The sequence below is a fragment of the Thiohalocapsa sp. genome (assembly GCF_022340605.1).
Taxonomy (GTDB): domain Bacteria; phylum Pseudomonadota; class Gammaproteobacteria; order Chromatiales; family Chromatiaceae; genus Thiohalocapsa.
Genome location: NZ_JAJDNQ010000117.1, coordinates 1 through 45,367, shown reverse-complemented (window position 1 = coordinate 45,367; position 45,367 = coordinate 1). Strand labels below are relative to the sequence as shown.

The 45,367-nt window shown below is 67.8% G+C and carries 40 protein-coding genes; 28 read left to right on the top strand and 12 right to left on the bottom strand.

The genetic code is table 11. The annotated features are described in order from the left end of the window. Together LJE69_RS15205 and LJE69_RS15200 are read right to left on the bottom strand one after the other, a co-directional pair. Positions 1-2,441: toll/interleukin-1 receptor domain-containing protein (locus LJE69_RS15205; protein WP_296926600.1), on the bottom strand; the 2,441-nt coding region annotated here is incomplete at its 3' end. Positions 2,442-2,622: 181 nt separating this feature from the next. Next, a complete protein-coding gene (locus LJE69_RS15200; RefSeq protein WP_296926597.1) occupies positions 2,623-3,039 on the bottom strand; it encodes a PIN domain-containing protein in 417 nt (138 codons plus the stop codon). A gap of 455 nt (positions 3,040-3,494) precedes the next feature. On the opposite strand from LJE69_RS15200, the gene sdhC reads away from it, so the two are divergent. The 9 genes from sdhC (at position 3,495) to icd (ending at position 12,135) form a co-directional block, all read left to right on the top strand. Further along, positions 3,495-3,872 (top strand): succinate dehydrogenase, cytochrome b556 subunit, encoded by a 378-nt coding sequence (gene sdhC, locus LJE69_RS15195; protein ID WP_296926595.1) that lies wholly within the window; start codon positions 3,495-3,497, stop codon positions 3,870-3,872. Further along, a complete protein-coding gene (gene sdhD / locus LJE69_RS15190; RefSeq protein ID WP_296926592.1) occupies positions 3,869-4,213 on the top strand; it encodes a succinate dehydrogenase, hydrophobic membrane anchor protein in 345 nt (114 codons plus the stop codon). The genes sdhC and sdhD overlap by 4 nt, the downstream gene beginning before the upstream one ends. A gap of 21 nt (positions 4,214-4,234) precedes the next feature. Next, positions 4,235-5,998, top strand: coding sequence for a succinate dehydrogenase flavoprotein subunit (sdhA, locus tag LJE69_RS15185; protein ID WP_296926590.1), 1,764 nt, complete (start codon positions 4,235-4,237; stop codon positions 5,996-5,998). A 68-nt stretch (positions 5,999-6,066) separates the two neighbouring features. Then, positions 6,067-6,759, top strand: coding sequence for a succinate dehydrogenase iron-sulfur subunit (locus LJE69_RS15180; protein ID WP_296926588.1), 693 nt, complete (start codon positions 6,067-6,069; stop codon positions 6,757-6,759). Positions 6,760-6,781: 22 nt separating this feature from the next. Beyond that, positions 6,782-7,084, top strand: a complete 303-nt coding sequence (locus tag LJE69_RS15175) for a succinate dehydrogenase assembly factor 2 (RefSeq protein ID WP_296926586.1) — start codon at positions 6,782-6,784, stop codon at positions 7,082-7,084. Positions 7,085-7,290: 206 nt separating this feature from the next. Further along, positions 7,291-8,757 carry a metallophosphoesterase gene (locus LJE69_RS15170; protein ID WP_296926584.1) on the top strand — a complete coding sequence of 489 codons (1,467 nt, stop codon included), beginning with the start codon at positions 7,291-7,293 and terminating at the stop codon, positions 8,755-8,757. 14 nt (positions 8,758-8,771) lie between these two features. Beyond that, on the top strand, positions 8,772-9,557 hold the full coding sequence (locus LJE69_RS15165) for a TatD family hydrolase (protein ID WP_296926582.1): 786 nt from the start codon (positions 8,772-8,774) through the stop codon (positions 9,555-9,557). Next, the gene (locus LJE69_RS15160; RefSeq protein WP_296926580.1) at positions 9,554-10,297 is read left to right on the top strand and encodes a tRNA threonylcarbamoyladenosine dehydratase; all 744 of its coding nucleotides are present in this window, start codon (positions 9,554-9,556) and stop codon (positions 10,295-10,297) included. Before LJE69_RS15165 ends, LJE69_RS15160 begins: the two co-directional genes overlap by 4 nt. Positions 10,298-10,878: 581 nt before the next feature. Continuing rightward, a complete protein-coding gene (gene icd / locus LJE69_RS15155; RefSeq protein WP_296926578.1) occupies positions 10,879-12,135 on the top strand; it encodes an NADP-dependent isocitrate dehydrogenase in 1,257 nt (418 codons plus the stop codon). Between the two features lie 196 nt (positions 12,136-12,331). On the opposite strand, the gene cspD is transcribed toward icd, so the two are convergent. Then, positions 12,332-12,538 (bottom strand): cold shock domain-containing protein CspD, encoded by a 207-nt coding sequence (gene cspD, locus LJE69_RS15150; RefSeq protein WP_296926576.1) that lies wholly within the window; start codon positions 12,536-12,538, stop codon positions 12,332-12,334. 480 nt (positions 12,539-13,018) lie between these two features. Here cspD and clpS point away from each other — a divergent pair, with 480 nt between their 5' ends. Together clpS and clpA are read left to right on the top strand one after the other, a co-directional pair. Beyond that, positions 13,019-13,342, top strand: coding sequence for an ATP-dependent Clp protease adapter ClpS (gene clpS / locus LJE69_RS15145; protein WP_296926574.1), 324 nt, complete (start codon positions 13,019-13,021; stop codon positions 13,340-13,342). A gap of 171 nt (positions 13,343-13,513) precedes the next feature. Continuing rightward, positions 13,514-15,778, top strand: a complete 2,265-nt coding sequence (clpA, locus tag LJE69_RS15140; protein ID WP_296926571.1) for an ATP-dependent Clp protease ATP-binding subunit ClpA — start codon at positions 13,514-13,516, stop codon at positions 15,776-15,778. Positions 15,779-16,185: 407 nt separating this feature from the next. On the opposite strand, the gene infA is transcribed toward clpA, so the two are convergent. From infA to trxB, 5 genes are all read right to left on the bottom strand, one after another. Then, positions 16,186-16,404 (bottom strand): translation initiation factor IF-1, encoded by a 219-nt coding sequence (gene infA / locus LJE69_RS15135; protein WP_296926569.1) that lies wholly within the window; start codon positions 16,402-16,404, stop codon positions 16,186-16,188. Positions 16,405-17,135: 731 nt separating this feature from the next. Then, the gene (locus LJE69_RS15130) at positions 17,136-17,885 is read right to left on the bottom strand and encodes an arginyltransferase (RefSeq protein WP_296926567.1); all 750 of its coding nucleotides are present in this window, start codon (positions 17,883-17,885) and stop codon (positions 17,136-17,138) included. After that, complete coding sequence (aat, locus tag LJE69_RS15125; RefSeq protein ID WP_296926565.1) at positions 17,878-18,645, bottom strand: leucyl/phenylalanyl-tRNA--protein transferase; 768 nt, start codon at positions 18,643-18,645, stop codon at positions 17,878-17,880. Before aat ends, LJE69_RS15130 begins: the two co-directional genes overlap by 8 nt. Beyond that, positions 18,642-19,835: a GNAT family N-acetyltransferase gene (locus LJE69_RS15120; RefSeq protein ID WP_296926563.1), complete on the bottom strand. Its 1,194-nt coding sequence runs from the start codon at positions 19,833-19,835 to the stop codon at positions 18,642-18,644. Before LJE69_RS15120 ends, aat begins: the two co-directional genes overlap by 4 nt. A gap of 290 nt (positions 19,836-20,125) precedes the next feature. Continuing rightward, a complete protein-coding gene (gene trxB, locus LJE69_RS15115) occupies positions 20,126-21,088 on the bottom strand; it encodes a thioredoxin-disulfide reductase (protein ID WP_296926561.1) in 963 nt (320 codons plus the stop codon). Positions 21,089-21,329: 241 nt separating this feature from the next. Here trxB and LJE69_RS15110 point away from each other — a divergent pair, with 241 nt between their 5' ends. The 16 genes from LJE69_RS15110 to LJE69_RS15035 all read left to right on the top strand — a co-directional run bounded on the left by LJE69_RS15110 (position 21,330) and on the right by LJE69_RS15035 (position 40,775). Continuing rightward, positions 21,330-22,709 (top strand): SGNH/GDSL hydrolase family protein, encoded by a 1,380-nt coding sequence (locus tag LJE69_RS15110; protein WP_296926559.1) that lies wholly within the window; start codon positions 21,330-21,332, stop codon positions 22,707-22,709. Beyond that, positions 22,706-23,542, top strand: coding sequence for a hypothetical protein (locus tag LJE69_RS15105; RefSeq protein ID WP_296926557.1), 837 nt, complete (start codon positions 22,706-22,708; stop codon positions 23,540-23,542). Before LJE69_RS15110 ends, LJE69_RS15105 begins: the two co-directional genes overlap by 4 nt. 202 nt (positions 23,543-23,744) lie before the next feature. After that, positions 23,745-26,297: a DNA translocase FtsK gene (locus LJE69_RS15100; protein ID WP_296926555.1), complete on the top strand. Its 2,553-nt coding sequence runs from the start codon at positions 23,745-23,747 to the stop codon at positions 26,295-26,297. A 2-nt stretch (positions 26,298-26,299) separates the two neighbouring features. Next, on the top strand, positions 26,300-26,962 hold the full coding sequence (lolA, locus tag LJE69_RS15095) for an outer membrane lipoprotein chaperone LolA (protein WP_296926553.1): 663 nt from the start codon (positions 26,300-26,302) through the stop codon (positions 26,960-26,962). A 60-nt stretch (positions 26,963-27,022) separates the two neighbouring features. After that, a complete protein-coding gene (locus LJE69_RS15090) occupies positions 27,023-27,682 on the top strand; it encodes a riboflavin synthase (RefSeq protein WP_296926551.1) in 660 nt (219 codons plus the stop codon). A 170-nt stretch (positions 27,683-27,852) separates the two neighbouring features. Continuing rightward, on the top strand, positions 27,853-28,965 hold the full coding sequence (ribBA, locus tag LJE69_RS15085; protein ID WP_296926549.1) for a bifunctional 3,4-dihydroxy-2-butanone-4-phosphate synthase/GTP cyclohydrolase II: 1,113 nt from the start codon (positions 27,853-27,855) through the stop codon (positions 28,963-28,965). A 288-nt stretch (positions 28,966-29,253) separates the two neighbouring features. Continuing rightward, positions 29,254-29,721: a 6,7-dimethyl-8-ribityllumazine synthase gene (ribE, locus tag LJE69_RS15080; protein WP_296926547.1), complete on the top strand. Its 468-nt coding sequence runs from the start codon at positions 29,254-29,256 to the stop codon at positions 29,719-29,721. Continuing rightward, positions 29,721-30,218, top strand: a complete 498-nt coding sequence (gene nusB, locus LJE69_RS15075; protein WP_296926545.1) for a transcription antitermination factor NusB — start codon at positions 29,721-29,723, stop codon at positions 30,216-30,218. The genes ribE and nusB overlap by 1 nt, the downstream gene beginning before the upstream one ends. Positions 30,219-30,304: 86 nt before the next feature. Further along, on the top strand, positions 30,305-31,261 hold the full coding sequence (thiL, locus tag LJE69_RS15070) for a thiamine-phosphate kinase (RefSeq protein ID WP_296926543.1): 957 nt from the start codon (positions 30,305-30,307) through the stop codon (positions 31,259-31,261). A gap of 210 nt (positions 31,262-31,471) precedes the next feature. Next, positions 31,472-31,990 (top strand): phosphatidylglycerophosphatase A, encoded by a 519-nt coding sequence (locus LJE69_RS15065; RefSeq protein ID WP_296926541.1) that lies wholly within the window; start codon positions 31,472-31,474, stop codon positions 31,988-31,990. A 101-nt stretch (positions 31,991-32,091) separates the two neighbouring features. Continuing rightward, positions 32,092-34,341, top strand: a complete 2,250-nt coding sequence (parC, locus tag LJE69_RS15060) for a DNA topoisomerase IV subunit A (RefSeq protein ID WP_296926539.1) — start codon at positions 32,092-32,094, stop codon at positions 34,339-34,341. Positions 34,342-34,560: 219 nt separating this feature from the next. Continuing rightward, complete coding sequence (locus tag LJE69_RS15055) at positions 34,561-35,388, top strand: tetratricopeptide repeat protein (RefSeq protein WP_296926537.1); 828 nt, start codon at positions 34,561-34,563, stop codon at positions 35,386-35,388. Positions 35,389-35,586: 198 nt separating this feature from the next. Then, complete coding sequence (locus LJE69_RS15050; RefSeq protein ID WP_296926535.1) at positions 35,587-36,636, top strand: hypothetical protein; 1,050 nt, start codon at positions 35,587-35,589, stop codon at positions 36,634-36,636. A 178-nt stretch (positions 36,637-36,814) separates the two neighbouring features. Continuing rightward, a complete protein-coding gene (locus LJE69_RS15045) occupies positions 36,815-37,657 on the top strand; it encodes a sulfotransferase (RefSeq protein ID WP_296926533.1) in 843 nt (280 codons plus the stop codon). Positions 37,658-37,683: 26 nt separating this feature from the next. Continuing rightward, positions 37,684-39,300: an oligosaccharide flippase family protein gene (locus LJE69_RS15040; protein ID WP_296926531.1), complete on the top strand. Its 1,617-nt coding sequence runs from the start codon at positions 37,684-37,686 to the stop codon at positions 39,298-39,300. Then, entirely contained in the window at positions 39,207-40,775 is a 1,569-nt protein-coding gene (locus LJE69_RS15035) for an oligosaccharide flippase family protein (protein WP_367114688.1), read from the top strand. The genes LJE69_RS15040 and LJE69_RS15035 overlap by 94 nt, the downstream gene beginning before the upstream one ends. 220 nt (positions 40,776-40,995) lie before the next feature. Here LJE69_RS15035 and LJE69_RS15030 read toward each other — a convergent pair whose 3' ends face one another. Beyond that, positions 40,996-41,574, bottom strand: a complete 579-nt coding sequence (locus tag LJE69_RS15030) for a DUF302 domain-containing protein (protein ID WP_296926525.1) — start codon at positions 41,572-41,574, stop codon at positions 40,996-40,998. 275 nt (positions 41,575-41,849) lie between these two features. Here LJE69_RS15030 and larE point away from each other — a divergent pair, with 275 nt between their 5' ends. After that, positions 41,850-42,641, top strand: coding sequence for an ATP-dependent sacrificial sulfur transferase LarE (gene larE, locus LJE69_RS15025; RefSeq protein ID WP_296926523.1), 792 nt, complete (start codon positions 41,850-41,852; stop codon positions 42,639-42,641). A gap of 46 nt (positions 42,642-42,687) precedes the next feature. On the opposite strand, the gene LJE69_RS15020 is transcribed toward larE, so the two are convergent. The 3 genes from LJE69_RS15020 to LJE69_RS15010 form a co-directional block, all read right to left on the bottom strand. Further along, the gene (locus LJE69_RS15020; protein WP_296926521.1) at positions 42,688-42,969 is read right to left on the bottom strand and encodes a cupin domain-containing protein; all 282 of its coding nucleotides are present in this window, start codon (positions 42,967-42,969) and stop codon (positions 42,688-42,690) included. Positions 42,970-43,048: 79 nt separating this feature from the next. Continuing rightward, positions 43,049-44,059 carry a transketolase C-terminal domain-containing protein gene (locus LJE69_RS15015; protein ID WP_296926519.1) on the bottom strand — a complete coding sequence of 337 codons (1,011 nt, stop codon included), beginning with the start codon at positions 44,057-44,059 and terminating at the stop codon, positions 43,049-43,051. Continuing rightward, positions 44,056-45,018, bottom strand: coding sequence for a transketolase (locus LJE69_RS15010; protein WP_296926517.1), 963 nt, complete (start codon positions 45,016-45,018; stop codon positions 44,056-44,058). The genes LJE69_RS15015 and LJE69_RS15010 overlap by 4 nt, the downstream gene beginning before the upstream one ends. Between the last annotated feature and the right edge of the window lie 349 nt (positions 45,019-45,367).

Genomic DNA, 45,367 nt, shown 5'->3' with positions numbered 1-45,367 from the left:
GCGAGCTTGTTCAGGCTCACGGAGACATCGCGGGCGGCCTGGGCGTGGGCCGGGTCCGTCGCCGGCGTCGCGGCGAGGATGCGCTCCTGCTCTGCAAGGATCTGCTCGGTGAGCCGAAGCGCGCGGGCGAAGGCGCCGTGCTGCGCCTCGTAGCTCGCGGCGACGCCGGCGGAGCGGAGCAGGGTCGGGGTGGGTGGGTGGGCGGGGCGGGCGTCGCCCGCCGGCGCGATCAGGTGGGCCAGGTGCTCCAGCAGCCAGGGGTGCTGGGCACGGAGCCAGTCGTCGTCGCCCTGGCCCACCTGCTGCTCGAATGCGGTGGTCAGAGCGTCGAGGAAATTGTCCAGCTCTGCCCAGGTACGCGCCGGCTCCGGGTCGGTCGCGGCGGCGTGGGCGGCGACGAGACGGTGGATGGCGGCGAGGGTCGGCGGCGGCGCCGGGCCGCGGCGCTCCGGAGCGCTTTCGCCGGCGGGCTTGAGCAGCCGCAGCCCGGTGAGCGACTGCCAGACGGACACCCACGGGTCCGGGTGGCCGGGGCGCTCGGTGAGGGCGTCCGGGTGGCGATTGCGTGTCAGCCATTGCAGCCACGGCAGCGGTACGCGGTCCGGCTGTAGCAGGGCGGCGAAGCCGAGCGCGGTGCGCGCGGTCGCGGAGAGCCGGGCCAGGGACCAGTCCAGCACGGTGCCCACCTGGCGCTGCTGGTGGCGGATCTGCGCGGCGACGCGGTCCTCGTCCGCGAGCGGGTCGACGATGTCCATGAGCCCCTCGGCGCGGAAGCGCTCGACGAAGCCCCGCGGCGTCAGCGCGCCGGCGTGGGTGCCGAGGTGCGCGCCCACCAGCTCCACGGCCAGGGTGTAGCCGCCCAGGGCGGCGACGATGTGGCGGGCGGCCTCGGTCTCGGCGGCCTCCGCGGCGGGGTCGGCGGCGAAGCGGCGCTCCGGCTGGAAGTCTCGCAGCAGGTCCAGCGCGTCGCCCGGCGGCAGCGGCGGGACCTCGATGGCGTGGTGCCAGCGGGCGCCGGCGCCGAAGTCGGCCGGGTCAAGGCGGGTGGTGACGATGACCTCCAGCCAGTCGGCGTTGGGCAGGTCGCCGAGCTGGCTCGCGCCGAGCAGCGCGGGGTCGGTGACGTTGTCCAGGATCAGCAGCGCCCGCGGCTGCCCGGCGGGGGGCAGCAGCTTCGCGGCGTCCGCCGCCGGGCAGTCGGCGGGCAGCGCCAGGCGCTCGCGCAGCAGCGGCGCGCGGCGCTCGGTGACCCGGCGCAGGTAGTCCATGACGGCGCCCATGACGGCGCTGAAGTCCTGCTTCTGCGCGTCCGTCAGCGCCAGCGGGATGCCGACTTCCGCGCCCATGGACGCGAAGGCGCCGCCGCGCTCCACCAGCCGCAGCAGGGCCTCGCCCAGCTCCCGGGCGCCCTCGCAGGGGACCTCCCAGGTGCCGCCGGCGGCGTAGTACTCCGCGTAGGCGTGGGCGTATTGGCGGGCGAGCGCGGTCTTGCCGAGCCCGCCGGGGCTGTGGGCGGCGGCGATGAGGCCGCAGCCGCCGCCGCGGGGACTGGCGTCCTCGCCGCCGCCGATGAGGGTGTCGTGCAAGGCGGTCAGCTCGGCGTGGCGGCCGACGAAGTGCTCGTGGCCGCGGGCGACGTTGGTGGGCGCGAGGTCCGCGAGCCGGATGCGGTTCAGGCGCCGGGCGATGTGGCGGCCGATGGCGTCCATGCGCGCGGCGAGCTGTTGCGGGTCCGGGGTCGGCGGGGCGGTGGTGGCGGGTGCGCGGCCCCGAAGCCAGCCGAGCAGGCCGCCGCGCTTGGCCCCGGCCTCGGCCCTGGCGCGGGCGGTGACCTCGGCGCTGCGGGCGGCGGCGTCCAACTCGCGCAGCACCCCTGGACCCGCGCGGTACCAGTCCGCCAGCTCCAGGGACAGGCCGCGCTGGCGGCGGTGCAGGTCGCGGGCGAAGGCGCGGGCCATGCGCTCGGCGTCGCCGGCGAGCAGGGCCGGCGGGACGCGGAACCAGGGGTAGCAGCGCTCCATACGCGCGAGCCAGTCGGCGATGGCCTCCTCGTCGCCGATGGTCAGATCCCGCGGCTTGACGAAGAACACCGGCAGGATGCCGTCGTCGCCGCGGGCGCTGGTGTGCTCGCGCTTGAGGTACTCCTCCCACTCCCAGAGGCAGTTCGCGGAGCAGATGTAGTTGGGCGACAGGAAGGCCAGCAACAGCCGGGACTGGCGCAGACCCTCGGACAGCCTGCGGCGCCAGTCGCTGCAGTCGTCGATGGACTGCTGGTCGAAGAAGATGTTGAGCGCTCGGCTGGACCAGCGGCCGTGGCGCTCGCGCAGTGTGCGCTCGAAGGCTGTCACCCAGCCCTCGGCGCCCGCCGCCTCAGGCGGCGGCTGATTGTCCTTGCGGGCGTAGCTCAGGAAGAGCTGGAAGGGGTAGCCGGCGTCGGTCATGGGCGCATCCATCGCGCTGCTGGGGGCGGGTCGAGCATAGCGCGCGCCCGCGGCGCCCCGCAACGGTCCCTGGAGGCCGCAACGCCGCCGGCGCGGCATCGAGCCGCGCCGGCGGCGGGCCGAGTGCAACTCGGCGGTCCCAGGGCTCGGCGGCCCCAGAGGGGCGCCTGGTTAGGCTCGATCAGCCCGGCAACAAGAGATTCCGGAAGGGCAAGCGATGCTTCCAGCGGTAGGTCTCGACGTCGCGCCGGTCGGTGCTCAGGATTCGGCCGTCACCCAGGTGCTCCGCGAGCAGCACCGCCGAGGCATCCGCCAGGTCCATGGGGAGTGCGGCATAGCGGCGCATCAGCAGGGACGCCCGCGCCGCTGCATCCGCCGGCAGCTCCCAGATCCGGTAGGCGCGCCCGGCGCCCTCCAGCAAGGCAGGTGCGGCATCGGGACTGACCCGCCGGGCCAGCAGGTGGGACGTCTCGGTCAGGATCGGCCAAGTGGTGACCAGCTGCCCCTTGAACCGCGCGTAGGCTTCGGCAGCGGGGGCGTGATGCGTGTCGCGCCGAAACAGCAGCGCGACCCAGAAACCGGTGTCCGCGATGATCATCCGTCGGCGGGGCCGGTGGTTGCCCCGGCTCGGCTGTCCGATCCGAAGTCGTTTGGATTAACGTCACTCGGCGCCTCCGCATCCGTCCAGAGCTAGTCAGTGCGCGAGGCTGGTGCAAGCGCAACACCGGCGTCCAGACGCCGCGGGCCGGGCGTTGCGGCACCGCTTCGTCGGCGGCTGTCGAGACCGGAGCTGCGCATGGGACGTTATCGGCCGCGGAGATGCTGACTATTGGTCTCTGCCGCTTGCGGCGGCGACGGACCGCCGATACCCTGCTGCACTGCACAAAAAGTCTCGCGGTCAGATTCGGGGATTGCGCGTGGCGATTCCCGATAGGCTGAGACCGGATAAACTGCCCGGTCTACGCGGCCGCGGAACAGACAACGAACCGCCGGACGCGCGGTCTTACCACCCACGGCGAGCGGGTTATCGATCGCCGTGCCGCCGAGGAAGCAATGACAACCAACCGTCCCGTGTTCCTGGAGCTCTGGCGCATCCACCTGCCGGTGGGCGGCGTCGTGTCGATTCTGCACCGCGTCAGCGGGGTGCTGATGGTGCTATCCGTCCCGGTGTTTGCCTGGCTGCTGGCGCAGGCGCTGGCAAGCCCCGCGGGCTTTGCGGCCTCGGCGGCCTTCCTGTCGAGCCCGCTGGTGCGGCTCGCGCTGCTGGTGCTGGCCTGGGCGCTGCTGCATCACTTGCTGGCCGGGGTGCGTTACCTGCTCATTGATCTCGGGCTGGGCGTGGACCGGCCGACGGCGCGGCGCAGCGCCTGGACCGCACTGACGGCGGCGCTGGTGGTGACGCTGTTCGTCGCCGGGGGGATGCTGCTGTGAGCCGGCGCGCATCGGGGCTCAAGGCCTGGTTTCTGCAGCGGGTGACGGCCGTTTATCTCGGGCTGTTCGGTGTGTACCTGGCGCTGCATTTCGCGCTGGCGCCGCCGGCGAGCCACGCCGAACTGGTGGCATGGGCGGCGAGTCCGTGGGTGGCGCTCGGGCTGTTGCTGTTCATTCCGATCCTGCTGGCGCACGCCTGGGTCGGCATCCGCGATGTCTTTATGGACTACATGAAGCCCATCGCGCTCAGGGCCACGGCGATGACGCTCGTGGGCTTCGTGTTCCTGGCCTCCGGGCTGTGGGCGGCGCAGGCAGTGATTGCCGCGCGCGCATTCCAATAAGGCAGACGGAAGGTCAGCGGCATGTCAATTCCACATCGCAAATTCGACGCACTCATCATCGGTGCCGGCGGCGCCGGGCTGAACGCGGCGCTCAGGCTCGCCAGCGCGGACCTGCGCGTGGCGGTGGTGTCCAAGGTGTTTCCCACCCGCTCGCACACCGTGGCCGCCCAGGGCGGGGTCAACGCGGCGCTCGCGAACGTGCTGCCGGACGACTGGCACTGGCACATGTTCGACACCGTCAAGGGCTCGGACTACTTGGGCGACCAGGACGCCATCGAGTACATGTGCCGGGAGGCGATCCCGACCGTCTACGAGCTGGAGCACGCCGGCGTGCCCTTCTCGCGCCTCGACGACGGCAAGATCTACCAGCGCGCCTTCGGCGGGCAGAGCCAGAACTTCGGCGGCGAGCAGGCGGTGCGCACCTGCGCCGCGGCGGACCGCACCGGCCACGCCATCCTGCACACCCTCTACCAGCAGAACGTCCGCGCGCGCACCCACTTCTTCGACGAGTTCTTCGCCATCGACCTCATCCGCGACGAGGAGGGCGTCGCCATCGGCGCCCTGGTGCTGGAGATCGAGACCGGCCAGCCCCTGGTGATCGAGGCCAAGGCGACGCTGCTGGCCACCGGCGGCTACGGGCAGGTGTTCCGCACCACCACCAACGCCTTCATCAACACCGGCGACGGCATGGCCATGGCGCTGCGCGCCGGCGTGCCCCTGATGGACATGGAGTTCTACCAGTTCCACCCGACGGGCGTCGCCGGCAAGGGCATGCTCATCACCGAGGGCGCGCGCGGCGAGGGCGGTTATCTGATCAACTGCGACGGCGAGCGCTTCATGGAGCGCTATGCACCGCGGGCGTTGGACCTGGCGAGCCGCGACGTGGTCGCCCGCTCCATGGTCACCGAGATCCGCGAGGGCCGTGGTTGCGGGCCGCACAAGGACCACGTGATGCTCAAGCTCGACCACCTGGGCGCCGAGGTGGTGCACCACCGGCTGCCGGGCATCACCGACATCTGCCGGGTGTTCCTCGGCATCGATCCCGCCGAGCAGCCGATCCCGGTGTTCCCGACCGCGCACTATGCGATGGGCGGCATCCCGACGGACCGCTTCGCGCGGGTGGTGACGCCGGCGCGGCACGGGCCGGAAGAGGTCGTCCCCGGGCTCTACGCCGCCGGTGAGTGCGCCTGCGTGTCCGTGCACGGCGCCAACCGGCTCGGCGGCAACTCGCTGCTGGACATCCTGGTGTTCGGCCGCGCCGCGGGCACGGACATCCTGGACTACGTGCGCGAGAATCCGAACCACCGGCCCATGCGGGAAGCAGACATCGCGCCCGCCGCTGGCCGGCTCGCCCGCTGGGAGCGCGAAGGCGACGGCGAGTCCGTGGCCGAAGTGAAGGCGGCCCTGCGCAAGCTGATGGAGGACCACTGCGGCGTCTTCCGCGACGATGCCCACATGTCCGCCGGCGTCGAGAAGCTGAAAGCCCTGCGCGAGCGCGTCGAGCACGTGCGCCTGCGCGATCACAGCAAGACGTTCAACACCGCCCGTATCGAGGCCCTGGAACTCGACAACCTGGTGGACGTGGGCATGGCGACGCTCATGTCCGCGCTGCACCGCCAGGAGAGCCGCGGCGCCCACTCCCGCGTGGACCACCCCGACCGCGACGACGAGCAGTGGATGAAGCACAGCCTGTACTCGCGCGACGGCGACCGCATGGACTACAAGCCCGTGCGCACCAAGCCGCTGACGGTGGAGAGCTTTCCGCCGAAGGCGCGGGTTTACTGATCCCCCGGACAAGCGAATACCGCGGAAGGCTGGGAAATCTCGTTGTCGTTACGTACTCCGTACTTCTCATGCAAATTCAGGTCTATCGATACCACCCCGAACAGGACGCCAAGCCCCGCATGCAGACTTATGAGGTCGAGGAGCAGCCGGGCATGATGCTGCGCGAGGCGCTCCTGGCCATCAAGGCGCAGGACGAGAGCTTCGCGTTCCGGCACTCCTGCGGCGAGGGCGTGTGCGGCTCCGATGCCATGAACGTCAATGGCAGCAATAAGCTCGCCTGCATCACGGCCGTTGCGGACCTCAAGCGGCCCATTCAGGTGCGCCCGCTGCCGGGCCGGCCGGTGATCCGGGACCTGGTGGTGGACATGAGCCAGTTCTACGAGCAGTACCGCAACGTGCAGCCGTATCTGATCCGCAAGGAGCCGCTGCCGGAGCAGGAGATCCGCCAGTCGCCGGCCGACCGCGACAAGCTGGACGGGCTCTACGAGTGCATCCTCTGCGCCTGCTGCTCCACCGCCTGCCCGTCGTTCTGGTGGAACCCGGACAAGTTCCACGGCCCCGCGGCGTTGCTACAGGCCTGGCGGTTCCTCGCCGACAGCCGCGATCAGGCCACCGACGAGCGCCTGGACGCGCTGGAGGGGCCCTACAAGCTGTTCCGCTGCCACACCATCATGAACTGCGTCGAGGTCTGCCCGAAGGGCCTGAACCCGACGAAGGCCATTGGCCATATCAAGGACCTGATGCTGGAGAAATCCATTTGATCCGCAGCGCTCGGGAATACCGGTGAGTCGGCCCATCGACACCGCGGCGCGGGCAGACTCGGGTGATGCCGAGTTGTCGCGGCTGCGCTGGCAGTGCCGCCGCGGCATGCTGGAACTGGACCTGCTGCTGAACCGCTTTCTGGACGCGGGCTTCGGGCAGTTGGATGCGCCCGCACGCGCAGACTTCGTGCGCCTGCTAGGCTACCAGGACCAGATCATTCACGACTGGCTCATGGGCCGGGCGGTGCCGGCGGACGCGGCGCTGCGCCGGCTGGTGGGGCAGGTGCGGGCGGCGATGCTGCGGCCGGCGGACGCGGGCGACTGAACCGGCATCGCTGCCCACCCGCTTCGATGCCACGGCAACGATCACAACGCCGCGCGCCCGCGTGGGAGCGCCGTCCCCGGCGCGACGGGCACCCAGTCGCGGCGAGGACGCAGCTCCCACGGGAGTAGGTCCCTGGCCCGGATTGTGATCAAGGCCGAGTCGTCAACGCAGTTCAGCAGGTGGCTCCGATGCGTGCAGTAAGATGCGTGTTTACGGTTCTGGCCCTGCTGGCGGCCGCTCTGTCGCCGGCGTTGCAGGCGGTGGAAGCGCCGGCCGCGGCCTTCGTCACCTTGGGGCAAACCGACGCCGGCGAGCAATTCGCGCTGGCCCGGGTCGTCATCGAGCAGGCCGGCGCGGACTGCCCGGCGCTGGAGCCCACCGGCGGTGGCCAGGCACGGCCCATGACGGCGCGCCGCAACCCGGACCCGCGCCACTTCGGTGTGACTGTTTGCGAGGCCGTGTATCCGACCCACGGCTCACGCCTGCGCGTGGCCGGCAGCTCCGTGCGCCTGCCCGCGGTGCCGGCTGAGGTATCGCGGCTCGTCGTGCTCGGCGACACCGGCTGCGAGCCGGCGTACCAGGATGGCTGCAATGCGAGCGCTTGGCCCTTCGCCGAGCTGGCCGACAGCGCCGCCGAGCCCACCTCGGCCCTGGTCCCGGACCTGGTCGTGCACGTCGGCGACTACAACTACCGCGGCACGCCAGGCGAGATCGAGATCAAGCGGCCCGGCGAGCCCGCGCGCAAGGTCCAGGTCTACGATGCCGGCGACAACGCCCCGGGCGCCACCTGCAAGCTGTCCGGTCCCTACTACGGCCAGAACAGCGTCGGCAGCCGCAGCCCGGACGCCTGGCCCCCCTGGCAGCAGGATTTCTTCATGCCCGCACGGCGTCTGCTGCTGAGCGCCCCGTGGATCTTCGCCCGCGGCAATCACGAGCTCTGCAGCCGCGCGGGGCCCGGTTACTTCTACCTGCTCGACCCCGGCTCCGACCTGGTGCCGGGCAGCGGCGGTCAGCTCGCCTGCCCGCCGGCGGAGGCGGCCGAGCCGCTGGTCTTCCGCCGGCCCTACCGCATCGACCTCGGCGAGCTGGCGGTGGTGGTGCTGGATTCCGCCAATGCCTGCGACCAGGGCGACCTGCACCAGGGTCACTTCGACGCCCAATTCGCGCGGGTGCGCTCGCTGGTGCGGGCAGCGTCGGCGGAGCAGGCCATCTGGCTCCTGACCCATCGGCCCCTGTGGGGCGTGAACAAGCCCGAGGACGATACCCCGCAGAGCGACCTCGACGCATCGGGCAAGTATCTGGTCATCGACAAGACGCTGCAGACGGCCTACGCCCGCGAGCCCTTGCCGAAGCCCGTGCGCTTGGTCCTGTCCGGGCACATGCATCGGTTTCAGGCCATCGCCTTTGAACCGCTGGGCGAGCTGCCGAGTCAGCTGATCGTCGGCAACGGTGGCGTCGATCTGGACGCGAACTATCCGGAAGAGCCCTTCGCCGTGGACATTGGCGAGGCCACTGCCGTCGGCTTCGGCCTGAGCCGGTTCGGGTATCTGGATATCGCGTTGCACGGCCGCGGATGGTCCGGCCGGCTGCTGAACCCCGCGGGCAATCCACTCGCCCGCTGCGGCTCCGCCCGGACGGGGCCGACAGGCGTCTGCGAGCCCGCTGGCAACTGACCGGCCGCTCAGCCGTGCACCTGATCGACACCCACTGCCACTTGGACGTCGCCGAGTTCGACGCGGACCGCGAGCGTGTGCTCGCGGCGGCGCGCTCGGGTGGCGTGGGCGACATCGTGGTGCCGGCCATCGACCGTGCCGGCTGGCCGAAGCTCTTGGACCTGTGCGCGGGTGATGCCGGGCTGCATCCGGCGCTGGGGCTGCATCCGCTCTATATGGACCGCCATGCTGATCCCGATGTCGCGGCACTGGCGGAGGCCATTGCCCGGCAGCGGCCGCTGGCCGTCGGCGAAATCGGGCTCGATTTTCGGGAGGCCAAAGCACCGCAGGATCGGGAGCGCCAGCTCGCGCTCTGCGCCGCGCAACTCGCCGTCGCCGCCGTGGCGGGGCTCCCCGTGCTGCTGCACGTGCGCAAGGCCCACGACGACATGCTCCGGCTGCTGCGGGAGGCGGGCGTGCAGGGCGGCATCGCGCACGCTTTCAACGGCAGCCTGGAGCAGGCGCGCCAGTACATGGATCTTGGCTTCAAGCTCGGCTTCGGCGGCATGCTCACGTTCGAGCGCTCGTCGAAGCTGCGCCGGCTGGCGGCGACGCTGCCGTTGGACGCCATCGTGCTGGAGACCGATGCGCCGGACCTGACCGTCGCTTCGCATCGCTACCAGCGCAACAGCCCCGAATACCTGCCCGAGGTGCTGGCCGCGCTAGCGGAGGTCCGCGGCGCCGATCCGGCCGCGTTGGCGGCGGCCACCACCGCCAACGCGTGCGCCGTGCTCGGCCTGCCCGCAGCCGCGACGCCGTGAACGCCGACAACCCCATCTGGGAGCGCACGGCGATCCTGATCGGCGCTGAGGGCTGCGCGCGGCTGGCGGAATCCCACGTGCTGCTGGCCGGCCTCGGCGGCGTCGGCTCCTTCACCGCGGAGGCGCTGGCGCGCTCCGGCGTCGGTCGGCTCACCATCGCGGACTTCGACGTGGTGGCGCCGTCCAACCTCAATCGCCAGCTCTGCGCCCTCGGCAGCACTCTCGGCGCGCGCAAGGCCGACGTCATCACCGCGCGCATCGCCGACATCAACCCGCGCTGCGCCGTGCAGATCCACACCGACTTCCTGGCGCCGGGCGACATGCCGGCGCTGGTGGGCGAGGGCGGCTACGACCACGTCGCCGATGCCATCGACAGCCTCGGCAGCAAGGTGGCGCTGCTGGCGGCGGCGCTGGACGCCGGCGTGCCGGTGGCGGCGAGCATGGGCGCCGGCGGCCGGCTCGACCCGACCCGCATCCGGGTGTCGGACCTGATGGACACCCGCGAGTGCCGTCTGGCCCGGGAAGTTCGCCGGCTCCTGCGCCGCGCCGGCCATGAGCGCGGCGTGCTGGCGGTCTGGTCCGACGAGCCATCGCTGCCGCCGCTGCCGCCCGAGCCCACCGGCCGCGGGCGCGATCGCGCCGTCAACGGCACCATCAGCTACATGCCGGCGCTGTTCGGGCTGACGCTGGCCGGTGTGGTGGTGCGGCGGCTGCTGGCGGGGAATGCTGCAGCGAGGTGAAGATTCCGGGACCGGGCTTGGACCAGTGCTAGTGCTGTCGCGTGTCGCCCTGGAGGGCGACACGGATCGACACCGGGACGACCACGACCACGACCGCGACCCGAGACGGTCTCGGGTCTCGCGCACTGTTGCACTCGGGCCGAAAAGTCGGTCTGGCCGCCCGCCGGCACCGACCGATCGCGGCCATAGGCGCGGTGCGGATACGCAACGGTCGTGGCTGGCGATCAATTGAACAGGATCAGCCGGGTCATTGGTCGCTTGCATGTATGGGAGCGGGGTCCGTGCCGCGGTGTGCCGTGCCGCCGCCAATCGCGCCGGGGACGGCGCTCCCACGAGGAGGCTGCTGCTGTGTGGGAGCGGCGTCCGCGCCGCGATGCTGCGTGCCGATGCCGATCGCGCCGGGGACGGCGCTCCCACGGGGAGGCCCCTGCTGTGTGCCGGCGCGGGCCGTGGGCGGTCGCAACGGCAGCGGCCGGATCGGGGCAGGGTGGTAACATTGTCGTCTTCGCTTTTCGCCCGCCTTCCCGGCTTCCATCACCCGCGCGCCACTCGGCGTGGCGCCCCCGCATAGGACCTGCAGCATGGCCTACCAACACATCCAGATCCCCAGCGACGGCGACAAGATCGGCGTCGCCGACGACAACAGCCTGATTGTGCCGAATCGGCCGATCATCCCGTACATCGAGGGCGACGGCATAGGCGTCGATATCACCCCGGTCATGAAAGACGTTGTGGACGCCGCGGTCGCCCGGGCCTATGGCGGCGAGCGCAGCATTGCCTGGATGGAGATCTACGCCGGCGAGAAGTCCACCCGGGTCTATGGCGAGGACGTCTGGCTGCCGGACGAGACCCTGGATGCCGTCAAAGAGTTCGTCGTCTCCATCAAGGGGCCGCTCACCACGCCCGTGGGCGGCGGCATCCGCTCATTGAACGTGACCCTGCGCCAACAGCTCGACCTGTACGTCTGCCTGCGGCCCGTGCGCTACTTCGCCGGCACGCCGAGTCCGCTGAAGCGCCCGGAAGACACCGATATGGTGATTTTCCGCGAGAACTCGGAGGACATCTACGCCGGCATCGAATGGCAGAGCGGCACGCCGGAGGCGCAGAAGCTCATCGACTTCCTGCGCAACGAGATGGGCGTCACCAAGATCCGCTTCCCCGAGACCTCCGGCATCGGCATCAAGCCCGTCTCCAGCGAGGGCACCAAGCGCCTGGTGCGCAAGGCCGTCCAGTACGCCATCGACAACGACCGGCCCACGGTGACCCTGGTGCACAAGGGCAACATCATGAAATTCACCGAGGGCGCCTTCAAGGAGTGGGGCTACGAGTTGGCGAAAGAGGAATTCGGCGCCGAGGACATCGGCAGCGGCCCCTGGTGCAGCTTCAAGAACCCGAAGACCGGCACCGAAATCACCGTCAAGGACGTGATCGCGGACGCCTTCCTGCAACAGATCCTGCTGCGGCCGCGTGAATACGACGTCATTGCCACGCTGAACCTGAACGGCGACTACATCTCCGACGCGCTGGCGGCGCAGGTGGGCGGCATCGGCATGGCGCCGGGTGCCAACCTGTCCGACACCGTGGCCATGTTCGAGGCTACCCACGGCACCGCGCCCAAGTATGCCGGCAAAGACCAGGTGAATCCGAGCTCGCTGCTGCTCTCCGGCGAGATGCTGCTCCGGCACCTGGGCTGGACCGAGGCGGCGGACCTGGTGACCAAGGGCATCGAGGGCGCGATCTCCGCCAAGACCGTCACGTACGACCTGGAGCGCCTGATGGACGGAGCCACCAAGCTGAGCTGCTCCGAGTTCGGGCAGGCGGTGGTTGCCAAGATGTAACGTGGCTGCTCGTCACTCCGTGGGAGGGGCGTCCGCGCCGCGATTTGCCGCGGCGGAAGCCCCATCGCGCCGGGGACGGCGCTCCCACGGGGACGGCAGACAAAAGAAAGGGCCGGCCCCCGCACGCGGGGTTCGGCCCGATAACATGTCGGGCGCCGGCAGCCCGGCCGGCGTCAGGTGTCAGTGATCAGCAGGATCAAAAGGCGCGCTGCACCCTTGCGGCGTGCAGTCCTTTGGGACCCTGGCTGACCTCGAATTCGACCTTCTGGCCCTCCTTCAGGGTCTTGTAGCCGTCCATCTCGATGGACGAGAAATGGACGAACACGTCTTCGTCGCGGTTGTCTGGTTTCACGAAGCCGTATCCCTTGGCGTTGTTAAACCACTTCACGATACCTGTCATCATCGCGGGTACTCCTCCAGGGTTGACCGCTGTTGCGCGGTACTCTTGTGGGTGGCAGTCAATCGTTGTTGTCGGCCGCCGAGACCCCGAGGGGCACCGTCTGCGACCGGGTGCAAGTCCGCGGCGTGCGCCGTGCGACGAGTCACCATACCGCCGAAGTATAGTCGCCTGATTCCCATGGTCAATCGACGCGATCGCCCGCATCTGCGGCGGTATCCGCGGGGTGGCGCCGGATGCGTCGGAGCGCTCCGCAGACGTGCACCCGTGTCAGAGGCCACCCCGTAGACGCGGCTCGTTCGGGGCTGTATTTTTCATCTCCAAGCCCTTACAACTATTCGGGACGGGCAGCCGCCGACGTCATGGGCTCGCGTAGCGCGGCCCCGTCGTCCGCAGTGCGTACGGAACAAGCCCGATCCGTAGTGATCCCCAATAACCCTCGGTGAACGCCTGAGCGCAACCGTCCGACCTGTGCCGATTCGAGCCATGAGCGAGTGGAATCCAAACGAAGACCAGGACTCGGGTCTCGTCGTCCAGGAGTCCAAGCCGGCGCTCAAGCGCCCGCCCTTGTTCAAGGTCCTGCTGGTCAACGACGACTACACGCCGATGGAGTTCGTCGTGCACGTGCTGGAGACGTTCTTCCGCATGAGCCGCGAGAAGGCCACGCAAGTGATGCTGCACGTGCATACCCGAGGCGTCGGCGTGTGCGGTGTCTATACCCGCGACATCGCCGAGACCAAGGTCAACCAGGTTAACGACTTCAGCCGCGAGAACCATCACCCGCTGCTCTGCACCATGGAGGAGGCATGAGCGCCCCGGCCGCGATTTGCGCCAGTGCCGGCATCCTGCCGCCGGCCCTGCCGTCCGCGCGCCGCTCCGCCGGACGTGCCATCGGGCGTGCCGAAGCATTCGATCCCCGCCGTGCCTGCTGCAAGCTGCATCGTCGGGCCTTCCTGCTACTAACCATCCAGGGTCCTGCACATGCTGAGTAAAGAGCTCGAATTCACCCTGAACCACGCTTTCAAGGAAGCGCGCGAGAAGCGGCACGAGTACATGACGGTCGAGCACCTGCTGCTGTGCCTGCTGGATAACCCGACGGCGGCGAAGGTGCTTCGCGCCTGCGGTGCCGACGGCGAGAAGCTGCGCCGCGACATCGCCACGTTCATCGACGAGACGACGCCGCTCATCGCCGAGGGCGACGCCCGCGAAACGCAGCCGACGCTCGGCTTTCAACGGGTGCTGCAGCGCGCCGTATTCCACGTGCAGTCCGCCGGCAAGAAGGAGGTCACCGGCGCCAACGTGCTGGTGGCCCTGTTCAGCGAGCAGGACAGCCAGGCCGTCTACCTGCTGAACCAGCAGGACGTCTCCCGGCTCGACGTGGTCAACTACATCTCCCACGGCATCTCCAAGGTGCCGGGCGAGGAGCAGGACGACGACGCGCACGGCGAGTCCGACGAACCGCGCGGCGAGGAAAAGGAATCCTCCACCGCGCTGGAGAACTTCGCCAGCAACCTCAACGAACTGGCGCGCCAGGGCCGCATCGACCCGCTCATCGGTCGCGCGGGCGAGGTGGAGCGCACCGCGCAGATCCTCTGCCGCCGGCGCAAGAACAATCCGCTACTGGTCGGCGAGGCCGGCGTCGGCAAGACCGCCATCGCCGAAGGCCTGGCAAAGAAAATCGTCGACGGCGAGGTGCCGGACGTGCTGTCTGATGCCGTCATCTATGCGCTGGACTTGGGCTCTCTGGTGGCCGGCACCAAGTACCGCGGCGACTTCGAGAAGCGCCTCAAGGCGGTGCTCGCGGAGCTCAAGCGCCGTCCCAACGCGATTCTGTTCATCGACGAGATCCACACCATCATCGGCGCCGGTGCCGCTTCCGGTGGTGTCATGGACGCGTCCAACCTCATCAAGCCGGTGCTGGCCTCGGGCGAGCTGCGCTGCATCGGCTCGACCACCTACCAGGAGTTCCGGGGCATCTTCGAGAAGGACCGGGCGCTGACCCGCCGCTTCCAGAAGATCGACGTCAACGAGCCGTCGGTGGAAGAGACCATCGAGATCCTGAAGGGGCTGAAAAAGCGCTTCGAGGATCACCACCAGGTCAGCTACACCAATCCGGCCCTGCGCGCGGCGGCGGAGCTGTCGGCCAAGTACATCAACGACCGTCACCTGCCGGATAAGGCCATCGACGTCATCGACGAGGCCGGCGCCAACGTGCAGCTCAAGCCCATCGCCAAGCGCAAGAAGCGCATCGACGTGGGCGACGTGGAGGCCATCGTCGCCAAGATCGCGCGCATCCCGCCGAAGAAGGTCTCTATGTCCGACACCGAGTCGCTCAGGAACCTGGACCGCGACCTCAAGATGGTGGTCTACGGCCAGGGCGAGGCCATAGACGCGCTGACGGCGGCCATCCGCATGAACCGTTCCGGACTCGGCAACGAGGAGAAGCCCATCGGCTCCTTCCTGTTCACCGGCCCTACCGGCGTCGGCAAGACCGAGGTCACCCGGCAGCTCGCGCGCATCCTGAGCATGGAGCTGATCCGCTTCGACATGTCCGAGTACATGGAGCGGCACACGGTCTCGCGCCTGATCGGCGCGCCGCCCGGCTACGTTGGCTTCGACCAGGGCGGCCTGCTGACCGAGGAGATCACCAAGCACCCGCACTCCGTGCTGCTGCTCGACGAGATTGAGAAGGCGCATCCGGACGTGTTCAACCTGCTGCTGCAGGTCATGGACCACGGCACGCTCACCGACAACAACGGCCGCAAGGCGGACTTCCGCAACGTCGTGCTGGTGATGACCACCAACGCCGGCGCCGAGGAAACCAGCCGCCGCTCCATCGGCTTCACGGAGCAGGATCACTCCACCGACGGCATAGAAGCGCTGAAGAAGTTCTTCACGCCCGAGTTCCGGAATCGATTGGATGCCGTGGTGCAGTTCGGTGCCCTGGATCAGACCACCATCGCCAGCGTCGTCGAGAAGTTCATCTTCGAGCTGGAGCAGCAATTGGCCGAGAAGAAGGTCGCGCTGCTGGTGGAGCCCGACGCCAAGGCGTGGATCGCCGAGAAAGGCTACGACCCGAAGATGGGCGCGCGGCCCATGGCGCGGGTCATCCAGAACCACATCAAGAAGCCCCTCGCCAACGAGCTGCTGTTCGGCGAGCTCGCCGACGGCGGCACCGTGACCGTCAAGTTGAACGACAACGACGAGCTGGTCTTCAGCTTCGACACCGAGAAGGCGGCAGCTTAGAAGAAGGGCCGAGGGCCGAGAAGCCAAGGAAGGTTTCCGGGTACACCTTGCGGTATGGATCATCGGGCCGCGCGTCCATGTGGAAGCGCCGTCCGCGGCGCGACGACGGCCGGCCAGTCTGCCCGGGGCTGCCGGCGATCGGTGCTGCTTATCGCAAGAACACTAGTAGCGATAGCCCATCCCGACAAACAACAGCTTACGGATGCCCATCGTCGGGTTGCGCTGCGCTAACCCGACGTACGCCTAGTTCTCTTGCGGTCTCGGGACTTGTCCGTCCTGGCCGAGGCATGCCGCCATCGGTGCGGCCTGTGCGGGGGGCCTCAGTCAGGGAGAACACCTCAGGTAGGACCTTGAGGGGAGACGGGAGCACACAGCCCCCGGCGCAACGACAGCCGACGCCGGCCGGCTCAGCGCGCGCGGTAGGTGATCCGCCCCTTACTCAAGTCGTAGGGCGTCAGCTCCACCGTCACCTTGTCGCCGGTGAGGATGCGGATATAGTGCTTGCGCATCTTGCCGGAGATATGCGCGATCACGACGTGGCCGTTCTCCAACTCCACGCGGAACATCGTATTGGGCAGGGTCTCCATGACCGTGCCTTCCATCGTGATGACGTCTTCTTTTGCCATGGATTCGGGTCAGTACTTCGGTTCCGGCGCCGCAGTTGCGTCGCCGTGGTCCAATCTGGGATTGGCCTGATCAGGGGCCGGAATCGGCGCCACGGCCGCCGCGGGCAGCGCCTCGTAAGCCGCCCATGGTACCACAGGCAGACCTTGCCGCCGCCGTCAACGCGAATTTCCCTGGGGACGCCGACTTCCATTCGGCCCGCGCGGCGGTCGCCGCGCTCGGCACACCGTGCCTGAGCTGGTCGCTCGCGGCGCGGACGCCGCTCCCACAACATACCAGCGCGGGCACCGTGGGAGCGCCGTCCCCGGCGCGATTGACGCCGGCTCAGCCGATCGCGGTGCGGACGCCACTCCCACGCATGCCCGCTGCTCCCGTGTCCATTGCCTGCCGGGTGGCGATGTGCCTGCTTGCCGGCATCCGGCTAGATTACCAGGCCGCGATCGGTGCGGAAGTTGCCGGTAGTCGTAGGGCCGGCTGAGGAACGAAGCCCGAGATGGCGCACGTCGTCATCGCGCAATTGTCGGGTCTGCTTCGTCGGCCCGACGGGCAAGTCCCGACACCGTCTCAGCTCGTTGTCGTTGTCGTGATCGTTGACGTTGTCGTGATCGTTGACGTTGTCGCGATCGTTGACGATGTCGTAAACGTGATCTCGACCGGGCGGATACCGGATTACAACTCCGATTTCGACAACGACAACGAGGGACCCCGGTCTCGGACGTTCCGCGGCGAAGCGCTAGCAGCGGATTTCTTCATCCTTGCCGAAGCGCCGCCACTCGCGCCCGTTCCATGCCTCGATGGGGCGGAAGACGTCTTTGTAGGCCATCTTGCGGCTCTCGCCGATCCAGTAGCCGAGGTAGACGTAGTCGAGGCCGAGGCGGCGGGCCTCGCGGATCTGGCTCAGCACGGCGTAGGTGCCGGGGGCGCGGTGGGACTCGTCGGGATCGAAGTAGGTGTAGACGGCGGAGAGACCGTCGCTGAACAAGTCGGTCACGGCGACGCCGATGAGCCTGCCGTCGCGGCGCAGTTCGAAAAACCGCGTGCGCCCGCCCCAGGGGGCGAGCAGGAAGCGAGCGTAGGTCTCCACCGAGACGTCGTCGGCCATGTCGCCGTCGCCGTGGCGGTGCAGCAAATAGCGCTCGTAGAGGTGGTAGTGCTCGGGTATCAGCGCTGCTGGGCGCGCGGTGACCGTGAGCTCGCGGTCGTTGCGGGCGGCGTTGCGGCGCTGGGAGCGGTTGGGCGTGAAGGTGTCCACCGGCACGCGCACCGGCACGCAGCGCTGGCAGCCGCGGCAGGCGGGCCGGTAGAAGTGCTGGCCGCTGCGGCGAAAGCCGATCTGCTGCAGCCACTCGGCGCGGGCGGCGTCGATGTGGGCAAGGGGATCGACGAACAGGGTGCGCGCGCGCAGGCCGTCGATGTAGGAGCACTCGTGCTCGCCGGTGAGATAGAGCTGCAGGTCGCCGCGGGCGGGGCGGTCGTCACGCATCACGGGCCTCCGTGTCTGTCGTCGCTGGCGGGTGCGGGTAGGTCGGGTCGCCGTCGTCCCAGGAGCCGCGCGGTGTCGGCGCGTCCCGGAACTGCTCCACCAGCGCCACGAAGCGCTCCCGTGGGATCTGCTCGGCGCCCATGCTGAGCAGGTGCGAGGTGAGCACCTGGCAATCGATGAGCGCAAAGCCGTGGTCGTCGAGGAAGCTGCAAAGATGCACCAATGCCACCTTGGATGCGTTGTCGACACGGGTGAACATGGACTCGCCGAAGAAGATCCCGCCGATGGCGACACCATAGAGCCCGCCGGCGAGCGCACCATCCTGCCAGACCTCGACGGAATGCGCGATGCCGCGCACGTGCAGCGCACGGTACGCGGAGATCATCTCCGGCACCAGCCAGGTGCCGCCGCCGTCGACACGCGGCCCCGCGCAGGCCTTGATGACGCCGGGAAAGTCGCGGTCCATGGTCACGCCCAAGCGCCGCCGGCGCAGCACCTTGCGCAGGCTGCGGGAGACGCGCAGGCCACGCGGGCGCAGCACCGTGCGCGGGTCCGGCGACCACCAGAGGATCGGGTCGCCGGCGCTGAACCAGGGGAAGATGCCGTGGCGGTAGGCGTTCACCAGGCGCGCGATGCTGAGGTCGCCGCCGATGGCGAGCAGGCCGTCGGGCTCGGCGAGCGCCTCGCGCACGTCAGGGAATGCGGCGCTCGGATCGTCGGGCGCCAGCAGATAGGGCAGATGCCGGCGCGGGCGGGTCAAGGTTTGGCCGGCGCCGTGGCGCCGGTGCGCTGTTGGGGGCCCGTGGCCTTGTAGGGGCTATGGGTGTTCATCTCGGCGATGTAGTCCTCCACGGCCTCGATCTCCTGCGTAAGAAAGGTGCTGATGGGGCGGCGGAAGCGTGCGTCGCTGATCCAGTGCGCCGACCAGGTGCGCGTCGGCAGGAAGCCCCGGGCCACCTTGTGCTCGCCTTGGGCGCCGGGCTCGAAGCGTTCGAGCCCCTGCGCGATGCAATGTTCCAGCCCCTGATAGTAGCAAGCCTCGAAGTGGAGACTGTGAAACTCTGTGAAGCAGCCCCAGTGCCGGCCATAGAGACTGCGGCTGCCCTGCAGGCAGAAAGCGGCGGCGACGATGCGGGCGCCGCCGTGCGCGGGTTCTTCGGCGAGCACCAGCAGCAGGTTCTCGCCCATGGTGCGGCCGATCTCCTGAAAGAACGGCAGGCTCAGCGTCGGCAGGCCGCCGCGCTTGTCGAAAGTGTCTTCGTACAGGCGATGGAAGATGCGCCACTCCTCGGCCGTGACCGCATCGCCGCGCGCGCGACGAATGCGGATGCCGGACTCTGCCACGCGGCGGCGCTCGCGCTTGACCTTCTTGCGCTTTTCCGCCGAGAGCTCGCCGAGAAAGGCATCGAAGCTGTCATAACCGTGGTTCCGCCAGTGGAACTGGCAGCCGAGCCGTGGCAACAGCCCCTGGGCGCGGAGCCAGTCGGTCTCCGCCTCGCTGGTGAAGAGCCAGTGCAGGCCGGACACGCCGAGGCGCTCGGCCATCTGCACGGAGCCCTGGATCATCGCCGCCGCCAGCGCCGGGCGCTCGGCGTTGTCGCCGGTCAGGATGCGCAGCCCCGTGGCCGGCGTGTACGGCGAGGCGACGACGAGCTTCGGATAGTAGCGCTCGCCCGCGCGCTGGTAGGCGTCGGCCCAGGCCCAGTCGAAGACGAACTCGCCGTAGGAGTTGAATTTGAGGTAACAGGGCGCCGCCGCCAGCGGCCGGTTGTGCTCGTCACGCAGCACCAGGTGGCGCGGCAGCCAGCCGAAGCGCTCGCCGACGCAGCCGTGGTGCTCCATGGCGGCGAGGAACTCGTGGCGCAGGTGCGGCAGATCGCCTCCGGCCAGGGCGTTCCAGTCCGCGGCGGGGATCTCGTCGATGGATGCGAGGGTGGTGAGTCGATACATCGGTTCCCGGCCAGATGGAGCAGCCCGACGACACCGCAAGGGTATGGGCGGCGAGGCGGCTCGGAAAGCCCCTCGTGGGATCGGCGTCCCCGCCGCGACGTGCACGCCAGCACCGGATCGCGCCGTGGGATCGGCGTCCCCGCCGCGACGTGCACGCCGGCGCCGAACCGCGCCGTGGGAGCGGCGTCCCCGCCGCGACGTGCACGCCGGCGCCGAACCGCGTCGGAAACGGCGCTCCCACGGTGACGTGCACGCCGGTGCCCCATGGCACCGGGGACGGCGCTCCCACGTCAGGCCTTCTGCGCCACGTCGTCGAGGTACTTTTCGGCATCCAGCGCCGCCATGCAGCCAGTACCGGCAGAGGTGATGGCCTGGCGGTAGACGTGGTCCATCACGTCGCCGGCCGCGAACACGCCCGGCACCGAGGTGGCGGTGGCGTCGCCGTCGCTGCCGCTCTTGACCTTGATATAGCCGTTGGCCATGTCGAGCTGGCCCTCGAAGATCTGCGTGTTGGGCTGGTGGCCGATGGCGATGAAGACGCCATGCACCTCCAGGTCCTCGGTGGTGTCATCCTTGACGTTCTTGATGCGGATGCCGGTGACGCCGCTGGCGTCGCCGAGCACCTCGTCGAGCACGTGGCTCCAGGCGATGCGCACGTTGCCGTTCTCGGCCTTGTCGAAGAGCTTTTGTTGCAGGATCTTCTCTGCCCGCAAGGCGTCGCGGCGGTGCACCAGGGTCACCTCGGCGGCGATGTTGGACAGGTAGAGCGCCTCCTCGACGGCGGTATTGCCGCCGCCGACGACGGCGACCTTCTGCCCGCGGTAGAAGAAGCCGTCGCAGGTAGCGCAGGCGGACACGCCGCGGCCCTTGAACGCCTGCTCCGACGGCAGCCCCAGGTACTGGGCGCTGGCGCCGGTGGCGATGATCAGCGCATCACAGGTGTAAATGCCGCTGTCGCCCTTGAGCTCGAAGGGGCGCTTACCCAGATCGACGGCGCTGATCTGGTCCATGATGAGCTCGGTGTCGAAGCGCTCGGCGTGCTTGCGCATGCGTTCCATCAGGTCCGGACCCAGGACGCCGTCCGGGTCGCCGGGCCAGTTGTCCACGTCGGTGGTGGTCATGAGTTGGCCGCCCTGTTCCAGCCCGGTGACCAGCACCGGGTGCAGGTTGGCGCGGGCCGCGTACACGGCGGCGGCGTAGCCGGCGGGGCCGGAGCCGAGGATCAGCAGGCGGCAATGTTTGGTATCGCTCATGGTCTGTCTGTCTCCAGAGATGCGGCGTCGGCGGCTGGAAGCCGACGGCGCAACTGGGCCAATAGTCAAAATCTAGAATCGTACCCGTGGCCGACAAGGGGGTAAAGCGGCGTTCCAAGCGATGCCTTGGGGACAAGTCGAGGTCGCTATACTCCGCAAAGTCTTCCGGCAGTGCCAGGTTTGTACGGCGGTGCCACGCGTGGTCAGATCGGTTCCGCAATCGCCGACGCTTCCGGCGCGCATGCGCGGGCCATCCGGGGGCGGCGGCGGGTCGCGCGAACGCGACGTCCGGCCGCGCCCCAAGCGCCGCTGGAGCGTCGCCCTGGGCCTGCTGCTGGGGGGGCTCGCGCTGGCTCTGCTGCTCGGCGAGTTGCTGCTGCGGGCGTTGGATCAGTCCTACTACTGGGCACTGGCCAAGCGGCCGGACGCGGAGCTCGGCTGGCGGCCCCCGGCGGATATCGCCGCATGGCAGCGCTTCGAGGGCGCGGCGCTGGTGGTGACCAATGGTCTCGGCTTTCGCGACCGCGACCATGCCCTGGCCAAGCCGCCCGGCACGGTGCGTGTCGCCGTGCTCGGCGACTCCTTTACCGAAGCGGTTCAGGTGCCCCTGGGGGATACCTGGTGGCGCGTCATGGCGCGTTGGCTGAACGGGGACGGCTGCGCGCTGCCGGCGCACGTGGAGGTGCTCAGCTTCGCCGTCAGCGGCTACAGCACGGCACAGTCGCTGCTGGCATGGCGTACGCAGGCCTGCCGCTTCGCGCCCGACGTGGTGATCCTGGCCTTCTTCATCGGCAACGATCTCACCGAGAACGAGCCTGCCCTCGATGCCGAGCCGCTGCGTCCGTACCTGGTCCCGGCGGCAGGGTCGGCGAGCGGATTAGTGCTGGACGACGGCTTTCGTCGCGGCCGTGCCTACCGGGCGGCTACGTCCGCCTTCGGCCGCGCCCGCCAGTGGGTGCTGGAGCATTCACGCATCGCGCAACTGCTGGTGCAGGCCCGCGATGCGATGCGGTTGCGCGCGCGGACGCCCTCGCCCTCGGGGCGCGGCGCCCGCGCGCCGCAGGAGCCCGGTGTCGACAACGCAATCTACGCCGCGCCCGACACGGCAGCGTGGCGACGGGCCTGGCAGGCCACCGAGGCGATGCTCGCCGCCTTCGCCGACGAGACGCGCACGGCCGGCGCGCGGCCGGTCCTGATGCTCATCGGCACCGGCGCGCAGGTGCACCCGAATGCCGCCGCCAGCGCCCGCTTCGCGGCGGCCATTGGCGTGGCCGACCTCGGCTACCCGGTGCGGCGGTTGCTGGCGGCGGCGGAGCGGATTGATCTGCCGGTGATCAACCTGCCGGCGGTGATGGCCGAGCGGGCGGAGCGCGATGGTGCATTGCTGCATGGCTTCTTGGGCGGCCGCCCCGGCTTCGGCCACTGGAACGCCGCGGGCCACGAAGTCGCCGGCGAGACCGCCGCGGCGTTGGTGTGTACGATGCTTGAGCCCGAGGTCCCGGATCGGACCGGCAGCACAGACCTGATTCAGCGGACTGGCTACACTGGCCGGCGGGTAGGGGCCGGCATGGGGGACGCCGCCGGCTTACGCGATGAGCGGCCGATGGGGCGGGTTCGATGAAGTTTCAGATGCTGCCGCGATTGACCTCGATGCTCGCGGTTTGGTTGGTTCTGCTGCTGTGGCAGTTGAGTGCGCAGCACGCGGGAGACCTCGGTGCGCTGGCGTTTCTGCTGGTGCTGGGCCTGTCGGTGACCCTGTCGGGAGCGGAGTGGGCCCTCTGCCGGCGGCACGCGTTCCGCAGCCAATATCTCGTCGACGACGGCTGGCTCGACCGGCTCATGCGCATCGCGCCACTGGTGGTGACGGCCGAGATCGTCAAGGCGCTGCTGCTGACGCTGCTGCTTATGACTGCCGCCCTGTCGCTGGACCTGCGCGGATGGTCCGTGTTGTTGTTGGACGTGGTGATATTGGCGCTGCTGATGCCGCGCCTGCCGGGGCTGTTGGCGGACGCCGTCAAGCGCACCTACCTGTTTGCGCTGGCGCGCCGCTGGGCCGTTTGGTTCAGCACCCTGCTGCTGTGGGGCGAGTCCATCGCGGTGTTGCTGCTGGCCGGCGGAGACGACTACCGCGGGCTCAGCTGGCGTGCCGCGCTGGAGTACAGCATGCCGGACGGACGCGTCCAGGCGCAGGGGCTTGTAGACGCCATGCTCCGGCTCCATGCGGGGGCCAAGGGGCTCGGCGCCTGGTCCATGTCGGTGCTGCGTGACGGCGGAAGTCCGGACCAACAGGTGGCGGCGCTGCTGGTGGTCGCGGCGGCCCTGTCGGTCTCGTTGCTGGTGGCGCTTGCATACAGTCAGGCGCTGATCGGCGCTCTGGCGCGCCCGCTGGCCATCTGGCGGCCGCGCCCGCGGCGGCAGGCCGGTGGCGAAGTCTTCGAGGCCTGGTGGTTGTAGCCGCGGTGGCTTTGGTGCTTGGCTAGCACGCTTGTGGCAGGTTGCTGCTGCCACCGGCAGCAGACGCTTCCGGATCGAAATCGATCCCGGTCCCGATGCCGATTTCAAACCGGCGCAGTTGTGCCAATCTCATCGAAAGCACGCGAAAAAGCGGCGATAAGGATATAATCAAGCTAACGATTTTGACTACGAGGTGGGTTTTGTGAGCCAGGCAACCCGCGCTGGGCAACTGACACTTGGCGACTATCTGGACCGGGCGTGGCGCGAGGGCGCCATGTGGGCGCTGATCTTCGCGGCGCTGTACCTGGTGGTGGCACTGGCAAGCTACTCGCCGGCTGATCCCGGCTGGTCTTTCGTCGGCCAGAGCGAGCGCGTGGCCAACGCCGGCGGCCGTATCGGTGCCTGGTTCGCGGACTTTGCCTTGTTTCTGTTCGGCGTCTTCGCCTACCTGCTGCCGCTGATGGTGGCCTGGAGCGCCTACCTCGTCTTCCGCCAGCGCGCGCCGGAGCCGGAGACCAAGCTCTACTGGCTCGCCTTGCGTTGGGTGGGCTTCGTGTTCCTGCTCACCGCGGGCGCGGCGCTGGCCAACATGTACGGCGCGCACCTGCTCGAGGACCTGCCCAACGGCATCGGCGGCGGCTTGGGCCAGTTCGTGACCGACTACGCGCGGCTCGCCTTCGGGCCGGTCGGGGCGGGCCTGGCCATGGGCGCGCTGTTCCTGGTGGGCTTCATGCTCGCCACCGGCATCAGTCCGCTGGAGGTGGTCGACGGCCTGGGCGCACTGACGCTGGCCGTGTTCCGGGCGCCCGCGTTGGGCCTGCGCGCGCTGGGCGGGCTGCACCTGCCAGGCTTGGGCGAACGCGGTGAGGATCGCCAATTCGACGATGACTTCGACGACGACTTCGACGATGCTCCGGCGGCCGGTGCCGGCCGCCATGCTGACCCCAGAACCGGTCCCCGTGCCGATCGCAGTACCGATCCCAATGTCGATTTGTACCCGCCGCGCTCGCTCGCGGCGCGCGATGACTTCGAAGGCGGCGCCGATGTCATCGACACCGACCCGGACAGCCTCACCGACGTGTCGCGCTTCTCCGCTGCCGGCAACCGCCGGGCCGCCCAGGCATTCCCCCCGCCCGTTGCGCCTGCGGCGGAGCCGGCACGCGCGGCACGCAAGCGCGCCAAACCGACCGCCGACAAGCGCCAACTGCCCTTGCCGCGGCTCGCGGGCGAACCCGGCGACCGCCCGCCGCTGGAGCTGCTGGAGCAGCCCCGCAAGAGCAACCGGGCGGTGAGTCCGGAGCAGTTGGAGAACATGTCGCGGGAGCTGGAGGCACGGCTCGCGGAATTCGGCGTCGTCGCCGAGGTGGTGGCGGTGCATCCCGGGCCGGTGGTGGCGCTGTTCGAGCTGGAGCTGGCGCCGGGCGTCAAGGTGAGTAAGATCACCGGGCTGGCCAAGGACATCGCACGGGCGCTGTCCAAGGTGAGCGTGCGCGTCGTGGAGGTGATTCCGGGCAAGTCCGTGATCGGGCTCGAGGTGCCCAACGACCAGCGCGAAATGGTCTATCTCAGTGAGATCCTGGGCTCACCGGCCTACCACGACGCCAAGTCGCCACTCACCATCGGCATGGGCACCGATATCGCCGGTTCACCAGTCGTGGCGGACCTGGCCCGCATGCCGCATGCGCTCATCGCCGGCACCACCGGCTCGGGCAAGTCCGTGGCCATCAACGCCACGATCCTGAGCCTGGTGTACAAGTCTAGCGCCGAGGACGTGCGGCTCATCATGGTGGACCCGAAGATGCTGGAGCTCTCGGTGTACGAGGGCATTCCGCACCTGCTCACGCCCGTGGTCACGGACATGAAGGAGGCCGCCAACGCGCTGCGCTGGTGCGTCGGCGAGATGGAGCACCGCTACAAGCTCATGGCCTCGCTCGGCGTGCGCAACATCGCCGGCTACAACCGCAAGGTCCAGGACGCCATCGATGCCGGTGAGCCGATCCCGGACCCGCTGTACCGGCTCGCCGACGACGCCGATGTGGTCTTCGGCGAGGATGGCACGCCTGAGATTCCGACTCTCGGCAAGCTGCCCTATATCGTCGTCATCATCGACGAGCTCGCGGACATGATGATGGTGGTGGGCAAGAAGGTCGAGGAGCTCATCGCCCGGCTGGCGCAGAAGGCCCGCGCCTCCGGCATCCACCTGCTGCTGGCCACACAGCGACCCTCGGTGGATGTGCTCACCGGCCTCATCAAGGCCAACATCCCGACGCGCATGGCGTTCAAGGTCTCGGCGCGCGTGGACTCGCGCACGGTGCTGGACCAGATGGGCGCCGAGCATCTGCTCGGGCATGGCGACATGCTGTACCTGCCACCGGGCGGCAGCATCCCGCAGCGTGTGCACGGCGCCTTTGTGGACGACCACGAGGTGCATCGCGTCGTGGACTTCCTCAAGCAGCAGGGCGAGCCCGACTACATCGACACCATCCTGCAAGAGCCCGGCGAGCACTTGCCCGGCATCGACCCGGAGCCAAAAGGCGGCGGCGATGTCGAAGATTTAGACCCGCTCTTCGACGAGGCCGTGCAATATGTCGTGGAGAGCCGCCGGGCATCCATCTCGGGCGTGCAGCGCAAGCTCAAAATCGGCTACAACCGGGCGGCCCGGATGGTGGAAGAGATGGAGCGCATCGGCATCGTCGGTCCGGCGGAAACGAACGGCAACCGCGAAGTACTGGCGCCTGCGCCCGTGGAGGGCTGAACTTGTTGAATTTTGAGTTGGTTCACCCGCGCTGCTGGCTCGGCCATGGGCTGGGCCTCGCGCTGGTGCTCATGGCGATGGTCACCACGCCGGCCATCGCCTCCACCGATGGCGTGAAGGAAGTCGGCGATTACCTGCGCGGCCTCAACGCCCTGCAGGCGGATTTCCGCCAGATTACAATCCCTGCCGACGGCGGACCCGCGCTGGAGGCGAGTGGTACCTTCTACTTGCTGCGGCCGAACCGCTTCCTGTGGGAATATGACAAGCCGAGCCCGCAGCGCATCGTCGCCGACGGCAAGCGCATCTACGTGCACGACGTGGAGCTGAACCAGGTTACCCAGACCAGCCAGAAGAAGGTCCTGGACGGCACGCCGGCGCAGTTGTTGGCGAGCCGCGAGCCGCCGGAGAAGTATTTCCGTATCCGTGACATCGACCGGGGCGACAATCGCACCTGGGCGGAGCTGATCCCGAAGACCCAGGACACCGAGGTCGCGAAGCTCCAGATCGCCTTCATGGACGGCGAGTTGGACACGATGTTGATGGAGGATCGCTTCGGCCAGCTCACGCGGTTCGTGTTCACAAACGTGGACCGCAACCCGCGGCTCCAGTACTCGATGTTCCGCTTCAAGCGGCCGCCCGGGGCTGATTATCTGGATATGGATTGACGACGGGGCGGCGGGCGCCGCGTCCGTTAAGCTTTCCGAATCTATCTGAACGAGCACGCCATGTTCACAGGCTTGATCCAGGCAGTCGGCAGTATCGAGCGCATCGCGCCCGTGGGCGGCGACATGCGCCTCACGGTGCATGCCGGCAAGCTGGACATGGGCAACGTGACGCTGGGCGACAGCATCGCCGTCAACGGCGTTTGTCTGACCGCCGTGGAGTTGGACAACGGGCGCTTCGCCGCGGATGTCTCCCGGGAGACGCTCGCCAACACCACGCTGGGCGAACTTGGCGCCGGCGCACGCGTGAACCTGGAGAAGGCGCTAACGCTGTCCACGCCGCTGGGCGGCCACCTCGTCAGCGGCCACGTGGACGGCGTTGGGCAGGTGCTGGAAACGCGCGAGGACGCGCGCTCCTGGCGGCTGCAGATCCACGCGCCGGCGGATCTGGCGCGCTACATCGCGCATAAGGGATCGATCTGCGTCGACGGTACCAGCCTGACGGTGAACCGGGTCGTGGGCTGCGTGTTCGAGCTGAACATCGTGCCGCACACCATCGCCGAGACCATCATCGGCGACTACCGCGCCGGCACGCGGGTCAACCTCGAGGTCGACCTCGTCGCCCGCTATCTTGAGCGCCTGCTGTTAGGTGACCGGGCTGCGGACGCGGCGTCCGAGCCCCTGACGCTCGACTTCCTGCGCCGTCACGGGTTCGCGAACTGACGGGCGACTGTTTTTGCCGCGGTGGTCCGACCTGGGCGGTGCGTCCGGGCGTGCGGGCAGGCACCGGGCAGGTCGTTCAACACCACATCCTGATGGATGACCGGAATTGGCTGCTGTGATAGCCTGTCTGGCTATTTTCGCTGCTTTGCCCCCCTTGTCGTCACACCGCCATGTCGCTGAATTCCACCGAAGAGATCATCAATGATCTCCGCGCCGGGCGGATGGTCGTCATCATGGATGACGAGGATCGCGAGAACGAGGGCGACATCGTGCTCGCCGCGGACTGCGTGTCGCCCGAGGCCATCAACTTCATGGCCAGGTATGGCCGCGGGCTGATCTGTCTGACGCTCACCAAGGCGCGCTGCGAGCGTCTGCATCTGCCGTTGATGGTCAATGCCAACAACGCACCGCATTCGACGGCCTTCACCGTCTCCATCGAGGCCGCCCGCGGCGTCACCACCGGCATTTCGGCGGCGGACCGCGCGCAGACCGTGCGTGCCGCGGTGGCGCCCAATGCCAAGTCCACGGACCTGGTGCAGCCCGGCCACGTGTTCCCGATCATGGCGCAGCCGGGCGGCGTGCTGGTGCGCGCGGGGCACACCGAGGCGGGCTGTGACCTGGCTCGGCTGGCGGGCTTCGAGCCGGCCGCGGTCATCGTGGAGGTGATGAATGAGGACGGCACCATGGCCCGGCGGCCGGACCTGGAGGCCTTCGCCGCCGAGCACGGCCTCAAGATCGGCACCATCGCGGACCTCATTCACTACCGCGTCGCCAACGAGCGGGCGGTGATGCGCGAGGAGCGCTGCGACCTGCCGACGGAGTTCGGCAACTTCCGCGTCAGCGCCTACCGCGACACCATCGAGAACGAGGTGCACCTGGCCCTGGTTCTGGGCGACATATCGCCGGAGCGTCCGGTGCTGGTACGGGTGCATCTCCAGAATACGCTGTGCGACCTGTTCGGCGCCTATCATCCCGCCTGCGGCTGGCCGCTCAAGGACGTGATGCAGCAGATCTCGGCGGCGGGCGAGGGCGTTATCGTCGTGCTCCGCAATCGCGATCACCCCGAGGACCTGCTGACCAAGGTGCGCGAGCTGTGCGACCTGGACCGCGAGAGCCAGGCACCGCCCATCAAGCGCGACCGCAACGAGCTTCGCACCTACGGCATCGGCGCGCAGATCCTCGCCGACCTGGGTGTGCGCAAGATGCGCGTCATGAGCGCGCCGAAGGCCATGCACGGCATCTCCGGCTTCGACCTGGAAGTGGTGGAATACGTCGGCAGCTAAAGCGCCGTGGGAGCGGCGTCCCCGCCGCGATCGAGGGTCGGGCGAGGGTCGTGGGAGCGGCGTCCGCGCCGCGATCGAGCGTCGGGCGAGGGCCGTGGGAGCGGCGTCCCCGCCGCGATCGAGCGTCGGGCGAGGGTCGTGGGAGCGGCGTCCGCGCCGCGATCGAGCGTCGGGCAACGGCCGTGGGAGCGGCGTCCCCCTCGCCATCACAGCGCGCTGGGATGCCGCGGCTGGAACAACCAAGCAGGGGCCGACAAGAGCGCTCTGCAACCAATCCGGTGACCATAGATGATCAAGACCATCGAAGGGGCCATGCGCGCCGACCAGGGACGCTTCTGTCTGGTGGTGTCGCGCTGGAACAGCTACATCGTCGAGAGCCTGGAGAAGGGCGCCATCGATACCCTCCTGCGCCACGGTGCAGATGCGGCCAACCTCGCCATCGTGCGGGTGCCGGGCGCCTTCGAGATGCCGGTGGCCCTGGAGCGCATCGCCGCCAAGGGCGGCTACGACGCCATCATCGCGCTCGGCGCCGTGATCCGGGGCGGCACCCCGCATTTCGAGTACGTGGCCGGTGAATGCGTCAAGGGCATCGCCCAGGTGAGCCTCAACCACGGCGTGCCCATCGCCTTCGGCGTGCTCACCGTGGACAGCATCGAGCAGGCCATCGAGCGCGCCGGCACCAAGGCCGGCAACAAGGGTGCCGAGGCGGCCATGTCTGCGCTGGAGATGGTCGACCTGCTGCGGCAGCTCGACTGATGGCGGGCCCGCGCAGCGAAGCCCGACGCTATGCACTGCTCGCGCTGTACGATTGGCAGCTCAGCGCGGGCGACCCGGCCGAGATCGTCCGGCACTTCCTCGACGACCCCGACTGGGGCGCCGCCGTCGCGGCGGATTTGCTCGGCGAGCCTGACCCGGAGCCGGCGGCGCCGGCCAAGCGCGCCCGCTACGACGCCCAGCTCTTCAGCACGCTGGTGCGCGGCGTCGGCGAGCATGCCGACGAGATCGACGATGCGCTGCGCCCGCTGCTGGACCGTGCCGTTACCAGCCTGGACCCGGTGGAGCGCAACATCCTGCGCATCGGCAGCTATGAGCTGCTGCACTCGCCGCAGTTGCCGGTTGGCGTCATCATCAACGAGGCGGTGAACCTGGCCAAGGAATTCGGTGCCGCCGAGGGTCATCGCTACGTCAACGGCGTCCTCGACAAGCTTGCCCGCCGGGTTCGGGCGGAAGCGCGGGGGACGGCCAGCCGCTGATCCAATTGCCGCCGGTCGCGGCACCGAGCGTGTCGCTCCCAGACCGCGACCGCCGCTCCCAAAGGCCATCAATCGCTGACGCTTCGATGTCGGAATTCGATCTCATCCGTCGGCACCTCACCGGTGTCGGCACCGCGCGCGACGACGTGCTGGTGGACGTGGGCGACGACTGCGCGCTGCTGCGCGTGCCCGCGGGCCGCGAGCTGGCGGTGGGTATCGACACCCTGGTCGCTGGCGTACACTTTCTGCCGGACTGCGATCCCGAGGCGCTCGGCTGGAAGGCGCTGGCGGTGAACCTGAGCGACCTCGCCGCGGTTGGTGCCGAGCCTGCCTGGGCGACGCTGGCACTCACCATGCCGGAGCCCGACGAGGCTTGGCTCGCCGCCTTCGTGCGCGGCTTCGGCGCGCTGGCCGCGGCCGAGGACGTGCGCCTGGTAGGCGGCGACCTCACTCGCGGCCCGCTCACCGTCACGGTACAGGCGCACGGCTTCGTGCCGGCGGACCATGTCCTGCGGCGAGCCGGCGCCCGACCTGGGGATCTCATCTGCGTCAGCGGCGCCCTCGGCGACGCGGGGCTTGCCCTGCGCCACCTGACGCAGGGGGAGCCGCTGGACGAGTACCTGCGCGGGCGGCTGGACCGGCCGTCGCCGCGGGTTGCCCTCGGCGAGGTGCTGCGCGGCCTCGCGACCTCGGCCATCGACCTGTCAGACGGCCTGATCTCGGATCTGGGTCATGTCCTCGCGGCCAGCGGCTGCGGGGCGCGCGTGGAGTTGGAGCGTCTACCCCTGGCGGACCAGGTGGCCGCCGCCGTCGCCGTGGACGAAGACTGGTCACTGCCGCTCGCCTCGGGCGACGACTACGAGCTCTGCTTCACGCTGCCGCCCGCGGCGCTCGGGCAGTTGCCGGTATTGGCGGCGGCCGCGGGCTGTCCGCTCACCACCATCGGCGAGATCGTGGCCGGGCAGGGGCTGCGGCTGGTGCGGGCGGACGGCAGCGGTTGGAACGCCACCGGCGGCGGCTATGATCACTTCGTCGCGTCCTGACCGCAGCTTCCGGCCGCAAAGCCCCACACGTGGGAGCGGCGTCCCCGCCGCGATGCGCGGCCAGTACGCCACTCGATCGGTGATTTCCCTGCATGAATCAAGGCTCGCAGGCCCCATCGAAGCGCGCCGACCCTGGAGCTGTGCGACAATAGTCGGCCAACCGAATACTTCTTTGATCCCGATCATTGTTGTCGGATAAGGAGCTTCAGCATGAGTTCACCCGCCGAAACCACCCCACCCAATTTCAACGCCGCGGATGCCAAGCACTGGCTCGCCTTCGGCTTCGGCGCGGGGCTGTCCCCGATGGCCCCCGGCACCGTCGGCACCCTGGTGGGCGTCGTCTTGTACCTGGTGCTGTCGATGTTGCCAGCGGCGCTCTACACGCTCGTGGTCGTTGGCCTCTTCGCCGTCGGCGTCTGGGCCGTCGGTACGGTCGCCGAGCAGATCGGCGCCGATGATCCGCCGTCCATTGTCTGGGACGAGGTAGTGGGCTTCCTGGTTGCGATGATGGCCGCCCCCGCCGGCATCATGTGGATCATCACCGGCTTCCTGCTGTTCCGCGCCTTCGACATCGTCAAGCCCTGGCCCATCGCCAGCTTTGAAAGTCGCTTCAAGGGCAGCCTCGGCATCATGCTGGATGATGTCATGGCAGGCGCTTACACCTGGCTCGTGCTGCACGTCATCTGGATGATGGTGGATGCATCGCTGCGTGGTGCCGGCGCCCACTGATCGCCCATCGCCCCGCTGTTAACGTTTCACTCCCAGTGGCTTCGCTCCCAGTCGCCCCCTGCCCAGTGGTCGAGGAGCCCCGGTCCGCCGTCCCCTAGCCGATGACCGATCTGCCCACCTACAACGCGGAGGGGCTGGAGCGCCTCCCGCTGCACCTGTTCAGCGAGCGGGCGTACCTGGACTATTCCATGTACGTCATCCTCGACCGTGCGCTGCCGCACGTCGGGGACGGGCTCAAGCCAGTGCAGCGGCGCATCCTCTACGCCATGTCCGAGCTCGGCCTGGCGGCGACGGCCAAGTTCAAGAAGTCCGCCCGCACCGTCGGCGATGTGCTGGGCAAGTTCCACCCGCACGGCGACACCGCCTGCTATGAGGCCATGGTGCTGATGGCGCAGTCCTTCAGCTACCGCTACCCCCTCATCGACGGCCAGGGCAACTGGGGCTCCGCGGACGACCCCAAGTCATTCGCCGCCATGCGCTACACCGAGGCGCGGCTGGCCCGCTATGCGGAAGTGCTGCTGGCGGAGACGGGGCAGGGCACCGTCGACTGGCAGCCAAACTTTGACGGCACGCTGGAGGAGCCGAAGCTGCTGCCGGCACGGTTGCCGAACCTGCTGCTGAACGGCGCGGCCGGCATCGCCGTCGGCATGGCGACGGATATCCCGTCGCACAACCTGCGCGAGGTGGCGCGCGCCTGCATTCATCTCCTGCGGCATCCCGATGCGGACATCGACGCGCTGATGCGCCACGTGCCCGGGCCGGATCTCCCCACCGCCGGCGAGATCGTCACACCCCCGGACGAGCTCAAGCGCATCTACGCGACGGGCCTCGGCAGCATCAAGCAGCGCGCCTGCTACACGCTGGAGCAGGGCGAGATCGTCATCACCGCTCTGCCTTACCAGGTCTCCGGCAACCGCATCATGGAGCAGATCGCGGGGCAGATGCAGGCGAAGAAGCTGCCGATGATCGAGGACCTGCGGGACGAATCGGACCACGAGTGCCCGACCCGGTTCGTCATCGTGCCGCGCTCCAACCGCGTGGACGTGCCGCGGCTGATGTCGCACCTGTTCGCCACCACGGACCTCGAGCGCGGCTACCGGGTCAATCTGAACATGATCGCCATGGATGGGCGCCCGCGGGTCATGGACCTGCGCGAGATCCTGAGCGAATGGCTCGACTACCGCCGCGCAACGGTGCGCCGGCGCCTGCAGCACCGCCTCGACAAGGTGCTGGAGCGCCTGCACCTGTTGGCCGGCTTGCTGATCGCCTTCCTCAACATCGACGAAGTGATCCGCATCATCCGTACCGAGGACGAGCCCAAGCCGGTGCTGATGGCACGCTTCGAGCTTACCGACGCCCAGGCCGAGTACGTGCTCAACACCCGCCTGCGGCAGTTGGCGCGGCTCGAAGAGATGAAGATCCGCGGCGAGCAGGAGGAACTGCAAGCCGAGCGCGACAGCCTGCAAGGCATCCTGGGTGATGCCGGTCGCCTGCGGGACCTGATCATCGAGGAAATCGAGCGCGACGCCGAGACTTACGGCGACGAGCGCCGCTCCCCGCTGGTGGCGCGCGAGGCGGCGCAGGCGCTGAACGAAACCGAGCTCAGCCCGACTGAGCCCGTCACGGTCATTCTGTCCACCAAGGGTTGGGTACGGCAGGCCAAGGGGCACGAGATCGATCCCACTGGCGTCGGCTACAAGGCCGGGGACGGGTTCCTCGGTGCCGCGCGGTTGCGCAGCAACCAGCAGGTGGTATTTCTGGATTCAGGCGGCCGCGCCTACTCTCTACCCGCGCACACGCTGCCGTCGGCACGCGGACAGGGTGAGCCGTTGACCGGCCGGCTCGATCCGCCCCCCGGTTCCAGCTTCGTGGCCGTGCTCGCCGGCGAGCCGGACGACCGCTGGCTCCTGGCCTCCGACGCGGGCTACGGCTTCATCTGCTCCCTGTCCGACCTGTATGCCAAGCCCAAGGGCGGCAAGGCGGTGCTGACACTCCCCGCGGGTGCACGGGTCCTGCCGCCGGCACCGGTCCCCGAGAGCGCTGCCGACCTGGTGGTCGCGGCCACCAGCAGCGGCCACCTGCTGGTATTCCCGGCCACTAACCTGCCCCAACTCGCGCGGGGCAAGGGCAACAAGATCATCGGCATCCCAGCGGCCAGGATGCATGCGCGAGAGGAATTCGTCGTCGCCATCATGGTGCTCTCAGAAGGCGCGAGCCTACTGCTGTCTTCCGGTAAGCGCACCATGACGCTGAAACCCGAGGACGTCATGCGCTACAGCGGCGAACGGGGGCGGCGTGGCGCATTGCTGCCGCGCGGATTCCAGCGTGTCGATGGGCTCCAAAGCACCTGAGCCCGCTGGTGACCGCTCAGCGCGGCGCCGGGGCGGCGTGTGCCTGGATTGGATCAGCGATAGCGCGCCATCACTGCGCCAATTCCCCGAGCTGTGATGAACGGTATAGCGCCAAGAGCCGCGCGTCGTGCGTTCCTCCGCATCAGTGTCTGGCATTGGCACTGCGAAATGCAGAACAGCGCATCCGTCGCTCGTGACATTCTGTTGATGTGACGCACTATGTTCAAAATCACTGAGACGCGCCTGCGCATACGCGCCGACCAGCCGGTCCACCGCATGCAAACAGGCATCTCGATGCCCTCGGGCCGTCCCGTCACCATCAAGGCAGCTTCGCGGTGCCTTCTCCTGCTGGTCACGGCGGTCTTTGTGCGTGCCGGCAACGCCGGTACCTTCGAGCCGTCACAAAAGGACTTTTATGTCTATCCGCCCTACTGCAAGGCCAAGATGGCGGATCTGCCCGAGAACCGCAAGCACGTTTGGCGCAACAAGTTTCCTGTCGACGAGCAACAGGTGGCGTTCTGGAAGCGTCAATTAGGCCCCGACTGGTACGACCTCGAGCAATACTGTGCCGGTCTTACCCATATCTCGCGCGCCAACGACATCGGCTGGCTCCGCAGTAACAAAGAGAGCGCCGCGGCGGAGTTCCGCGCGGCTGCCGCGGCCATCAATCAAGCGCGCTTGCGGTCCGCGCCGCGCAACCCGTTTTGGCAGGAGCTGTCATTGCGCTACGCGGAGGCGATCGGCGGAGCCGGGCAGTACGCCGAAGCCATGAAGGTGTTGCAGGACGTCACTGCTTTGAACCCCAAGAACACGAACGCCTACGTCCTGCACGCCCGCTTGACCGCCCGGCGCGGCGACCTCAACGCCGCCATTGCCCAACTCGAAGCAGGCCTCGCGGCCGGCGCGGGCCGCGGCCCCATCCTTTACTATCTCGCAAGCGACTACTACGAGTTGGGAGACTACAAGCGGGCGAGGGAATATGCCCAGCAGGCCGAACAAGCCGGCATGAAAATGGACAACCTCAAGTCCAGGCTTCCGGACGAGTAGTCGTCGCGCCGCAGGCGCCCCCGCACGATCTGCCAGCGCGCGCCGGACTGCTCGGTTGGATGCCGCGCCATCGCCGCTGAGCGATCTCCCGCGCCGCGCCTCGACCATTGTTTATGGCAATGCCGGCATTCCGTATTTCTCGCCGGTTTCGACGCTCGCTCACAGTCGTACCTGATTTCGCTTTGCCCGATCTGTCACATGAAAGACTGGCCGCCGATATACTTTTACGTGCCGAGCACGATGTTCGACGCCTGGCCCGGCAACGAAAATGAGTACATGTCCTGGGCCGAGGGAGAGAAGCACCTCGGCGTCGCTGCTTGGATTGTATTGACTTATCTCAGGCTCAAGGCACATGGCTACCCTGTCGAGAGGTGCTCAGAACTTCCGCGTCGAGGCATTGTCATTACGCATACGCGAGTACTGCGTGACGGATCGCTGCGTCCTCGCCCGGACGTACTCCTGGTCTGCGCTGAAGGGGACCGGGGACGTTGCATCAACGCGGACATCCATGTCGTCCAGAATCCGTTGCAGGAGCGCCAGTCGTGGTTCTGGAAAAGACGGTATATCCCGCATTGGACTCAGCCCGGCCTCATGCCCAGGGATCCCCAACGCGGCGACAAAGTCGAGACCGTCGGCTACCTCGGTACCGAGTTCAACCTCGATCCAGAGTTGCGCAGCGACGTCTGGCTAGCAGGGCTGAAGCGCTTGAACCTGCGCTGGGAAACGCGATTCCCGTCGCAGGCGTGGACCCGCTACGACGACCTGGATTGCGTCGTCACGATCCGCGGCTTCCACAAGCACTGGAATGACATTTGGAAGCCCGCAAGCAAGTTGTTCAACGCCTGGCGCGCAGATGTCATACCGCTCGTGTCCGCCGACAGCGCCATGGAATGGCACGGTGTCGCTGGGGAGGACTACCTGCGGGTCGACTCTCTGCAGCATCTCTTGGCCACCCTGGAGCAGCTGAAAAATGATCCAAGCCTGTGCCAGAAGCTCCGCCATAACATGGCGCGGCGGCGCGCGGAGATTTCCGGCGATGTCCAACTGGGCAACTGGGTTCACCTCATTGATTCGCTTCTGGTTCCTGCGTATTTCCGGAAGCGGCGCCAGGGCGCGACCATGCGCGTCCCCGCCGCGGCATGGCGTGTGCTGACCTACGGGCTGGATTGGGCGGACCGCTGGCGCCGCTATTACGGCGGAAGGATTTCCGCCAAGCTTCGGGCGGAGGAGTTTCGAGGCTACGTCTAAGCGGCTCGCCGCAGGCCCAAAGCGGGAAGATGAGCGCTGCTCCAGTATTCCGAGAGACGAATGTTTTCGGCATGGGACGGTGCAGAGGCCGATCCCCGTGTCCAGTCGTTGTGATCTGTTGAATGATCGACAAACCGGCAATCGCGCTGACCGCGCTGCCAAGCTGTCCGGAGGCCAGATGAATCGCTACGATCTCGCATTTCAGCGCGAGTTGCTTTGGCTGAGCTCCAAGCCAGGTGTGCAGAGGCTGTCGCGGTTGCGATTGCCAACGCGCGCGTTGTCCGGGAAGGTCGCGCTAGTGCTGGGGTCGCAGCGCAGCGGCACCACGTTGATGTTTCTCATGCTAACCGCACACCCGCGGCTGACCGGACTGGACGAAGTGCATTCGGATTTCGACCTCCCGCCGTGGCCGGTCGTCGCGGCGAACGCGCTCAGCCGCAGACTGACTGTCTACAAATTGCCCATGGTGACAGCCCGGGTTGACGACGTGGCGGGCGCTTTTCCCCGCAGTCACCTGATTTGGATGGTACGTCACCCGTTTGCCGTCGTCGCATCCATGCGTGACCTGATGTTTCCGGATGGAAAGAACTGGCTGACGAAGCATGGGACCATGGAAGCAATGCGCACCTTGGCTGTCACCTCCCCGGAAGACTGCGCAGGCGTTGAGAGACTGGATCCTATCTCGCTCGGTGCCACGATATGGAAGCACAAGCTGCTGCTCATGGAGAACTACCGCGAACAGGGCATGCAAGTCCATCCGGTCAAGTACGAAGATCTGGTCACGCAACCGGAGGCGGTGATGCGGCCGGTGATAGGAAGCTTGGGCTTGGAATGGTCCGAGCATGTGCTGGAGCATCATCGCTTTCACGGCGACGAGCGCCATGCCGGGGGAACCCGGGCGACGCGGCCGGTCGACCAGAGCGGCGTGGCTCGCGGCGACAAGCTGACGGCGGCTGAGAAGGACCTCGTGGCGAACATTGCCGGCGATACGATGTCGGCATTTGGCTATGCGCCCGGTTAGGCCTGCGTTGGCCATGCACCACGCTCGTGCGCCGCACCCGCGTCGGACGGCGTGCTGACGTGTCAGGATTGGACGTACGCCGCCTGCGTGCAGGTGCGCTCTGGACCTTCATGGGTGGAAGTGGCATCACGATTGCCCAGTTTCTGCTGGGTCTGGTACTTGCGCGTCTCCTGTCCCCGTCCGACTTCGGCGAGTTCATCGCGGTAACCTCAATTACGTCAGTATTGCTTCTGTTTGCGCAGATTGGCATGCCGCAAACACTGGTCCGGACCAAGGAATTGGCGTCGGAACAGTTCAATGCAGCATTCTGGACGATGACGGTGGGCGCGGTTCTGACCGCCGGAGCCATCGCACTGGTAGCGGCGCCCTTGAGTAGATTGTTCGATGCACCGCACTTCGCCCACATCGCTTACGGCATGTGCTTTGCATTCCTCATTATCCCGTACAATGGCGTGGCAATGGCCATTCTGCGTCGCAGAATGATGTTCGATGTTGCGGCGCGCATCTCCGTGTGGTCATTCGCGGCAACGGTGCCGAGTACGATACTGTTGGCCGCGACCGGATTCGGTCCATTCGCGCTCGTCGCAGGTGCGATCGCCTCGATGCTCACGACTTCTCTCCTGGTTGCGGGCGCGACGCGCTGGCGTCCAGCCAAGCCGGCCTTCATGCCCATCGCGCCGCTGTGGGGCTACGCGCGATATGCCATGTTCAACAGTGCGATGAGCATGCTGAACAGCCGTGTGGATAATCTGTTGGTCGGTTCCCGTCTAGGGGTGCAGAACCTGGGCGTGTACAACCGGGCGTATTCGTTGGCGCGGATCCCCACCGATCAGTTTGGGGAAGGCATGTTTCAGATATTGTTTTCCTCGTTGTCGCGGGTTCAGGACGATTGCAAGCAGTCGCGGGATCTGTCCAGTACAGCCATTGTATTGATCAGTTCACTGACCTCGCCATTCTTGGTCGTGTTGGCGCTGTGCGGACCAGGTATTGTCGGCCTGCTTTACGGAAAGGAGTGGTACGGGGCGGGGGAGCCGCTCCAGGTGATGGCAGTGGGTGGTGCCTTGATCGTTGTGTCGATCACGCTGCGGGGATTAATCAGTGCACAGGGACTCGTCAAGCAACTGTTTGGGGTGCATGCATGGAATCTGGCCGTAACATCCGGCGTCGTGCTTGGGTTGTCGCCGTTTGGTCTGACGGCGGTTGCCGCGGGCATTACATTAAAGGAGGGTGTGACCGTGTTTCTGATGACCAGGATTCTGCGGTCGACGGCCGTGGCTTTTTCGCTTGCGGAGATCGGCCATATCCTTGCGCCCGTAGTGTTGGCAGCAATCATTGCTTTCCTTGCCGGCGGTTTGCTGTTCACCGAGATAGGTGGGGCGAGAGACGTTTGGCTGTTTGAGGCCTTTCGGCTTGGGGCGATGACGGCTTTCGTGTTTGGCGTGTACCTGACGGCGTTGGTGGTCGTTGCGCTCGTCTGGACGGGTCATGGACCCTTGCAGGCATCCCGGGCACTGGTGGCGGGAACCGCGCGCGAGGCGGCGCGGACGTTGTGGGAGCGGCTCGGACGACACCGAGGCGAACGCGGCAACGAGGCCGCGGCGGAGGTCGCTTTGGCATTCAGCAAGCCTCAGAGGTGCGAGTGAGGCGGAGTGGAGAGCGCCTGTCGCCGACATTCCGCGGGGCGATTTGGTCCTATGCAGGTAGCCTGTATCTGACCGGTGGACAGTTCGTGTTGGGAGTCGTGCTCGCGCGGTTGCTGAGACCAGCGGAGTTCGGGCTGTTTATCGCGGTAACGGCGTATACATCCCTGTTGTTGCTGGTTGCTCAATTCGGCTTGCCGCAGGCCGTGCTGCAGGCGCGCAGCCTGTCACGGGATGCGCTGAACGCGGCGTTCTTTCTCCTGACGGGATTTGCGCTGGTCTGCTTCGGCTGTGCATGGATTGCGGTCATCCCGCTCGCGGCAGTCTATCGGGCGCCGGGCTTTGCGACGGTTTTTCTCTGTATGGCCGGAACATTGCTGCTGACCCCTTACACCTCGCTGGGGTTGGCGGTGTTGCGGCGGGAGATGCGCTTCGATGAGGTCGCGCGCCTGGATATCTCTGCGTTCAGCATGTCCGCGGCGAGTGCGGTGCTCGCGGCGTTGGTCGGGGCCGGTGCCTACAGCCTGGTATTGGCCGCCTTTGTCAGCATGGCGATCAAGGCCGCGGGCATCGCGGGGCGGCTGAAGTGGCGGCCGCAATGGCCGCGGTTCGAGGACGGATGGACGCTGCTGAAATATGCCCGGTTTGCGGCGATCAACAGCCTCATCAGTGTGTCCGGCAACCGGGTCGACAACATGATGGTGGGCGGGCTGCTCGGTACCGCGGCGCTCGGCCTGTACAACCGCGCCTATTCGCTGGCCCGGATTCCTCCCGACCAGTTCGGGGAGAGCATCGGCCCGCTGCTGCTTGGCTCCTTCTCGCGCATACAAAATGACGCGGCTGCATCCCGGACACGCTTTTTTGAGGCCGTGGGCGGGGTCACGCTGCTGACGTGGCCGTTTTTGGTGGCGCTGCTGGTTGTGGGGCCGCAGGTGATCGCGCTTCTGTATGGGGAAGCCTGGCGCGGTGCCGGGCTGCCGCTTCAGGCGATGATCGGCGGCGCCGCATGCCTGGTGGTGGTTTCCACGCTGCGCGGGCTCATCAATGCACAGGGGCTGGTGGCGGAGCTCGTGGGCGTCAACCTCTGGACCCTGGGCGCGACCGTGGTGGTTGTCATCGGTCTCTCACCGTACGGATTGACTGCCGTTGCCGTCGGCATCAGTTTGCGCGAGGCGTTCATGTGTACCTTGATGCTGCGACTGGCGCGGCGCTCGCGCTTGGGGATAGCGGCGGGAGACGTTCTGTACGCGGTACTTCCGGCATTGATTGGTTCGAGCGCGGCGCTGCTGGCCGGCTTGATCGCGGCGTCCGTGGCGCATCGGGCGGAGCCCGCAAGCACCGTGCTTGCGGTGCTTGCGGGCAGTGGGGCGGTCTTTGTCAGTTACGCGGCCGTTGTCGGGCTATTGATGCTGCTTTGGAAAACGCACGTGCCCCTCGTAGGTGTCCGCGACAGGCTCCTGGGCTTGGTGGTACGTTAGCAACGGTTCGGAAACAACGTGAACATCTTAGGCGGGATGAAGCGGAGCGCATCCACCGCAGGCAAAACGGTGGATGCGCTTCGAGATTGTGAAAGTATTCGGTGTAGGTCGGGTTAGCGATGGCGTAACCCGACCATCAATGGCTTCCCGACGCCCAGCGTCGGGTTACGCTAGTAGGGTCTGAAGGCGCTAGCGCAAGAACGCGAAAGGGCCGTGTTGGCTACAGATCTCCATTCGCGCCTGCTTCCATGATGGACTGGATATTGTCCCGTACCTGCTCGGCCTTTTCCTGCAGCTCCGGAGACAGGTTGGCGTTCTGGAGGACCTTGCCGAGGTCGAGGGTCACCAGCCAGGGCTTGCCGTCGGCGTCTTCGATCAGCGTGATACGGCAGGGCAGGTAAGCGGAGAAGTCCGGGTTGTAGGTCACCATTTCCTTCGCGATGCGCGCGTCGCAGAACTGAAAGATCTCGATGCGCTTGCTTTCGACGCCCATTGCCTGGAGCTCCTTGTACAACGGGAGGTGAGCGACGAGCTTGAAGTTGAGCGAATTGGCGCGAAGCTTCATGGAGTCCACCGCGTCGTCCATGCTGACGCCATCCGCGAGCGGCATCTTCAAGACCGTATCCGAGATCGATGAACCCTCGGCGGCGAAGGTCGCGCAGGGTGCGCCGAGGAGCGAGGCCAGAAATGCAACAGTCAGCAGCAGGGATTTGATACGCATTGGATTCGGTTCTCCTTTGGCAGGTGCCGCGGGGTGCGCGTCGCGCAGACCGCCGGTCGCTGCGCTCTGTTTGTTCATGCCGACGTGGTGGCGGCATGCGGGCTGGTATAGTCGCTACGGGCTGAGCCCGACGCGGGACATTGTGACGGGTTGACGGGCGTCTGCCAATCGGAACGCCGGCTCACGCGGCGGATACAACCGCCCGTGCTGTTGGCTCCGTTGTCGTGGTGCGTCTTCGGGATTCTGGGCCACGGAGTCTCTATACTTGTGGGCCGGTCGCGTGTCCGCAATGGCTATGACCATGGCGCGCGGCAACCATACACCGGAGCAATTTGAGTCGGGGGAGGAGAGGATTGGATCGGAGATACGACGGGCTGGTCGAAGCGCTCAAAGGGCACGGCAGTCTGGCCGTGGCCTTCTCGGGCGGCGTCGACAGCACATTGCTGCTGGCCTGTGCACGGGCGGCCCTCGGCGCGGCAAATGTCGTCGCGCTGACGGCAGTGACGCCCTATATGGTTCGCCAGGAGATCGGCGATGCCGTGGCCCTTGCCGCAGAGCTGGGTGTGCACCACGAGCTGGTCGAGATGGACATGCCGGAAGGTGTGCAGGACAACCCGCCGGACCGCTGTTACCGCTGCAAGCGCCACATGTGCGAATTGCTGATGGAGCGGGCGCGGCTGCTGGGTTACGCGACGCTCGTCGATGCCAGCAACCTCAACGATGCGGATGCCAGCCGCCCTGGCCTGATGGCCCTGCACGAGCTCGGCATCAGCACGCCCTTCATCGAGCACGGCATCGACAAAGACGCCGTGCGCGCCATCTCCCGCGAGCTTGGTCTATCCACATGGCGCAAGCCCAGCAACGCCTGCCTGCTCACTCGCCTGCGTCACAACCATCCCGTGTCGATGCGCGAGCTCCAGCGCATCGAAGAGGCCGAGCGGCTCTTGCACGGCATGGAGTTCGAGTCGGTGCGCGTGCGCTGCCACGGCAGCCTCGCCCGCATCGAGGTGGCGCCGGCCCAGCGCGGGCGGCTGGTGGAGCAGGCCGATGCCATTGGCGAGGCGCTGCATGCACTCGGCTTCCGCCACGTCTGTCTGGACCTGTTCGGCTATCGGCATGGCAGCATGAGCGAGCCGGGAAACTGACTTCTGAGAGCGGCAAGCGCGGTGCCGCGCTGACTCGCGGCCGCGGTCACCCGAAGTCGTAGTGCTTCTCGACCGCTTGGGTGATCTCCCAGGTGCAGGAAAGGCCGGCGGGGAAGGTGATCAGGTCGCCCCGGCCGAACTGCTGCGGCGCGCCGCCGTCCGGGGTGACCGTGAACTTGCCGCGGACCACATAGCACGTCTCGCTCTGGTCATAGGTCCAGGGAAAGGTGGATGGCTCCTTCTTCCAGACGGGCCATTGCTCCACGCCGAGCACCTCCAGCTTGGCGGGGGAGGCTTTGTGCTCGCAAAGGATTTGGAGGTCTGACATACGTACGTCTCCTGGGCTGTCGGGGCCATCCGCGCAGAACACCGCCGAAGTCGCTCGGCAGGCACGCGCGGCGGTGCGATCATAAATCTTCGGTCTTCTCCGCCGCCGTCATGGTGCCGAGCCGCACCGAGGCGAGGTCGTCGTCGCCGATGTCGAGCGGCTCTCCCGCGAGGTCCGCGGCGGCGCGCACCAGCGCGGCGGCATCCAGGCCGTAATCGCGCAGCAGATAAGGCCGGCTCGCGCCGTGTGCGTAGGTGTCCTTGAGGCCGAGCCTAAGCAGCCGGCGGCCGATGCCGTGCTCGGCCATCAGCTCCGCAACCGCCGCGCCGAGACCGCCGATTATGCTGTGGTTCTCCATGGTGACCACGCCGAGGCGCACGCCGGCGAGCGCCTCCAGCACCGCCTGGTCGTCGAACGGCTTCAGCGTCGACACGTGCAGATGCCGCACACCGATGCCGTGCGCCCGCAACGCGCCAATGGCGCGCATGGCCTCCTCGGTGCAGATGCCGCTGGAGATGACGCAGAGGTCGTCGCCGCTCGCCAGCAGCCGCGCGCAGCCGAGCCGCATGGGCTCCGCTTCTGCGAACAGCCGTGGCACCTCGCCGCGGAGCTGGCGAATGTAGACCGGGCCGTCCACCGCCTGGGCCACGTCCAGCACCGAGGTCACTTCGGTGGCGTCCCCGGCCTCCAGCACCGTCATGTTCGGGATGAGACGCATCAGGCCCACGTCATCGATGGCCTGGTGCGTGACGCCGCCCGGCGTGGTGAGCCCGGGCAGGAAGCCCACCAGCCGCACGGGCAGATTGGGATAGGCGATGGACATGGCCACCTGGTCGAAGGGTCGGCGCGTCACGAAGACCGCGAAGGTGTGGATGTACGGGAAGAACCCCTCGCGGGCCAGGCCGGCGGCGAAGCCCATCATGTTCTGCTCCGCCATGCCGAGGGAGTAGAAGCGGTCCGGATAGGCATCGCGAAAGGCATCCGCCTCGCAGGACGCTGTCAGGTCCGCGGACAGCACCAGCACCTCGGGCCGGTGCGCGGCCCAGCGCACGATGTGCTCGCGATGGGGGCGGGTGACGGTCTCGATCATGCTGCCGCCTCCGCGGTCATGTCCGCGAGCAGCGCCTCGTAGGCGCGGAGCTCGGCGTCGGACTTGAAGCGGACGTAGTGCAGCTTTGGCGTCCGCTCGCGCATCAGCTCGATGCCGCGGCAGGGATCGGTGCGGGCGATAACCGCGAGCGGGCGGTCACCACCGCCGAAGCCCTCCGCGGCGGCCGCCAGCGCATCGCTGTCGTGTCCATCCACCTCGCGGACGTCGGCACCGAAGGCGCCCAGCCGCGCCGCCAGCGGCTCGATGGTCATCACGTCTGTCATTGCACCGTCGCACTGCTGGGCATTGGCGTCGATATAGACGCCGAGGTTGCCGATGCGGTGGTGCGCCAGGGCCGCGAAGGCCTCCCAGGTCTGACCTTCCTGGAACTCGCCGTCGGACATGAACACCCAGACTCGCCCCGTGTCGCCCCGGAGCCGACGTGCCAGCGCCATGCCACCGGCCTGGCTCAGGGCCTGGCCGAGCGAGCCCGCCGTCACCTCGTGCCCGGGCGAGTGCTCGGCGCCGATCAGCTCCACCGTGCTGCCGTCCTGGTTGAACGCATCCAGGCCGTTCGGCCCCAGACGGCCCAGTTCGATGAGCAGGGAGTAGAGCACCAGCGCATAGTGCACCGGCGAGAAGATGAACCGGTCCAGCGCAGGCGCCCGCGGGCCGTTGTAAGCCGCGCCGGTGAAGGCATGCGGGTTGTCCGGTCCGGGCACGCCGGCGAATGGCCGTGGCACCAGGGGTGCGATGCTGTCTCCGAGGCGCATCACCCGCAAGTACAGCGTCGCGAGGATCTCCGCCGAGGAGCACGCCTGGCTCAAGTAGCCGCCGTTGTTCTTCAGCGTGTAGGCGAGCACGCGGCGGCGCACGGCGTCGGCGACGCGGCGGACATCGACCGCGGTCGCCGGTGCATCCAGCGCTGTTGTAGCGGGTGTGACGGCGGCTTGGGTCATGGCATGGGCACCGGGCTCAGCTTGGGGAGCGGATTGTAGCGCGATGGTCCGCGCGCGGCGGCTTGGGGGATCTCGGTGCAGCAGGGGCGGCCGGATCGCGCGGAGCAGCTCTCGTGGGAGCGGCACTCCCGGTGTCGCGACCGGCGCCAAGGCAACCTACAACGCCCCAAGTAACCGCCGAGCCGCAGGCAACCTCCCGGCCGCCATCGCGCCACAAAAGGCAGTGGCGCTCCCACATCGGCACGCCTGGAGCAGCCGTTTCGGGAGCAGCGCTTGTGGGAGCGGCACTCTCGGTGCCGCGACCGGCGCCAAGGCAACACACCGCGCCCCGAGTCAGCACCAACCAGCA

Bases quoted from the DNA above. Each gene is read 5' to 3' on its own strand.
- LJE69_RS15200 (WP_296926597.1), bottom strand. From the start codon at position 3,039: ATGATCATCGCGGACACCGGTTTCTGGGTCGCGCTGCTGTTTCGGCGC.
- sdhC (WP_296926595.1), top strand. From the start codon at position 3,495: ATGACAACCAACCGTCCCGTGTTCCTGGAGCTCTGGCGCATCCACCTG.
- sdhA (WP_296926590.1), top strand. From the start codon at position 4,235: ATGTCAATTCCACATCGCAAATTCGACGCACTCATCATCGGTGCCGGC.
- LJE69_RS15180 (WP_296926588.1), top strand. From the start codon at position 6,067: ATGCAAATTCAGGTCTATCGATACCACCCCGAACAGGACGCCAAGCCC.
- icd (WP_296926578.1), top strand. From the start codon at position 10,879: ATGGCCTACCAACACATCCAGATCCCCAGCGACGGCGACAAGATCGGC.
- cspD (WP_296926576.1), bottom strand. From the start codon at position 12,538: ATGATGACAGGTATCGTGAAGTGGTTTAACAACGCCAAGGGATACGGC.
- clpS (WP_296926574.1), top strand. From the start codon at position 13,019: ATGAGCGAGTGGAATCCAAACGAAGACCAGGACTCGGGTCTCGTCGTC.
- clpA (WP_296926571.1), top strand. From the start codon at position 13,514: ATGCTGAGTAAAGAGCTCGAATTCACCCTGAACCACGCTTTCAAGGAA.
- infA (WP_296926569.1), bottom strand. From the start codon at position 16,404: ATGGCAAAAGAAGACGTCATCACGATGGAAGGCACGGTCATGGAGACC.
- LJE69_RS15130 (WP_296926567.1), bottom strand. From the start codon at position 17,885: ATGCGTGACGACCGCCCCGCCCGCGGCGACCTGCAGCTCTATCTCACC.
- LJE69_RS15120 (WP_296926563.1), bottom strand. From the start codon at position 19,835: ATGTATCGACTCACCACCCTCGCATCCATCGACGAGATCCCCGCCGCG.
- trxB (WP_296926561.1), bottom strand. From the start codon at position 21,088: ATGAGCGATACCAAACATTGCCGCCTGCTGATCCTCGGCTCCGGCCCC.
- LJE69_RS15110 (WP_296926559.1), top strand. From the start codon at position 21,330: ATGCGCGGGCCATCCGGGGGCGGCGGCGGGTCGCGCGAACGCGACGTC.
- LJE69_RS15105 (WP_296926557.1), top strand. From the start codon at position 22,706: ATGAAGTTTCAGATGCTGCCGCGATTGACCTCGATGCTCGCGGTTTGG.
- LJE69_RS15090 (WP_296926551.1), top strand. From the start codon at position 27,023: ATGTTCACAGGCTTGATCCAGGCAGTCGGCAGTATCGAGCGCATCGCG.
- ribBA (WP_296926549.1), top strand. From the start codon at position 27,853: ATGTCGCTGAATTCCACCGAAGAGATCATCAATGATCTCCGCGCCGGG.
- ribE (WP_296926547.1), top strand. From the start codon at position 29,254: ATGATCAAGACCATCGAAGGGGCCATGCGCGCCGACCAGGGACGCTTC.
- nusB (WP_296926545.1), top strand. From the start codon at position 29,721: ATGGCGGGCCCGCGCAGCGAAGCCCGACGCTATGCACTGCTCGCGCTG.
- thiL (WP_296926543.1), top strand. From the start codon at position 30,305: ATGTCGGAATTCGATCTCATCCGTCGGCACCTCACCGGTGTCGGCACC.
- LJE69_RS15065 (WP_296926541.1), top strand. From the start codon at position 31,472: ATGAGTTCACCCGCCGAAACCACCCCACCCAATTTCAACGCCGCGGAT.
- parC (WP_296926539.1), top strand. From the start codon at position 32,092: ATGACCGATCTGCCCACCTACAACGCGGAGGGGCTGGAGCGCCTCCCG.
- LJE69_RS15055 (WP_296926537.1), top strand. From the start codon at position 34,561: ATGTTCAAAATCACTGAGACGCGCCTGCGCATACGCGCCGACCAGCCG.
- LJE69_RS15050 (WP_296926535.1), top strand. From the start codon at position 35,587: ATGAAAGACTGGCCGCCGATATACTTTTACGTGCCGAGCACGATGTTC.
- LJE69_RS15045 (WP_296926533.1), top strand. From the start codon at position 36,815: ATGAATCGCTACGATCTCGCATTTCAGCGCGAGTTGCTTTGGCTGAGC.
- LJE69_RS15030 (WP_296926525.1), bottom strand. From the start codon at position 41,574: ATGAACAAACAGAGCGCAGCGACCGGCGGTCTGCGCGACGCGCACCCC.
- LJE69_RS15020 (WP_296926521.1), bottom strand. From the start codon at position 42,969: ATGTCAGACCTCCAAATCCTTTGCGAGCACAAAGCCTCCCCCGCCAAG.
- LJE69_RS15015 (WP_296926519.1), bottom strand. From the start codon at position 44,059: ATGATCGAGACCGTCACCCGCCCCCATCGCGAGCACATCGTGCGCTGG.
- LJE69_RS15010 (WP_296926517.1), bottom strand. From the start codon at position 45,018: ATGACCCAAGCCGCCGTCACACCCGCTACAACAGCGCTGGATGCACCG.